This is a genomic window from Faecalicatena orotica (assembly GCF_003149245.1).
Lineage (GTDB): Bacteria > Bacillota > Clostridia > Lachnospirales > Lachnospiraceae > Faecalicatena_A > Faecalicatena_A orotica.
The window spans coordinates 1-57,671 of sequence record NZ_QGDL01000002.1 but is presented as its reverse complement, the minus strand read 5'-3'; the positions used below and the strand labels follow the sequence as shown (position 1 = coordinate 57,671).

54 protein-coding genes (1 of these 54 running past the window's edge) are annotated in these 57,671 nt (G+C 45.6%); 13 read left to right on the top strand and 41 right to left on the bottom strand.

Annotated elements, in window-relative coordinates; translation table 11 throughout:
* The 8 genes from A8806_RS04135 to A8806_RS04100 all read right to left on the bottom strand — a co-directional run.
* Nucleotides 1-237 carry the 5' portion of an MATE family efflux transporter gene (locus A8806_RS04135; protein WP_109729922.1) on the bottom strand. Its footprint begins 1,110 nt before the window's first position, so only the first 237 of its 1,347 coding nucleotides appear in the window; its start codon is at nt 235-237; the stop codon falls past the left edge of the window.
* Between the two features lie 109 nt (nt 238-346).
* Nucleotides 347-580: a hypothetical protein gene (locus A8806_RS04130; RefSeq protein WP_109729921.1), complete on the bottom strand. Its 234-nt coding sequence runs from the start codon at nt 578-580 to the stop codon at nt 347-349.
* Complete coding sequence (locus A8806_RS04125) at nt 555-974, bottom strand: hypothetical protein (RefSeq protein WP_109729920.1); 420 nt, start codon at nt 972-974, stop codon at nt 555-557. Before A8806_RS04125 ends, A8806_RS04130 begins: the two co-directional genes overlap by 26 nt.
* A 128-nt stretch (nt 975-1,102) precedes the next feature.
* Nucleotides 1,103-4,405, bottom strand: coding sequence for an ATP-dependent DNA helicase (locus A8806_RS04120; RefSeq protein ID WP_109729919.1), 3,303 nt, complete (start codon nt 4,403-4,405; stop codon nt 1,103-1,105).
* A gap of 114 nt (nt 4,406-4,519) precedes the next feature.
* On the bottom strand, nt 4,520-4,717 hold the full coding sequence (locus tag A8806_RS04115; RefSeq protein ID WP_109729918.1) for a 23S rRNA methyltransferase: 198 nt from the start codon (nt 4,715-4,717) through the stop codon (nt 4,520-4,522).
* 6 nt (nt 4,718-4,723) lie between these two features.
* Entirely contained in the window at nt 4,724-6,136 is a 1,413-nt protein-coding gene (gene rlmD, locus A8806_RS04110) for a 23S rRNA (uracil(1939)-C(5))-methyltransferase RlmD (protein WP_109729917.1), read from the bottom strand.
* An 88-nt stretch (nt 6,137-6,224) separates the two neighbouring features.
* Nucleotides 6,225-7,166 (bottom strand): 3'-5' exoribonuclease YhaM family protein, encoded by a 942-nt coding sequence (locus A8806_RS04105; RefSeq protein ID WP_109729916.1) that lies wholly within the window; start codon nt 7,164-7,166, stop codon nt 6,225-6,227.
* A 120-nt stretch (nt 7,167-7,286) separates the two neighbouring features.
* The gene (locus A8806_RS04100; protein ID WP_109729915.1) at nt 7,287-8,576 is read right to left on the bottom strand and encodes a S1C family serine protease; all 1,290 of its coding nucleotides are present in this window, start codon (nt 8,574-8,576) and stop codon (nt 7,287-7,289) included.
* A 138-nt stretch (nt 8,577-8,714) separates the two neighbouring features.
* On the opposite strand from A8806_RS04100, the gene A8806_RS04095 reads away from it, so the two are divergent.
* From A8806_RS04095 to A8806_RS04085, 3 genes are all read left to right on the top strand, one after another.
* Nucleotides 8,715-11,090: an endonuclease MutS2 gene (locus A8806_RS04095; RefSeq protein WP_109729914.1), complete on the top strand. Its 2,376-nt coding sequence runs from the start codon at nt 8,715-8,717 to the stop codon at nt 11,088-11,090.
* 99 nt (nt 11,091-11,189) lie between these two features.
* Entirely contained in the window at nt 11,190-11,891 is a 702-nt protein-coding gene (locus tag A8806_RS04090; RefSeq protein WP_109729913.1) for a response regulator transcription factor, read from the top strand.
* Between the two features lie 31 nt (nt 11,892-11,922).
* A complete protein-coding gene (locus A8806_RS04085) occupies nt 11,923-13,332 on the top strand; it encodes a sensor histidine kinase (protein ID WP_109729912.1) in 1,410 nt (469 codons plus the stop codon).
* A gap of 112 nt (nt 13,333-13,444) precedes the next feature.
* Here the strand turns inward: A8806_RS04085 and A8806_RS04080 are convergent, their stop codons facing one another.
* Together A8806_RS04080 and baiCD are read right to left on the bottom strand one after the other, a co-directional pair.
* Entirely contained in the window at nt 13,445-14,206 is a 762-nt protein-coding gene (locus tag A8806_RS04080; RefSeq protein ID WP_109729911.1) for an SDR family NAD(P)-dependent oxidoreductase, read from the bottom strand.
* Nucleotides 14,207-14,273: 67 nt separating this feature from the next.
* Nucleotides 14,274-16,202: a bile acid Fe-S flavoenzyme BaiCD gene (baiCD, locus tag A8806_RS04075; RefSeq protein ID WP_109729910.1), complete on the bottom strand. Its 1,929-nt coding sequence runs from the start codon at nt 16,200-16,202 to the stop codon at nt 14,274-14,276.
* 225 nt (nt 16,203-16,427) lie between these two features.
* Here baiCD and A8806_RS04070 point away from each other — a divergent pair, with 225 nt between their 5' ends.
* Entirely contained in the window at nt 16,428-17,612 is a 1,185-nt protein-coding gene (locus tag A8806_RS04070) for a helix-turn-helix transcriptional regulator (RefSeq protein ID WP_109729909.1), read from the top strand.
* A 127-nt stretch (nt 17,613-17,739) separates the two neighbouring features.
* On the opposite strand, the gene A8806_RS04065 is transcribed toward A8806_RS04070, so the two are convergent.
* Nucleotides 17,740-18,903 carry a substrate-binding domain-containing protein gene (locus A8806_RS04065; protein ID WP_109729908.1) on the bottom strand — a complete coding sequence of 388 codons (1,164 nt, stop codon included), beginning with the start codon at nt 18,901-18,903 and terminating at the stop codon, nt 17,740-17,742.
* Nucleotides 18,904-19,130: 227 nt separating this feature from the next.
* Here A8806_RS04065 and A8806_RS04060 point away from each other — a divergent pair, with 227 nt between their 5' ends.
* Nucleotides 19,131-19,301 carry a DUF362 domain-containing protein gene (locus tag A8806_RS04060; protein ID WP_109729907.1) on the top strand — a complete coding sequence of 57 codons (171 nt, stop codon included), beginning with the start codon at nt 19,131-19,133 and terminating at the stop codon, nt 19,299-19,301.
* 179 nt (nt 19,302-19,480) lie between these two features.
* Nucleotides 19,481-20,212 (top strand): helix-turn-helix domain-containing protein, encoded by a 732-nt coding sequence (locus tag A8806_RS04055; protein WP_109729906.1) that lies wholly within the window; start codon nt 19,481-19,483, stop codon nt 20,210-20,212.
* A gap of 83 nt (nt 20,213-20,295) precedes the next feature.
* On the opposite strand, the gene dnaB is transcribed toward A8806_RS04055, so the two are convergent.
* From dnaB to ulaG, 18 genes are all read right to left on the bottom strand, one after another.
* A complete protein-coding gene (gene dnaB / locus A8806_RS04050; RefSeq protein ID WP_109729905.1) occupies nt 20,296-21,642 on the bottom strand; it encodes a replicative DNA helicase in 1,347 nt (448 codons plus the stop codon).
* 13 nt (nt 21,643-21,655) lie between these two features.
* On the bottom strand, nt 21,656-22,105 hold the full coding sequence (rplI, locus tag A8806_RS04045) for a 50S ribosomal protein L9 (RefSeq protein WP_109729904.1): 450 nt from the start codon (nt 22,103-22,105) through the stop codon (nt 21,656-21,658).
* Nucleotides 22,106-22,107: 2 nt separating this feature from the next.
* The gene (locus A8806_RS04040) at nt 22,108-24,153 is read right to left on the bottom strand and encodes a DHH family phosphoesterase (protein WP_109729903.1); all 2,046 of its coding nucleotides are present in this window, start codon (nt 24,151-24,153) and stop codon (nt 22,108-22,110) included.
* A 78-nt stretch (nt 24,154-24,231) separates the two neighbouring features.
* Nucleotides 24,232-25,446, bottom strand: coding sequence for an AI-2E family transporter (locus tag A8806_RS04035; RefSeq protein WP_109729902.1), 1,215 nt, complete (start codon nt 25,444-25,446; stop codon nt 24,232-24,234).
* A 201-nt stretch (nt 25,447-25,647) separates the two neighbouring features.
* Entirely contained in the window at nt 25,648-26,700 is a 1,053-nt protein-coding gene (locus tag A8806_RS04030) for a hypothetical protein (RefSeq protein WP_109729901.1), read from the bottom strand.
* On the bottom strand, nt 26,697-27,569 hold the full coding sequence (locus A8806_RS04025) for an L-ribulose-5-phosphate 3-epimerase (protein WP_109729900.1): 873 nt from the start codon (nt 27,567-27,569) through the stop codon (nt 26,697-26,699). The genes A8806_RS04030 and A8806_RS04025 overlap by 4 nt, the downstream gene beginning before the upstream one ends.
* 26 nt (nt 27,570-27,595) lie before the next feature.
* Nucleotides 27,596-29,281 (bottom strand): phosphoenolpyruvate--protein phosphotransferase, encoded by a 1,686-nt coding sequence (gene ptsP / locus A8806_RS04020; protein ID WP_109729899.1) that lies wholly within the window; start codon nt 29,279-29,281, stop codon nt 27,596-27,598.
* Between the two features lie 11 nt (nt 29,282-29,292).
* Nucleotides 29,293-29,574 (bottom strand): HPr family phosphocarrier protein, encoded by a 282-nt coding sequence (locus A8806_RS04015; RefSeq protein ID WP_109729898.1) that lies wholly within the window; start codon nt 29,572-29,574, stop codon nt 29,293-29,295.
* 28 nt (nt 29,575-29,602) lie between these two features.
* Nucleotides 29,603-30,091 (bottom strand): hypothetical protein, encoded by a 489-nt coding sequence (locus A8806_RS04010; protein ID WP_109729897.1) that lies wholly within the window; start codon nt 30,089-30,091, stop codon nt 29,603-29,605.
* A 280-nt stretch (nt 30,092-30,371) separates the two neighbouring features.
* On the bottom strand, nt 30,372-31,070 hold the full coding sequence (locus A8806_RS04005; RefSeq protein WP_109729896.1) for an L-ribulose-5-phosphate 4-epimerase: 699 nt from the start codon (nt 31,068-31,070) through the stop codon (nt 30,372-30,374).
* Between the two features lie 65 nt (nt 31,071-31,135).
* Nucleotides 31,136-31,948 (bottom strand): DeoR/GlpR family DNA-binding transcription regulator, encoded by an 813-nt coding sequence (locus A8806_RS04000; protein ID WP_109729895.1) that lies wholly within the window; start codon nt 31,946-31,948, stop codon nt 31,136-31,138.
* Between the two features lie 256 nt (nt 31,949-32,204).
* The gene (locus A8806_RS03995; protein ID WP_181368575.1) at nt 32,205-33,233 is read right to left on the bottom strand and encodes a uroporphyrinogen decarboxylase family protein; all 1,029 of its coding nucleotides are present in this window, start codon (nt 33,231-33,233) and stop codon (nt 32,205-32,207) included.
* A gap of 64 nt (nt 33,234-33,297) precedes the next feature.
* A complete protein-coding gene (locus A8806_RS03990; RefSeq protein WP_109729893.1) occupies nt 33,298-33,597 on the bottom strand; it encodes a PTS sugar transporter subunit IIB in 300 nt (99 codons plus the stop codon).
* Between the two features lie 40 nt (nt 33,598-33,637).
* The gene (locus A8806_RS03985; RefSeq protein ID WP_109729892.1) at nt 33,638-34,990 is read right to left on the bottom strand and encodes a PTS transporter subunit IIC; all 1,353 of its coding nucleotides are present in this window, start codon (nt 34,988-34,990) and stop codon (nt 33,638-33,640) included.
* Nucleotides 34,991-35,210: 220 nt separating this feature from the next.
* Nucleotides 35,211-36,050 (bottom strand): HAD family hydrolase, encoded by an 840-nt coding sequence (locus A8806_RS03980; protein ID WP_109729891.1) that lies wholly within the window; start codon nt 36,048-36,050, stop codon nt 35,211-35,213.
* Nucleotides 36,043-36,783: a creatininase family protein gene (locus A8806_RS03975; protein ID WP_109729890.1), complete on the bottom strand. Its 741-nt coding sequence runs from the start codon at nt 36,781-36,783 to the stop codon at nt 36,043-36,045. Before A8806_RS03975 ends, A8806_RS03980 begins: the two co-directional genes overlap by 8 nt.
* Complete coding sequence (locus A8806_RS03970) at nt 36,780-37,241, bottom strand: PTS sugar transporter subunit IIA (protein ID WP_181368574.1); 462 nt, start codon at nt 37,239-37,241, stop codon at nt 36,780-36,782. Before A8806_RS03970 ends, A8806_RS03975 begins: the two co-directional genes overlap by 4 nt.
* 21 nt (nt 37,242-37,262) lie before the next feature.
* A complete protein-coding gene (gene ulaG, locus A8806_RS03965; RefSeq protein WP_109729889.1) occupies nt 37,263-38,321 on the bottom strand; it encodes an L-ascorbate 6-phosphate lactonase in 1,059 nt (352 codons plus the stop codon).
* 356 nt (nt 38,322-38,677) lie between these two features.
* On the opposite strand from ulaG, the gene A8806_RS03960 reads away from it, so the two are divergent.
* Nucleotides 38,678-38,881, top strand: a complete 204-nt coding sequence (locus A8806_RS03960) for a cold-shock protein (RefSeq protein WP_109729888.1) — start codon at nt 38,678-38,680, stop codon at nt 38,879-38,881.
* 144 nt (nt 38,882-39,025) lie between these two features.
* Here A8806_RS03960 and A8806_RS03955 read toward each other — a convergent pair whose 3' ends face one another.
* The 12 genes from A8806_RS03955 to A8806_RS03900 form a co-directional block, all read right to left on the bottom strand.
* Nucleotides 39,026-41,608, bottom strand: a complete 2,583-nt coding sequence (locus A8806_RS03955) for an FAD-dependent oxidoreductase (RefSeq protein ID WP_109729887.1) — start codon at nt 41,606-41,608, stop codon at nt 39,026-39,028.
* 20 nt (nt 41,609-41,628) lie between these two features.
* Nucleotides 41,629-41,970, bottom strand: coding sequence for a DUF134 domain-containing protein (locus A8806_RS03950; RefSeq protein WP_109729886.1), 342 nt, complete (start codon nt 41,968-41,970; stop codon nt 41,629-41,631).
* 158 nt (nt 41,971-42,128) lie between these two features.
* A complete protein-coding gene (gene rpsR / locus A8806_RS03945) occupies nt 42,129-42,395 on the bottom strand; it encodes a 30S ribosomal protein S18 (protein WP_109729885.1) in 267 nt (88 codons plus the stop codon).
* A 49-nt stretch (nt 42,396-42,444) separates the two neighbouring features.
* Nucleotides 42,445-42,888 (bottom strand): single-stranded DNA-binding protein, encoded by a 444-nt coding sequence (locus A8806_RS03940; RefSeq protein WP_109729884.1) that lies wholly within the window; start codon nt 42,886-42,888, stop codon nt 42,445-42,447.
* A 14-nt stretch (nt 42,889-42,902) separates the two neighbouring features.
* Entirely contained in the window at nt 42,903-43,190 is a 288-nt protein-coding gene (gene rpsF, locus A8806_RS03935) for a 30S ribosomal protein S6 (protein WP_109729883.1), read from the bottom strand.
* Nucleotides 43,191-43,320: 130 nt separating this feature from the next.
* Entirely contained in the window at nt 43,321-43,509 is a 189-nt protein-coding gene (locus A8806_RS03930; RefSeq protein ID WP_109729882.1) for a DUF951 domain-containing protein, read from the bottom strand.
* A 73-nt stretch (nt 43,510-43,582) separates the two neighbouring features.
* Complete coding sequence (gene srtB, locus A8806_RS03925) at nt 43,583-44,383, bottom strand: class B sortase (RefSeq protein ID WP_109729881.1); 801 nt, start codon at nt 44,381-44,383, stop codon at nt 43,583-43,585.
* A gap of 14 nt (nt 44,384-44,397) precedes the next feature.
* Nucleotides 44,398-46,368 carry a sensor domain-containing diguanylate cyclase gene (locus A8806_RS03920; RefSeq protein WP_109729880.1) on the bottom strand — a complete coding sequence of 657 codons (1,971 nt, stop codon included), beginning with the start codon at nt 46,366-46,368 and terminating at the stop codon, nt 44,398-44,400.
* Nucleotides 46,369-46,475: 107 nt separating this feature from the next.
* Nucleotides 46,476-47,360, bottom strand: a complete 885-nt coding sequence (locus A8806_RS03915) for a Cof-type HAD-IIB family hydrolase (protein ID WP_109729879.1) — start codon at nt 47,358-47,360, stop codon at nt 46,476-46,478.
* A gap of 70 nt (nt 47,361-47,430) precedes the next feature.
* Nucleotides 47,431-48,942 (bottom strand): ATP-binding protein, encoded by a 1,512-nt coding sequence (locus A8806_RS03910; RefSeq protein ID WP_109729878.1) that lies wholly within the window; start codon nt 48,940-48,942, stop codon nt 47,431-47,433.
* A 21-nt stretch (nt 48,943-48,963) separates the two neighbouring features.
* Entirely contained in the window at nt 48,964-50,268 is a 1,305-nt protein-coding gene (locus A8806_RS03905; RefSeq protein WP_109729877.1) for a vWA domain-containing protein, read from the bottom strand.
* 15 nt (nt 50,269-50,283) lie between these two features.
* On the bottom strand, nt 50,284-51,243 hold the full coding sequence (locus A8806_RS03900) for a leucine-rich repeat protein (RefSeq protein ID WP_109729876.1): 960 nt from the start codon (nt 51,241-51,243) through the stop codon (nt 50,284-50,286).
* 221 nt (nt 51,244-51,464) lie between these two features.
* Between A8806_RS03900 and A8806_RS03895 the strand changes: the two genes are divergently transcribed.
* The 6 genes from A8806_RS03895 (at nt 51,465) to A8806_RS03870 (ending at nt 57,466) form a co-directional block, all read left to right on the top strand.
* Complete coding sequence (locus A8806_RS03895) at nt 51,465-51,935, top strand: YbaK/EbsC family protein (RefSeq protein WP_109729875.1); 471 nt, start codon at nt 51,465-51,467, stop codon at nt 51,933-51,935.
* A 42-nt stretch (nt 51,936-51,977) separates the two neighbouring features.
* Nucleotides 51,978-52,652: a response regulator transcription factor gene (locus tag A8806_RS03890; RefSeq protein WP_109729874.1), complete on the top strand. Its 675-nt coding sequence runs from the start codon at nt 51,978-51,980 to the stop codon at nt 52,650-52,652.
* A complete protein-coding gene (locus A8806_RS03885; protein WP_109729873.1) occupies nt 52,649-53,680 on the top strand; it encodes a sensor histidine kinase in 1,032 nt (343 codons plus the stop codon). The genes A8806_RS03890 and A8806_RS03885 overlap by 4 nt, the downstream gene beginning before the upstream one ends.
* A gap of 130 nt (nt 53,681-53,810) precedes the next feature.
* Nucleotides 53,811-54,575, top strand: coding sequence for an ABC transporter ATP-binding protein (locus A8806_RS03880; protein ID WP_109729872.1), 765 nt, complete (start codon nt 53,811-53,813; stop codon nt 54,573-54,575).
* Nucleotides 54,565-56,601: an ABC transporter permease gene (locus A8806_RS03875; RefSeq protein WP_109729871.1), complete on the top strand. Its 2,037-nt coding sequence runs from the start codon at nt 54,565-54,567 to the stop codon at nt 56,599-56,601. The genes A8806_RS03880 and A8806_RS03875 overlap by 11 nt, the downstream gene beginning before the upstream one ends.
* Nucleotides 56,602-56,758: 157 nt before the next feature.
* Entirely contained in the window at nt 56,759-57,466 is a 708-nt protein-coding gene (locus tag A8806_RS03870) for a transglycosylase domain-containing protein (RefSeq protein ID WP_109729870.1), read from the top strand.
* The last annotated feature ends 205 nt before the right edge of the window (nt 57,467-57,671 follow it).

Below are 57,671 nucleotides of genomic sequence, written 5' to 3'. Positions count from 1 at the left end.
GGATATTATAATCCCTCCCCCTGCCGATGCACCGACAAAGAAGCCAACCAGCAGATTCACAACGGCACCGCTTGCCCCGACTGCAGCCAGTGCCTTGCTCCCAACATAATTTCCCACAATAATAGAATCCACCGTATTATATAATTGCTGGAACAAATTCCCCATAATAAGCGGAATTGCAAAAAACAGCATTTTCTTCCAAATCGTACCTTCTGTCATAATCGTTGTCTTTTTCATAAGTTTACCACTCCCAATGAAAGTTTATTTCATATGAGATCCCTCCAACGCCTTTTTGATTTTTTCAACGTCCACATATTTTCTCCGTTTTGCACTGGCAAGCAGCTTCTCAAACTGCTTCTGGTCGCCGGTTTTCCGTGCCTCCAGCAAAAGGCAGATATGAACAGTCCGTCAAATCTTCCTTACATCGTTTAAGTCCCAGTTCTGCAACACGACATGCCTCCGCCTGCAGGCCGTGTTCCTGATAATATGTAATCAAGGCAGAATATTCTTTACTCCTCTTTTCCAGATGTTCTTCCAGATAGGATATATATTTATCATCTTTCTCTAGTTCGTAATACAAGTATGCGGCCCTCTCCCAAAAGGATTCTAAGATTGATTTTTTGACATACCGGATGTTCAAACATTCTAAGAAATATTTGAATCCGGCTTCTCTTATCCTGTCCATTTGTCAATTGATAAACCGCTCTAATCCAATCCACTCCTACATCAGAGAGTTTTCTGGAAAACATACCCTCTTTATCCGCATCAGACAAGGAAAATGCTTCCTCCTCCGGCTCGTCTTCAGAATCCTCAGCTTTTTCAACCATAAAATTCAGCTCACAAACCCTGTCTAAAACCCTCGCTGCATCCTCATACTCCTCCAGACACAGTAAATCATGACATCCCGCAAAAATTCTGTCCAGAAATGGGATCACCCCAAAAACATCATTGTGCCAGGTTTTCCAGTCATCCATATATCTTCCGTCATCGTCAAACTCATAATAATGTGTCTCATACTCAAAATAAATCTCTCCATTCTCAACTCTTTTACATCATTTTAAAGAATGCAATAGAGTCACTACAGAAAAGTTTGCAACTCAATTTACTCATTATCCACTCCTAATTTTTCTTTTATTATTTGAAGCGTATTTTGCTCTATATTTTCAATTGTAAAACTTTTAACAATTGCTTCCATTGTCTCTGCACTCCAAAAAATCTTCAATTTCTCTTTTGCACGTGTAATTGCTGTATAAAAGATTGAATGAGTTATTTTTTCTGCATTACTTGAAGGAATAACTACTTTAACCGATTTATATTCCAATCCCTGTGCTTTATGTATAGAAATGGCATATGCAATTTGAAATGGAATAACTGTTTTTATTCTGTCCTCTTCTGGAAGTTCATCATCCCACGCAATAACGTCCAAAAGTATTCTAGTCTCATTTTCATTATTTAAGATATATTCAAATTCCTCGTACTCACATTGTTCTCTAGTCAAAAATGTTTTTATATCAATTGTAAAGACTATTTTTGACTCTTCTTTCATGATATCAACTATAGTTCCTCTTAAGTTGTTATATAACAATGGAGAACGTTTTACATCTAAAAATACTATAGGATCACCTATCTTAAAAGTCCATTCGGCCCAAGAAACGGCCTCGCTTTGAAGATTATCATTTTGAAAGTACTGATTCATATTGTTAAGTCCAAATTTGCCATCATAATTTAAGCAAAGTACAACTTCTTCAGCTTCCCTTTTAAATATATTCTCACCTAAATCCTCTGAAAACGGACCCTCCATAGATAATTTTTCAGTAATAATAGGCTTCTTTTCTCTAATCTCATTCCATAGTTTTTTTAACTCCTCTTTATCGGTCCGCCATGTATTGATAAGTTCAACGCTTGCTCCCTTGACTTTAATAATGTCTTTTGCATAATAAAACCAATTTCCAAAATCAATTGATTCAATCTGATAGATATCTCCTGATAATACAAGCATAGTGCCTTTATCAATTTTTTCAAGCAATGACTTCATTGTCCGATTATCTATGGTACTGCATTCATCTACAAAAACAATATCATAGTCTACCAATGAATTGCTTCTTGTAATACTATCAATAATTGAAAATGCACAATTTTCACTAATATTTTTTACACGTCTTTGCAAATTTTGTAGTGCTGTATGTGTTTTTGTTAGATACAATTTTCTAGATTGATTCATCATATCGGATATATAATTTATCAATGTAGTTTTCCCAGTTCCAGCCGCACCATATATCAAAATTACCTTTGAATAGACAAACAAATTTTTCAAGGCAACTTTTTTTAATGGATCTTCAAATTTAAATCCACACTCCCTGAGATACCGGTCATTACTCTTTTGCTGTTCTCTATTAGTATCATGTGACATACCTAACAATTTTCTTAATATAAATAATGTTGTAATCTCGTAGGATTCTATAGATACTAAACCTTCCTTCTCAGTAATCAAAAGTCCTTCTCGTCGTTCCCACGAATCTAAACTTGCATTATACTTCTCTATCGCTTCCTTACTTGCGATTAATTTTTTATCAAAATATAATTCTCCAGTTTCACTTATCAATTGTTCTATCTTCAAGTAAGGTTGTACTAACGCTGCTTTTTCTGAATTATCCACTATTTCTAAAAGACTGTTTATATCTCTACTAGTTTTTCTTCCAACAAGATTCGAAATAAACGGATTCTTTTCAAAAGGATAACATTTACTTCTTATATACAATTCTCCAGAAAGACTCTTACTATTATATTGATTCGGAAATAAATCCTCTAATATTTCTTCCCGCATGCTCAGCAAACAATAACTTACTGTATTTTTCCCTATTTTACACGATGTTTTTGAATAATTATTTCTTAATTGTAGCAAAACATTTCCAAAATCATGAGTATTAGTCGATCCGTATACATAATTATATATTTCATAAAATTGACTTTCGTTTAGATTAATGATTTCTAACAAATTCATTCCTGTTTCGGTAAGAAATCTCATCAAATTAATATATTCGCCGTAATTGCGATTGATTTTTGTATGAATCTTCAACATCTTTGCCAACTTATTTAAACAGGTCGGATCAATAGCTACTTTCCACTCATTCAAAATCTTAATTTTATTCTTTATTCCCCAAAGTTCTATTCCTGTTTCCGAATATGCTATCTGAATCGAATAATTTGTTGAAATATTCTTTTTACTATAAACAGTTATTCTATTATATTTTGTTGAATATAATCCCGCAAGTTGAAGTGTAATTTCAAAATATCTCTCCCCATCAACGAAAAACGGAACTTTCTTTTGAACATAATATCTTGATACTCTAACATTTCTTGGTGTCAAATCTGTATTTTCAATACACTCTGCAACTGTTTCATAATATTCAGTATCTAGAGTATCCAAATCTAATGGAAATTTTTCTAAATTTTCTAATACATCTATTAAGAAATCTCTTTTCAAAAATCTTCTAATTTCCCAAAGATAACTATAGTATTTAAGCATTAATCTCTCGGACTGCCCCTCCTTTGGAATCCGATGAGCAATATATTTTAACCCTTTTAAGAAATTACTTAAATATTTGGTTTCAATTTTAAATTGAGAGACCTCCCATGCTAGTTGTTCATTTATATCGGTATATCCCAACTTAACTGCATTTAATATCATAGCAGCATAACACAAATCATATAATCCAGTAACAATTCTCCTTGAAACATAATCTCTCAGTTCATGGTTTCCGCTTACCAACTCTATATCCGTCGATATTTCTTGGCAGCGGTAATTTATCATTTCTAATGCTTCTTCTTTTTTCAAACTCTCTTTACATAATTTTTGTAAAAACAAATGAGTTTCAATAATCTGATCTAATTTTTCACAAAACTCATTAATACTTTCATCAGTATTTCTTATCTCATCCTCTTGACAGAATTTAATAGTGTAACTGTCTTTGTTAAAATCTATATCATTAATGATTGATGTAGACAAATATCTCCAATAAATTCTTTCTGCCCCTCTCACATCTGGATTTATAACTACAAATAAAATGCCTGGATCTGCTGTAACATTATTTGCAATATATGCTGGATACGATAAACTTTTTAAACTATATGAAATAACACCTTCTTTTTCAATAAAATTATGAGTTCCTTTTATTTGAACTGAAAAACTTTGTTTGGGACACCTAATGATATTTGGATTTGAAACAAACTCAAATGTTCCATCATGATTAGGCCACTTATCTACACTTGAAAAATCAGTATTAATTCGACCATCTGATCTCAAAAAATACTCTAATGTAGATACAGCCGCCTGATCCTCCGCTGACCTTTGTGTATGTGTCGCAATATGAGATTGTATTAATTCTCTTTTTTTCCAATCCAACATTATCACCTCGTCATTATCTCTTTATCATCATCAATTATTTTGCTAGTATATCTTCCTTGATAAACTGTTCTAATTCATTTTATATTCCCCATAATCCCCATAAATAAAAATGCATTAAATCATCTGAAAATGTCTCAATGTATCCTCTGCTTTAGGAAAATTGTAATTTTCTCTCTTCTTCACCCCATGCCTGTCCTTTACCTGTGCAATATACAGATTAGACACCTCAAGTCCTGTCCTATTTAACGCATACTCCTTTAACGGATCATAAGCTACTTTACTCTTTTCCACAGTCAAATCAAGTTCGTCCATCTAAAGTTATGCCTCGATATGTTTGTTTGAATGCAGTTTTGAAAGCAAACAGGCCGTTTCTGTATGCACGCTCATCGGAAACTGATCTACTCCTCGAACTTTCCTTATCTCATACCCGGCCGCGCAGAGATATTTCAAATCTCTTGCCAGCGTAGCCGAATCACAACTCACATAAACAATCTTTTCCGGTTCCATCTCCACCATTGTCTTCAACAGTGACTCCTCGCACCCTTTCCTCGGTGGATCTACTACAATCACATCCGCACAGGCTTTCTCACCCGGATGTTCCTGTCCATATCTGTTATAATACTCTGGCAGCACATCTTCTGCCTTACCCACATAAAATTCTGCGTTCTCTATCCCATTGATCCGTGCATTATTTCTTGCATCATCAATCGCCTGCGGTACAATCTCCACACCATAAACCCGTTTTGCCCCCTGGGCCAGAAACAGTGAAATAGTGCCTATTCCGCAATATAAATCCCAGACCGTTTCATACCCCTTAAGTCCTGCATATTCCAAAGCCAGTCCATAAAGCTTTTCCGTCTGTACCGGATTCACCTGATAGAATGACAGCGGAGATATCTGATACTTTATATTGCCGATATAATCCGTAATATATCCCTGTCCCCACAGGACCTCATAGCTATCCCCCATGATGACATTTGTATTCTTCATATTAGAACTAATGCTGATACTTGTCATACCATCAATCTTTACCAATTCCTCTATCAATTCCTCACCGTGAGGAAGCTTCTTCGCATTAATCACAAGACAGACCATAACTTCTTTCGTCGTAAATCCAAAACGAATCAACGCATGACGCATAATCCCTTTCCCACTCTTTTCATCATAAGACGAAATCCGGTACTCCCTCATAAAAGCCAGAATGATCTCAAGAATCTCCCGATTCACAGGAACCCCTAAGGCACATTCCGTATTTGCTATAATATCATGCGTCCTCCCGGCATAAAAACCAGTAACCGGATTCCCCTCTTTATCTGTTCCAAACGGAAACTGCGCTTTATTCCTATAATAAAAAGGCTCATCCATCCCAATAATCGGCTCCATCACTTCCTCCAGAAGCTCTGTAGAAAATCCCCCGATACGTTCCAGATTGCCTTCAATCTTCCTGTTCTTAAACTCTAGCTGTTTCTCATAAGACATTTCCTGAACCTGACATCCCCCACATTTCCGGGCAAATTGGCACTTCGCTTTTACACGGTCAGGTGAGGGCGTAATAATATTCATTAATCTTGCATACCCATAACTCTTCTTAGCCTTCATCACCTTCGCTTCAACCACATCACCGATCACCGCATCCTTAATAAATAAGGTATAGCCATTCACCTTGCCTATACCTTCCCCACTCACTCCAATATCATCAATTGTCACTGTAACAATATCATTCTTTTGCATAAATATACCCCTTTTGCACGTTTTGGTACACCACTAACCTTAATTGGGGACGTAGTATTCTTTAAAAAGATTACGTCCCCAATTAAGGTTAGATTGATGTTTTCCTCAGGTTTGATTCGAATAGTCTGTTATACCCCAGCCATTCTGTACCTGTTTTGTCTTTGAATATTTCTGTTAATGTCTGCATTTTTGCGTCTGCGTTATCGGCCAGGTTGAGTGCCATTGCTTCTGCCAGTGCTGGTTTTTTTGGTGAGCCGTATTCGAGTTCTCCGTGATGGGCGATGATGCAGTGTTTTAGTTCGCTTGCCAGTTTTTCCGGGAAGCCGGGAATGGCGCGGATTGCTTCGCTTACCATTTCTATGCCTATGATGATGTGGCCCAGCAGTTGTCCGTCATCGGTATAGTCGTTATCCGGAAATGCGGAAAGTTCTTTTGTTTTGCCTATGTCGTGGCAGATTGCGGATGCGATCAGCAGGTCTTTGTTTAAGATTGTGTATGTTCCTGCAAAGTATTCACACAGCTTTACAACACTGAGTGTATGCTCGAGCAATCCGCCTGCAAATCCGTGGTGCACTGTTTTGGCTGCGGAATGGCCTTTGAAGGCTTTGATGAATTCTGCATCGTCGACATAGTAGTATTCTACAGCCTGACGGAGGTAGTCATTGGATATCTGGCGTATATAGGACAGAAGTTCGCTGTACATTCCCTCCACGCTTTTTTCTGATGTAGGCATGTAGTCGGCCGGGTCGTACTCGCCTTCGCCTGCTTTTCTGATTTGTTTTACGTTCAGCTGCAGGTTGTTGTTGTAGCTGATCACTTCACCGAATACTTCGATAAAGTCCTTCTCATCATAATCGGCGATCCCCTGTGAATTTGGGTCCCATACTTTTCCGTCAAGTGTTCCTGTCTTATCCTGAAGCAAAAGATTGTCGTAAGCCTTACCGTTCCTCGTCTCGGCAGAACGTTTTCCTCTGCACAGGTATATCCCCCTTATTGTTTCTCCTTCATGTAATTCGTTAATAAACTTCATGTTGTCCTCCATTCTGTATGTGCTGCCTTTCAGGCAAAATTACATAATTCAGGCTGCCAAGTATCCTGGCAGCCGTATCGCATTTCCAGTTATCTGTTTATTACTGTTCACTCCCCAGCCCTACTCCAGACTGCCTACAGTCACCGTAAAGTCAATGTCAACATAACCTCCGGCACCACGGCGTTTTCCTTTCAGTTTTACAGGCTGTCCTACCTTGCATTCCAACACTGCCTTTTCATAGGACAAGAGATTCGAAAGTTTTTCTCCGGCAAGTTCCTGCAAAACATCGCCGTTCTGTATACCTGCTGCCATTGCAGGTGAATCCGTACTCACCTGTGTAACATAAATTCCGGTTGGCATCTCCTGCTCTTTTGCAATTGCATCATTGATTGTAGTTCCGTAAATCCCTATATATGGTACGCTGTCGCCGTTCACCAGAAGTTCGATCGTAGCCTTCAGGTCCGATATCGCAATTGCCTTTGCGGTATTATTCTCCGTCTCGTTCCAGATCCCCGGCTTAATCATGCCGATCACTTCACCCGACAGATTGAATAAAATACCAGTACCGTTCGACGCTGCCGCAATATCCGTGGCAAGAACACGGCGCTGCCCGTCTGCCAGTGTCTCCTGATATTCATTGGAACTTACGATTCCATATCCGATTCCGTCTGCATATCCGAAGGTATTACCCAGAGCCATCACCAGATCGCCCTTTGTAGTGAGGTTCGAGTTTCCAAGTGCTGCCACCTCTATATTTTCCCATGTTGTACTTGTAAGCTTGACACGCGGAACTGCAAATACCGCAAGTCCGCTGTTCTTGTCCTGCTTTTTCAGGGACACTCCATACTCGCTGTTATCCGAGAATGTAACTGTCCACTTTTCAGCCTCTGCACAAATTTTGTTTTCACAGAGCATCAGGAGTTCCTGACCGTTGTCCGCCACGATGATTCCGGCCGCACTGTTCTGGGTACCGCTTCCGTCGGAAGAAAGGGCCGCATCAGCCTGTACCGGCTGTATAGATACTACACCCTTATTTGCATCCTTGGCAGTCTCATAGACGCTTTTCATAATCTCCTTATAGCTTTCCGCATCTAATACAGGGGTCTGAACCACTTCTGCCTGTGGATCCTGCGCGGGTTCCGTCTCCGGTTCCTCATCATCCGGGATGGTCACGGTCTTCGGGCTGCCCTGAAGTTTCGTCTGTGCCCAGGGTTTGAGCGCAAAAAAACCAAGGCAGGCGAACGCTCCGAAAATCAGTCCATAGATACCTACTCTTGCGAGTTGTGTCAGGATCTTTCTCCTGGTGACTGGTTTTGGCTTAATCGTCTCCTGCAGGAAAGAAAACTGCTCTTCTTTCTGCTCTTCCAATCCATGTTCCGGCTTCTGCTTCGGATCTTCATCGTACGGCATAGGTTCTAATCTCCTTTAGTCTATAGTATAACCGATTCATGGGGATTGTTCAATAAGTATCCTTTTCAATTTATCCTTTTCATTATGCATTAAATAATGTAGAATGTACCTATGAACTTAAGCAAAAAGGTGAAAAGTATGAATCAGAAAACATTATATAAATTAGAATTTGATAAAATTATCTCGTTACTGGAGGAACAGGCCTCTTCTATGAGGGGAAAGCAGCTCTGCCGCAAGACAAAGCCCATGACAGACCTGGAGCGGATTAATACCTGCCAGGAGCAGACGGCCGCTGCATTTACAAGAATCGTAAAGAAAGGGCGCATTTCCTTAAGCGATGCCTTCCCTGTCGGGGAATCCCTGAAAAGGCTGGAGATCGGGGGCGCCATCGGGAGCGGGGAACTGCTTCGCATCTGTAAGCTTTTGCAGACCGCAGCACGTGCAAAGTCATATGGCCGCCACGATACACAGGAGGAACTGGCTGACTGTCTGGATGCCCTTTTCGATCAGCTGGAACCATTGACTCCGCTGACGATGGAGATTGAACGGTGCATCCCTGCCGAAGATGAAATCAGTGATGAGGCGAGCAGCACCCTGAAAAGTATCCGCCGCAGTATGAACGCGCTCAATGATAAAGTACATGCAACGCTAACAAATCTGGTAAATGGTTCCCTACGCACTTATCTGCAGGACCCGATCATTACCATGAGGGGGGACCGCTATTGTGTGCCCGTGAAGGCAGAATACCGCAGCCAGGTGAACGGACTGATCCATGACCAGTCTTCCACAGGGTCTACGCTGTTTATCGAGCCAATGGCAGTTGTCAAACTGAACAACGATTTAAAGGAACTCTATGCCAAGGAACAGGAAGAGATTCAGGTGATTCTTGCCCGCCTTAGTGCCGACACCGCTGAATATATAGAAGAAATCCGTACCAATTATAAACTGCTGACCGATCTGGATTATATTTTTGCAAGGGGTTCTCTTGCACTGTCCATGAACGCCAGCCGTCCGGTCCTGAATACAGAAGGCCGTATCCGCATCCGCGAGGGGCGCCATCCCCTGCTGGACCCGAAGAAAGTCGTACCAATCACCGTTTCACTCGGTGAAGATTTTACACTGCTCATCATTACCGGACCAAATACCGGCGGTAAGACGGTTTCTCTGAAAACAGTGGGGCTCTTCACACTGATGGGGCAGGCAGGGCTTCATATCCCGGCCGGGGACCGTTCAGAACTTGCCATTTTTCATCAGGTTTACGCAGATATCGGGGACGAGCAGAGTATTGAGCAGAGCTTAAGTACCTTCTCATCCCATATGACTAATATTGTATCTTTCCTGAAAGATGTGGATGAAAAGTCACTCGTTCTATTCGATGAGCTCGGCGCGGGAACCGACCCGACTGAAGGTGCGGCGCTTGCTATTGCAATCCTTTCCCATCTTCATCAGCGGAATATCCGTGCAATGGCTACCACCCATTACAGTGAACTGAAGGTTTACGCATTGTCTACACCGGGCGTTGAGAATGCCTGCTGTGAATTCGATGTAGAAAGCCTGAAGCCGACGTACCGCCTGTTAATCGGAATTCCCGGGAAAAGTAATGCATTTGCCATTTCCGGAAAATTAGGACTGCCGGATTATATCATTGAGGATGCAAAACAGAGACTGTCGGAGCAGGATGTCTCCTTCGAAGACCTGCTGACCGATCTGGAATCAAGCAAACGCACCATCGAAAAAGAACAGGAAGCGATCGCCGCCTACAAAAGGGAAGTCGAGTCGCTGAAAATACAGGCAAAACAGAAACAGGAAAAGATCGAGGAACAGCGCGACAGAATCCTGAAAGAGGCGAACGAAAAGGCCGGCTCAATTTTGCGTGAGGCCAAAGAGCTCGCGGATGAAACGATGAAGAATTTCCGTAAATTCGGGAAAGAAAGTATTTCCGCCGCCGATATGGAAAAAGAGCGTGAACGCCTGCGCCAGAAGATAAAAGAAACGTCTTCCGCCAATGCTCTCCCTGTCCAGAAACAGAAAAAGGCATACAAGCCGGGGGATTTCAAGCTTGGAGAATCCGTAAAGGTACTGAGTATGAACCTCACCGGGACCGTCAGTTCCCTGCCGGATTCCCGCGGTAACCTCACCGTACAGATGGGAATTCTAAGGTCACAGGTAAATATATCCGATCTTGAGATCATCGATGAGCCAGCCTCTTATTCCACAGGCAGCAAGAAAGGTACTTCAAGAAGCAAAATGAAGATGAGCAAATCCCTGTCCGTCAGGCCGGAGATCAACCTTCTCGGCAAAACTGTAGATGAAGCAGTCTCCGAACTGGATAAGTATCTGGACGATGCACTGCTCTCCCACCTGAACACCGTGCGTATCGTACACGGAAAAGGCACCGGGGCGCTTCGCAAAGGCATCCACGAATACCTCAGGAGGCAGAAGCATGTCAAATCCTACCGGCTCGCAGAGTTCGGAGAAGGGGATGCAGGGGTTACTATAGTTGAGTTTAAATAATACACAATATCACAGAAATTAGGGTTATCACCCCGAATTGTTTTAATTGTCAGAATACGGAGTTCAAAGGGGTCAGACCCCTATTAAAGGAGGCATCTCATGGTTGCTAAACAGAAAATTTTGATTGTCGATGACGACGAGAATATCGCGGAACTGATATCGCTGTACCTTGTGAAGGAATGTTTTGATACAAAGATGGTTTATAACGGGGAGGATGCGCTGTCTGCCTTTGAGACTTACCACCCGAACCTGATTCTTCTTGACCTGATGCTGCCGGGTATTGACGGTTACCAGGTCTGCCGTGAGATCCGGGCTAAGTCCTCCACGCCGATTATTATGCTCTCCGCAAAGGGAGAAGTGTTCGATAAGGTTCTGGGACTGGAACTGGGTGCGGATGATTATATTATGAAGCCTTTTGATTCCAAGGAGATGGTGGCCAGAGTCCGTGCCGTCCTCCGCAGATATCATCCTGTGAAAACCGAGGAGCCTGCCGAGGATAAGGCGAAATGCGTTGAGTATGAGGGGCTGACGATCAACCTTACGAATTATGCCGTTGTATGTGACGGCCACCCGGTGGAAATGCCTCCAAAGGAGCTTGAACTGCTTTATTTCCTCGCGGCATCCCCGAACCAGGTGTTTACGCGTGAACAGCTCCTCGACCAGATCTGGGGCTATGAGTATATCGGAGACACCAGGACCGTGGATGTGCATATTAAAAGACTGCGCGAGAAGATCAAGGACCATCCGTCCTGGGGGCTGAGCACCGTGTGGGGAATTGGTTATAAATTCGAAGTAAAGTAAGTTTGTAATAGACATAAAAAGGAAGTGCGGCATGAAGAGTACTTTGTACTTAAAGTTTATCATCATCTATATTATATTTGGATTCCTGAGTTTTTTTACGGTAGGAATTCTGACGAGCCAGCTGATGCTTGACCGTCTGGAAAAGAATGACTCTCAGAATTTATACAAGCAGGCAAATGTAATGGCTGCCGACTATCTTCCGTCCTATTTTCAGGAAGATAACTCCACGCGCGCCGTGCATTCCCAGTTAAATGCAGCAAAACAGTACCTGAATTCCTCACTCTGGTTCGTAAAAGAGGATGGTACCCTGATTACTTCTGCCAATCTTGAAAACACAGCCGCACCGGATATGATCGAGAATTTCGACCCTGCCGAGATCGGGAGCGACCAGTATATTATCGGGGATTACCACGGGTATTTCACGGAGGACGTAATCACAGTCATGGCCCCTGTGACACAGGGGTTTTATATCCGTGGTTACCTCCTCATCCATAAGCCCGTCTCCTATATCCAGCAGACAAGCAGCAGGATGATGTTCCCGGTCTATATAACTGTTGCCGTGATTTTTATATTGTCCTTTATCCTGCTGCTCGCCTTCCACTTTTTTATTTACCGGCCGCTTCGCCAGATCACCGAGGCAGCTACCCAGTATGCGTCCGGGAACCTGACCTATGAAATTCCAGTCAACACACATGACGAGATGGGATATCTTTCGGCCTCACTGAATTACATGTCCGTCCAGCTTAGGGACATGGAAGAATACCAGAAGAAAATCGTAGCAAATGTCTCCCATGATTTCCGTTCCCCGCTGACCTCCATCAGGGGTTATGTGCAGGCCATGACGGACGGGACGATTCCACCGGAGCTGCATGGAAAATATCTCGATATTATTTTATTTGAGACAGAGCGTCTGACAGACCTGACAAAAGACCTTCTGACATTGAACGAATTCGATACAAAGGAACTGCTTCTTGATAAAACAGAATTCGATATTCAGGAAATGATTAAGAATACGGCAGCTTCTTTTGAAGGTGCCTGTACCCCGAAACGTATCTCCATCGGGCTTTTGCTGCTTCCCGGCGAAGTCCTTGTTTATGCGGACAGACGCAAGATACAGCAGGTCCTCTATAATCTGATCGACAATGCGATTAAGTTCAGTGAAAATGAATCCTCCGTCACGATCGAGGTAACTGCGCGCGGTGAGAAGATTTTTGTCTCCGTAAAAGATTCCGGCATCGGCATTCCGAGGAAAGAACTGAACAAGATCTGGGAGCGTTTTTACAAATCAGACCTTTCACGCGGCAAAGATAAAAAAGGAACCGGCCTTGGACTTGCAATCGTAAAAGAGGCAATACAGGCCCACGATGAACATATTAATGTAATCAGTACCGAAGGGGTAGGGACAGAATTTATCTTCTCACTCAGTAAAAAAGAAAATTAACCTTTTATGTAAAAAGACGCCGGGCGGGAAGGACAATCATGGGCGATTGTCCTTCCTGTCCGGCGTCCCGTCTTATTATCCTAAGATAATTCCTATCTTAATGGGATCCCATTTATTGTGTATTTCCTCCGTCCACGCTGATGATTGCACCTGTCATGTAAGATGATGCCTCGGAAGCAAGGAAAGAGATCACCCCGGTTATCTCAGATGTCTGCCCCATGCGTGCCGGACCTAAGAGAGCTGTTGAAGCCTTCGGCTGTACAAACTGGTGCTCCTGCATATACTTTCCAACTGCAATTGTCAGCGGTGTAATAATCCCGCCCGGACAGACACTGTTGACCCGGACACCGTATTTTGCCATCTCGATCGCCGCATCTTTTGTCAGTCCGATGACTGCATGCTTAGTAGCCGAATACACACCGAACCCGGTCTCCGGACGGATACCTGATGAAGAACCCGTATTGACGAGATGGCCGTATCCCTGTTTTTTCATGACACGGAGCGCGTGCTTCATGCCAAAGAAGCATGCCTTGAAGTTATTGTTTGTTACATAGTCAAAATCCTCTTCCGTAATATCTTCGAAAAGCTTTGGCATATGGATGACACCCTGATTGTTAAAATAGAAGTCTATCTTCCCATACTTCTCTGCCGCAAACCGGATAAATTTCTCCGCCTGTTCCTCGACCGCCATATTAATTTCGAGAAAGTCCGCCTCTACATTCTGTTCTCTGCACAGAGCCAGTGTCTTTTCCCCTTCTTCCTTATTCCAGTCACAAAGGACCATCTGAAACCCATCTTTTGCGAGTTGTACAGAACAGTCACGTCCGATTCCTGTTGCCGCTCCTGATACCAATGCTACTCTTTTCTCACTCATGTCCATACCTCCATATATGAAATCATTTCCCGATACATTTACACACACCTGAGGTGTGCACACTAACCTATATTTCCCGCGCAATTCTCGCGGCATCTGCCGTCGCATCGATTGCACGCCTCGGTTTTTCTGCGTCCCCTATCGTATAAACCGGAATCCCTTTCTCCTTACAAAGTGCTTCTTCCGCTGAAAAATCTGCGCTGTGTACCCCTACGGCTGCCACGACATAGTCACACGGAATCGTCTGTTTTTCTCCTCCATTGTCCACGACAACACCGTCTCCTGTAATCTCCAGACACTTACAGTTTGGCATCTGCGTCACACCTTCCATATAGAGGTTTTCCATGACGCAGACCTTTCTGGTCGTCCCCAGATCGGTTCCAAGCCCTTCCAGCATTTCTACTACAGTCACCTTACACCCTTTGTCTGACAGATATTCTGCAGTCTCCAGACCTACCAGGCCGCCGCCGATTACTACCACATTTCCTTCCACTGATGCTTTTCCGCCCAGAATTTCGTGTGAATTTTTCACATGCGGCAGATTAATACCCGGGATAGGCGGGATAATCGGCAGTGCACCGATGGCATTGATTACCACGTCCGGTTTCAGTTCTTCTATCAGGGCAGGAGTAACCGGTGCATTCAGTCTCACATCCACGCCGCGCCGTGTAATCTGCTCTCCCTTGCTCATAGCTGCGAGCTTCATTTCCAGCTTCCTCGGGGCCTCGCCTGCCAGAAGAAACTGTCCCCCGAGCCTGTCAGATGCTTCGCACAGAACCGGGTGGTGCCCCCTTGCATAGAGGACGTCTGCCGCTTCCATTCCAGCCATGCCCCCGCCTGCGATGAGTACTGTCTTCGGTTTTTTCGTTTTGGAGATGCGGTATTCATTTTCTTTGCCAAGGGCCGGATTTCTCAGGCAGGTAATGTGCGGAATCACATGGCTTTCGCAGGCATCGTAGCATCCCTGGTTGCAGCCCACGCATCTTACGATATCATCCAGCCTGCCTTCTTTGGACTTATTACAGAATTCCGGGTCAGCCAGCTGTGCGCGCCCGATTCCGACCAGATCCAGCTTATCTTCCTGAAGAAGCCGGTCGGCCAGTTCCGGATCATTAATACGCCCCACACCCATCGTGACCATTCCGGTCTCCCTGCGGATCCGCGCCGCGTTTTCGATGTTGAACGCTCTCGGGAGATCGATCGGCGGCACCTCAAACTTAATACCTGCACTGATAATATTTCCTCTCGAAATATCCAGCACATCCACGCCTGCTTCTTTTGCCAGTTTACAGAACGCGATCACATCCTCAATCGTCATGCCATTTTCAAGATAATCGTCCTGTGCGTCAATACGCATAAACAACGGCATATCGTCCGGTATGTTTTTCCTGATTGATTCGATGACCGCCAATGGAAAACGGGCCCGGTTTTCAAAAGTGCCTCCATACTCATCCGTACGTTTATTGATTGCAGGAGACAGGAAGGAATGCAGGATATAGTTATGTGCCATATGTACCTCCACACAGTCATATCCCGCCTCCACGGCTCTGTGTGCAGCCTTCCCGTAGCATGTCGTAAGTTCGTCGATCAACGCCTTGTCAGCGCCCTTTACAACATATCCGGGAGCCAGCTCCAGATCACTTGCAACGATAACCTGAATCCCCTGGTGCGCCGCAACTGCGATACTGCCCTGCCACAGCTGTACACCGGCTTTCCCTCCTGCTTCGTGGATTGCATCCGTGAGCCGTTTCATGCCCGGTATGAAACGGTCCTCTCCCAGTGACGGGTAAATCCCCGGCACGGATGGCTGGTGGACCCCGGTAACCTCTACCATATTGAGTCCGCTGCCTCCTTTTGCACGGTCTACATGATACTGGATCAGCTGTTCTGTTACTTCATTGTCCTTCGGGAATTTTGTCCCCATTGCAGGCATGATAATGCGATTCTTAAGTTCCAGTCCACGCAGTTTCATTGGTGAAAACAGATAAGAAAACATTCATTCAACCCCTTTCTTTTGGTTCATATGTTAGTTCCATTATTTCATATCTGTTAAAAACTTAAAGCGCATTTTCATCATAACCTTTCTCAATGCAGGGGCCATTTTTTAGATAAATATTATCATTTTGAACTGATATGCTTTTCTTAATTCACCTGAAACCGTATAATATAGATAATGAAACTGAAGCTAAAATAGTTCTGTACTCCCCAACAGGAGGTGTTTATGGAAAAAAAAGAGATGCATTCCTACTCAAATTCATTTTATCACCGCAGCCAGCTCACCCTTGAAAATGTGGCGGTTGAAACTGATACTCTCAAAAACAGCGAACAGCCTCATGCACACGACAATATAGAATACTGCCTGATACTTGGCGGAACGGGGTACCTCGATGTAAACGGGGAGCGCTATACCATCAGTACAAATGATTACATCCGATTTTTCCCCTTCCATGTCCACCGGCTGGTTCCACAGGAGCCTCTTCGTTTTCTCAGGATTTCTTTCCCACTGGAGCTCCTTGTTTATCTGGATATGAGCAAGAGTTTTGCAAATGACAGCCTGTATATCCTCGAATGCGGCTCGCCCGTTGTTGCTCTTTCGGACAAGGACTCGCCCTCCATGCAGCAGCTTTTTCTGGAGATTAAGCAGGAACTTAAGAAGAAAAATGACTTTTATGAGTTTTTCGTTCTCTCAAATGTCATGAAGATGGTAAACATCTACGAACGCATGGCATTAACCCAGAACAAAAGCCGTGACGCACAGCATAACCTTCTCTGGCAGGTTCTGCAGTACATGCATGTTCACTTTAACAGCAGCGCAGGTGAGGTCGCAAAGGCTTTTTCTATTTCTGTCCCTTACCTCAATTACCTGTTCCGCTGCATAACCGGCAGCAATTTTGCGGAAAACCGCCATCAGGTCCGTATCCGCAATGCCTGCTCCATGATGCAGTTCGAGGAACTTTCTATCGCCTTTATTGCAAATTATGTGGGGTACCATTCCCTCTCGACATTTTACAGGGTGTTTCATAAACTAAAAGGGATGACGCCCGAGGAGTACCGTAAAAAAAGTCCCTCAAATGCAGTTTACCGCTCAGATACCGCATGGCAGATTCTGCTATATCTTTTCGAGCATTACAATGAGAATCTTGATATTGTCAGTGTTTCCGACTATTTCTTCATGAGCAGGGCCACCCTGACGGAAATACTGAAACGGAATTACAGAACCGGCTTTTCAAGGCTTCTGACCTCCATCCGCCTTGTCTACGCAAGGGCGCTCCTCGCTGGGACAGAAATGCCGGTATATGATATTGCCATGACAGTCGGCTTTCGTTCCATACGGACGTTTCGCAGAAATTTTGAACAGGATACCGGCATGACCCCTTCTTCATACAGGGGAAGTGAATGTACTTAATTCCGAAAACATAAAGACAGGTATCTGCACTTCCCTTGCCCGGGACATACAGATACCTGTCTTTCTTTATTATAAGGCTATAAAACGTTCTTAAAGTCTCACTACTTCACAATCTTCATAGCAGTTGTTACTCATACAGCATATTCTGTATGGACTCTTCCTCCAGGTTCTCCTGTGTCACCCAGATATATCCTGTATCAACAACCGCCTCATTGCCGCTTTGGAGGATTGTACGTGATGCCGCAATCACGGATGCATAGCCGATTCCAAACGGATTCTGTACAACCAGCCCGCGGATATCTCCGTTCTTAAGTGATTCAATCTGGTCTTTTCCGCCGTCAAACCCCATCAGGATAATATCATCTGACTTTTCCGCCTGCTTTAAAGAAGAGAGTGCAAGCTTCGTTGCCGTCACATTCGTCCCGAAACAGCCCTTCACATCAGGGTGCTTCTCAAGGTAGTACTGGATTACATCTTCGTCTGTCAGGCTGTCAGGTGTAATCTCTTTCTCCTCTGCCTTTTTATTCTTATTCTTTTCTTCTGCGATTGCTTTTTTCAAATCATCCATCTTGTCCAGATAAATCGTCTCTTCAATCGTTACATCTGGATGGTTATTCTCAATCTCTTTCTTAAATCCATCCTCACGCTCTTTGCTGGAAGCTGACTTGGAATCATGTACGACCAGCAGTACCCCGCCTTTATTCTCTATCTCGCCGCTTAACTTATAAGCGCCCGTCCCGGCCGCCTCCTCATTATTCGTCTTGATTGTGCACTGGATTCCCTGATAGGAATTACCTGAGTCCAGTGCAATGATCGGGATACCGTTCTCTGACGCCAGGTCAAACTGGACGGTGCAGGCATCTGCATCTATACTCGCAATCCCGATTGCATCGGGATACCGCGCAAGCTCCTCATCGAGAATATTCACCTGCTCGTCAATGTCCTCCCCCACTCCGGGAGCATTGTAAGTCACCTTGACCTTGTCATCCCCCTTATATCCAAGCGCCTTGTTCAGATCCTCAGCCGCCTGTTCAACACCGCTCTTAAGTGCCTTCCAATAGGAAGAACTGTCATCCTTTCCTATGATAGATATATAAGCCCCGGGCTCTAACTTTAATCCCTGTACATTATTGTATGCTGACGGTGAAATCGCGTTGAGATTGTCCTGATATGGCGGTTCTTCCGTTGTATCTCCCGTAAACTTCGGAGTCTCCTCCTTTTTACTGCATGCACAGACAGCCAGCATAATGCAAAGTACAGCCGATACGATGATTGTCCACTTCTTTTTCATATAATTGCCTCCAGATCTTGTCTTACTGTCTCCAGATTACCACTTATATACTATACACTAATCCTGTGAAAAAAAAAAGGAATTTTTTCTTAATTTTTATAAAAAGTTATAAAATTGTACCTGATTTAAAGCATAAAATAGCTTGTATATTTAACTGTTTTATATTAGAATAAGCATAACGGCAGTTATAAAATACTGCTGCACATTTCAAAAAGGAGGATACATACATGGCACGAGTAATAAGTGATGAATGTGTAAGCTGCGGATCTTGCGAAAGCGAATGTCCAGTAGGAGCTATCGCTGAAGGTGATGGCAAATACGTAATCGACGCTGATGCTTGCGTAGATTGTGGAGCATGTGAGTCTGCTTGTCCTACAGGGGCTATTTCAGCAGAATAATTTTAGTAATAAATCGCAAAGTGATCACAAGCTGAGAATGCCGTCCTCTGGTGGGGGCGGTATTTTTATGGCATAATTTGACGAACGATTTATGTCTTTTCCCTATACATGCTATGGTATAATAACACCGAACACAAGAATCTTGTAACATCATTGTCTTAAGGAGGTATTGGTATAATATGGGTGAAGTCAGGTTTATGATTTCTGAAGCCGCCAAGCAGGTGAAGGTAGAATCCCACGTACTGCGTTACTGGGAAGAAGAACTGGAACTGGTAATAGGGCGCACGGAAATGGGGCATCGATATTATACAAAGGACGATATACAACTTTTTCGCTGTATTAAAAAACTCAAAGATGAAGGGATGCTTCTAAAGGACCTGAAACCCTTAATCCCAGAACTAAAAGCAACACGTCTTAAGATTCAGGAGACCGCTCCGTCAAAGTCTCAGGAACCTGAGAAACAGGCTTCCCTGCAAAAGCAGGACACAATAAAGAACATAAAGCCGGCTGGAGAAGCTGCATCTCTTCAGAGTACATCCGCCAAAACAGCACCTGCAGCAAAAGCTGCCATAAGGGAAATGGCGGTCCCCGCAGCAAAGGACAAGCCTGCTGCCCCTGAAATCATTCAGGCCGAGGTAATCCCGGTAACGCAGTTGGAACAGGTCAGAACCCTCATAGGCGATGTCCTGACAGAAGTCGTCACGACCAACAACGAGTCACTCAAAAAGGATATCAGCAAGAGTGTCACAAAGGATGTGATCCGGGAAATGGACTTCCTCTTCCAGGCCAAGGAACGCCAGGAAGAAGAACACTACCGCAAGCTGGACTGCCTGATCCGCCAGCAGCAGGCCAACCGCCGCGATGCTGCCCGCGAGACTCCGATTGGAAAGCTTAAAAAGCTTCTCAACTAGTTCCGCGTGCAGGGCCGGGGCAGGACAAAAAAGAGGAAAACCGGAACACAATCGTTACTGTCCCTGTTTTCCTCTTTTTTATTTTACTCCGGCTGCCGCAGCTCGTTTCCAAAACGGGTATACTGCGGAATCCAAGCCAGTCTGACGGTTCCGACCGGGCCGTTTCTCTGCTTTGCTATGATAATCTCGGCAATTCCCTTATCTTCCGTATCCGGTATATAATAATCCTCACGGTAAATAAACATACATACATCGGCATCCTGCTCAATGGCCCCGGATTCTCTTAGGTCAGAAAGCATAGGTCTCTTATCTGTCCTCTGCTCAACCGCACGGCTCAGCTGTGAAAGCGCAATAACCGGCACATTCAGTTCCCTTGCCAGCCCTTTCAGCGAACGCGAAATCTCCGAAATCTCCTGCTGCCGGCTTTCGTTGCTTTTCCCCCCGCTCCCGCTCATCAGCTGGAGGTAGTCGATGATAATCAGGTCCAGCCCGAGTTCCATCTTAAACTTCCTGCATTTGGAACGCATCTCCGTAATAGAAATACCGGAGGTATCATCAATGACGAGTCTCGATTTCCCGATCCGTCCGGCGCCTTCTATCAGTTTTTCCCAGTCTGTATCCTTTAAGTTACCTGTACGCAGAAGCTGGGCATCTACATGCGATTCCAGAGAGAACAGACGGTTAACGAGCTGTTCCTTTGACATCTCGAGACTGAAGATTGCCACAGCGCAATTCTGCCTGAATGCGGCATGCTGTGCAATGTTTAGAACAAAGGCCGTCTTACCCATTGAAGGCCTTGCCGCTATCAGGACCAGGTCTGAGCGCTGCAGTCCTGACAGCTTATAATCCAAATCTATAAAGCCTGTCGGGATACCTGTCACACTCCCCGTTGTCTTAGAGGCTTTCTCTATCACATCCAGTGCATTCAGTACGACCTGCTTGATTGGGACATACTCCTGTACACTTCCACGCTCGGCCAGTTCGAATACACCCTTTTCCGCCTTATCCAGTATCGCTTCAAGGGGCTGGTTTTCCTGATAACATGCGGTGGTGACTTCTTCGTTAACTTTAATGAGCTGGCGCAGTGTAGCCTTTTCCCGTACGATCTCGGCATAATACTTTACATTCGCCGAGGTTGTCACGCTGGCTACAAGGTCTCTCGCAAACTCCATGCTGCTGATCTCCGGGGGAACGTTCTTTTCCTTCAGATGTTCCTGCAGTGTAATCAGGTCCACGGGTTTTCCCGCCTGAAAGAGTTCCACCATAGAATCAAACAGTATCCCATAAGCAGTCTGATAAAAATCATCCCCTGTGAGGACCTCAGATGCAGCCATGATCGCGTCTTTGTTCATCAGCATGGCTCCCACGACAGCCTGCTCCGCTTCCGCGCTGTGAGGGAGTATTCTCTTAATCGCTGCTTCCATTTCCATAAAGCGAATCCCCTTATGCTTCTTCTGTTACAACAACTTTAAGCTCGGCCGTTACTTCCGGGTGTAACTTAACCGGAACATGGTGAGTGCCGAGCGTCTTGATCGTTTCCTTTAACTGGATCTTCTTCTTGTCAGCTTCCACTCCCATCTGGTCTTTTACTGCTGCAGCTATTTCCTTGCTGGATATTGACCCGAATGTCTTCCCGCCTTCTCCGACTTTGATGGAAAGTTCCACTTTTCCGGCCTCCAGCTCTGCTTTTAACTGCTTTGCGGCATCTAAGTTCTCCTGCGCGATCTTGTCTTCTTTCTTTTTCTGGAGCTTAAGCTCGTTTAAGTTCTTATTGTTTGCTTCAACACCGAGCTTTTTCGGCAGAATGAAGTTTCTTGCATATCCGTCGTTTACATTTACAATTTCTCCCTTTTTTCCGAGAGATTTCACGTCCTGTAATAAGATTACTTTCATAATTAAATATCTCCTTCTTCAATCATCTGGTCTATTGTTTCTTTCAGCACCTTAATTGCCTGATGCATATTTGTATGGTCAAACTGTGCTCCGGCAGAATTGATATGTCCGCCCCCGCCAAGCTTCTCCGCAATAATCTGCACATTCACCTCATCAATGGAACGCGCACTCAGGTAAATCCTGCCTTCGTAGATAGTAAGTACAAAGGATGCCTTGATACCGCTGATGTCCAGCAGCTCATTCGCGGCCTGTGCAGCAAGCACCGTCGGACTCTCAATATCTCCCGGGCTCTGTGCAATGGCATACTCGTCCCTGTAAACTTCCGCCATGCGGACGGCTTCTGCTTTTGCACGGTATGACTCCATATCATCGCGGAACATTTTGCGTACGCGGGTAATGTCAGCGCCGCATCTCCTTAAAAATGCCGCCGCTTCAAACGTACGCACACCTGTGCGGTTCATAAAGTTGCGTGTATCGATCATGATTCCCGCATACAGGCAGTCTGCCTCAACAGACGGAAACTTAATGTCGTCTACAATATACTGCAGTACTTCCGCAACCATCTCACTCGTTGAGGATGAGTACGGTTCTACGTAAGAAAGAACCGCGTTCTCGATTACATTGCTGCTCTGGCGGTGATGATCGAGCACGGCAATCGTCTTGGAACACTTCAAAAGTTCCGGACACTCGGTCATCTGCGGCTTGTTCGTATCCACAACAACTACCATCGTATTATCCGTCACATAATCCAGCGCCTGTTCCGAGGTCAGGAAAATGTCCTTCCCGTATGCCGGACTGCCGGCAATTTCATCGTACAGGGGGCGCACCGAAGTCGTGATCTCATTGATAACGACATGGGCCTTCTTCTCCAGTTCCACAGCCGCACGGTAGATTCCCATACATGCCCCGAGAGAGTCGGCGTCGCCGATCTTATGCCCCATGACAATGACCTGATCCTTGGCCACGATAAATTCACGCAGCGCCTCCGCCTTAACACGTGCCTTAACACGGGTATTCTTTGCTGTCTGTTCCTTCTTGCCTCCGAAATATGTAATTCCTTTGCAGTCCTTGATGACAGCCTGGTCCCCGCCCCGCGCCAGCGCCAGGTCAATGGCAACACGCGCATAGTTGTAGCTCTGTGCGTAGGTCGAAGTATTCAGCCCGAGTCCGATACTTAAGGTCGCGGAGCGGGCGTTTCCGATGTTTACCTGCTTTACATCCTCCAGAAGTGAGAACTTGTCTGCCTCGATCTTCCTGTAGCTTTCTTTCTTGATAACAATAAAGTACTTGTCTTTCTCAAGCTTTTTCACGATTCCGTCTATATCGCCGATATACTTGTTGATCTTACGGTCAATCAGCGCAACAAGAAGAGACTGCCGCACTTCCTCGACACTCTCCATGACTTCATCATAGTTGTCAATATAGATCAGTCCGGCAATCAGGCGCTGGTCTTCATTTTCTCTGATGTATGAGTTCAGTTCCGTAACATCCTTCATATATACCGCGATGAAGTATTCCTTCTCACGCGGGATCTGAAGCAGCTGCTCAGCCTCGCTGAATCCCTCAACTGAAACTCTTCTAAGCTCTACCTGATAGTCTCTTTCCTTGTAAACAACCTCCAGCTCTACATGATCCGACTCCTCACGCGGGAATACCCCGGTGTTCAGCTCCGGAATCAGTTTGTTCAGATACTTTTCCCGTTTCTGTCCTTCAATCATGTCGTTAAAGCTGTCATTCTTCCACAGGATCCTTCCATCTTCCAACAGGATGGCGTATGGAATCGTCAGTTCCTTAAGTAGTGTGTTCTGTATCCCCTTATACTGTGTAGAAAACTGAATTAAATCTGCCAGAATCAAAGAACGGTTGTAAAAGTACAGAAGCCCTACTATCACCAGATAAACGACGACAAAGACGGACATCATAACGCCTGCCTTCCTGTCGATCATGTACATCCAGATATTCATTGCAATCAGAAGCACCGTCATAATCAACGGCCACTGCATGTACATTCTGAGCTGCCCCTTTAGTCGCATATTCTTTTTTCCCATGCTTTTTTCCTCATAGTCCTTCTATCATGTTACCGTTAATGTTTCTAGTATAGCACTTTTTTGTATATTATTCTACTTCTAGTTTTCATTCCCAGTATTCCCGGAACTCATTCCTGATACATCCACCGATTCCCCGGTTGTATTGTCTATCTGAATCCCTTTCTTTTTCAGCTGCCAGTATACATTATTCCGGAATAAAGTATAGACGACTGACACAATCGGGATAAATACAAGCATACCAACAATTCCCATCAGGCTGCCGCCGATACTGACCGCAGCCAGCACCCAGATAGACGGGAGTCCGACCGAACTGCCGACCACTCTCGGATAAATCAGGTTGCCTTCGATCTGCTGGAGCACGAGGAACAAAACAACGAAAACCAGCGCCTTCATCGGTGCGACCATCAGGATTAAGAACGCCCCGACCACACATCCGATGAACGCTCCGAATATCGGGATCAAAGCGGTAAATGCAATCAATATTCCGACCAGCATCGCATATGGCAGGCGGAATACCGTCATTGTCACGACAAACATCGCGCCGAGTATCACTGCCTCCACACACTGTCCTGTCAGGAAACTTGAAAATGTCTTATAGGTCAGGGAACAGACATCCAGTGCCTTTTCCACATACTCTTCTTTCAGATAAGCGTACATGATCTTCCTGATCTGAATGTTCAGCTTTTCCTTCTGAAGCAGAATGTAGCAGGCAAACACAAAGGCAATGAAGAAAGTCGCCAGCCCGCTCACAATACTCTTGGCAACTGTAAATGTAGAACCGAGGACGCTGCCGGCGCCGTTTTTAAAAAATGACACCATGCCGTTGAGCACCTTGTCCCAGTCAATCTTAATGTCATTCACCATCGCTACGATTTCTTTATTGTTATTAAACATTTCTTCCACCCAGGACTGGACCTTCGGCACGAAATCCTGAATATTTTTCCCGAGTGACATGAAAGTGCCGCCCAGTTTCGGGACCACGACAAATATCACGAGAGAGACGACACCCAGCACGATAATAATTGTCAGCACAAGACTCAGCGGCCTTGCCAGCTTCTTAACCGGATGCCGGTCATTTGTATTCTTATTATAAAAGAGCTTCTCTTCCAGAAAATGCATCGGCACATTCAGGATAAACGCAATTGCAGCCCCCAGCAGAAACGGAAACATAATCCCGAGGAGGAACCCGAGCGCCTCCAGTACGACCGTATATTTCCACAGGGCGATGAGCACCACAAGTGTAAAAAGGATTAAGCCTCTGATCTTTCGTAAATTTTCCTTATTAAATTCCATAAAATACCCGCTTTCTATATATGCACTAATCAAATTGTAACCGGTTATTCCACATTTTAACATATCAATCCTTTAAGTTCCACTTTTTCATACAGGAAAGCCGAAACTTTCACAAGGCTGCAAAAAACCGGAGATAAGCGGTCTCACAGGATTATCGCTTTTCTCCGGTCTTTATTCCCCCGTGCACGGGGCTGCATATTTTCATTGCTCTGAAATCGTATACATCGCCACCTCATCCGTCTCACGGTTTGCAGAGATGAGTATATCTCTGCCGTCTTTGACATAATGAAACACATTCGCGGAACCACAGTCTTTATCCAGAATTTCCGAATGGTATTTTTTTTCTTCCTTGTTATAAATAAACAGGATCAGATTCCGTCCGCCTTTTCTATGGCCTACAACCAGGGCCGGTATTCCGCACAGGCTGCCGCCGTAGATGGCATGTGTGAATTCGGCCGGCTTTTCGTATTCGTATACCTGCCGGTATTGTCCGTCCTGCTTTTTATAAATACTGATCTTCTCACCGTGGAACGGGGATAATACGGCAAGCTCTTTTTCCCCGTCTTCATCCATGTCCACCAGAACCGCATCGCTGGCCGGGGTGTCCAGAAGCTGGTTCACCGTCCACGCACCCTCCTGATTTTCGGGCGGGATGAACTGAAAGACCCCGCAGTCCGCAGATATGATACATGTATCTGTACCATTTTCTTTCACACGGTAATATCCGTGGTTTTTTAACATATTGTCTTTAATCACGGTCAGAGAAAGCTGGTTGCCGGCATGGCAGCCGCTCAGGTCTTTTGGAAGCACGGCCGCATAGACCTTTCCGGGCATGGACCAGTCATCTTTGTATTCGTGACCCGATTTCAATGCGCAAGCAATCAGGTATCTCACACCATTACGTTCCACGATATCAAAGCGGTGGACATGGGGGAGCTTTACGAGTGTCCTCACTTCCCATTTTCCGTCTGTCTGCGGCGTGACGATTACAATTTCAGCATCCTTTGAATCGTTGGGCGAATAGAATCTGTGTGTTGCCAGAAACTGTCCGTTTGTCCCCGGCACCTGTACCATACTCATGACTCCGCCCGGCTCATTCCATATGGTGTCTTTCTCTCTGCCGTCCAGATCAAAAAGCAGACACCTGTCCGTCTTTTCGGCCGCAACCAGAAAATAATCTTCATGGTTATATTTAAGTGGAGCTATCGAATAGCATTTTGTGAGATTTGAGATTACTTTTTTATCTACTTTCATGAAACATACCTCTCTTCTTCGTCCTCCTGCTCCTGCACCTTCAGTATTTCCGTAAACATGGTGTTCGCAGAATGCAGATCTTCTTTCCAGTCCGGGTTCCCCGTATACCAGAACTCGGTCACATACTTGCGGATTCCCAGCTTCCAGGCTGTCCTGATGGCACTCTCGAAATCAACATGGCCGTGGCCGAACGGGATTTCCCGAAACTTTCCCGGAACTGTTTCTTTCAGGTGCATCGCCACAAGGTGTCCCTTTCCGATATACAAATCTTCCAGCACATCCGTCTTATATGTATCCGCCGCATTCGTGATGTTACCGATGTCCGGGTACACATTCAGATAACTGGAATCGACCAGGGTCACATATTTCATTGCCTTTTCGACGGTATTCATGAATTCATTTTCCATCGTCTCAAATCCGAGCACAACGCCTGCCATCTCTGCCATATTCACAGCCTTCTTTAAGTTGGCCAGAAAACGCTTTTTTGTTTCCAGGCTGGACTCTTCATAGTAGACGTCGTATCCGGCAAGCTGGATGATACGGATTCCTAGATCATCCGCCAGCTGGATCGCCTTTGCCATAATCTCCATGCCTTTTTTACTCACTTCCGGATCGTCGCTGCCCAGCGGGTATTTCCGGTGTCCGCTTAAACACATGGTCCGCACGGGCATCCCGGTCTCTACCATCAGCCGCACAAGTTCCAGCCGCTTTTCACTGCTCATCTCCAGACGGCTTAACTTTTCCTCTGTCTCGTCGATGCTGATTTCTACGAAATCATACCCCGCCTCTTTGGCGGCCAGTAGTTTTTCTTTCCATGACAAATGTCCGGGCATCGCTTTTTCATAAAGCCCCAGTGTATATCCCTTCATAACAGACCTCCCAAACTCCTGCTGCCCTATTCTTCCAGCAGCCGCATGATGTCTTCGACTGCCGGCTGTTTCATCACCTCTTTGGCAAGCCTTTCAGCTTCATCCGCGGATGCATTTCTGATCTGGTATTTTACATTTGCAGCTTCTCCCGGTGATACGCTGAATTCATCCAGCCCCATTCCGAGCAGCAGCTTAACCGCTTTCGGATCGCTCGCAAATTCCCCGCACATCCCGACTTTTTTACCAAACTTGTGACCTGCGCGGATCGTCTGGTAAATTGCCCGCAGAACAGCCGGATGATAGGAATTGTACATCGCTGCAATCTTCTGGTTGCCCCTGTCGACCGCCAGGAAATATTGTGTCAGATCGTTCGTGCCAATGCTGAAAAAATCTACCCGCTCCGCCAGTTCTTCCGCCATCATGACGGCTGCCGGCGTCTCGATCATGACGCCCACTTCCAAATCCGCTCCATAAGGAACCCCTTCCTTTGCAAGCTCTTCCCTGCTCTCTTCCAGAATCTGAAGTGCTTTTAGCACTTCTTCTACAGAAATAATCATCGGGAACATGATCCGTATATGCCCGGATGCACCCGCTCTTAAGAGCGCCCTTAACTGCGTCTTTAAGATAGAAGTCTGGTCCAGCCCGATGCGGATCGCACGGTAGCCGAGGAACGGATTCTCTTCCTTCGGGAATTCGAAATAATCCAGCCCTTTATCGCCTCCGATATCGAGTGTGCGTATCGTCAGTTCCTTATCCCCGAGCAGTTCTGCCGCCTGCGAATAGACCTCAAACTGCTCCTCCTCTGTCGGAAAATGATCACTCTCCATATACAGGAATTCGCTCCGGAAAAGCCCGATCCCATCGATCTGGAACTGCACGGCCCGTTTCACATCCTCAAGGCTTCCGACATTGCCGCATACCTCCAGTTTTCTTCCATCCTTCGTGACCGTTGGCAGTGCGCTGGATTCCTCCAGTTCCTTCTCAAATTTTCGGAACTCCTCTGCCTTCTTTGTATATTCCTGAATCTCCTCCTGACCGGGATTCACAAGGATAACTCCTTGTGAAGCGTCCATAATGACAAAATCGCCATTCTTTACTTCGTCCATGATTCCGCTGACCCCGACAAGGGCCGGTATTCCCATCCCCCTTGCCATAATCGACACATGGCTTGTCACGCCGCCCAGCTCCGTGATGAAGCCCAGTATATAATCCAGATTCAGCTTCGCCGTATCTGACGGGGCCAGGTCTCTTGCAAGCAGGATTACCTTTTCCGTGATTTCATCAAAATTCCCCTCATTCAGCCCCTTCAGTTTACGCATCAGCCGGTTGCGGATATCCTGGATATCTGCCGAGCGTTCCCTCATATATTCATCATCCATCATTTCAAATATCATGCGGAATTCTTCTGCCGTCTCATGAAGCGCCATCTGTGCATTGTAATTCTGATTCCGAATGCGTCCCAGTACGCCTTCCTTCAGCGCGATATCCTTTGCAAGCTCCAGATGTCCCGCGAAGATATCCGATCCCTCCGCCAGAGGCACCAGATCGGCAATTACATCTTCAACCGCCTGTTCATACGCCTGAATCTCTTTCTCCACTTCCGGCTCCTGTACAGAGTTCCCGGCCGGACTTAAATCCTGCTCCTCAACGAGAAAAACCCTGCCCATGACAATGCCTTTCGATGATGTCTTTTTTACCTCGATCCTCTTCATCTCAAAACTCCTTATTTCCCCTCGCCGTCCAGCTCTCCCAGACCGCCTGCGATTGCATTAATCAAAGTCTTTAAGTCTTCTGCTTCTGTTTCCCCTGAACATTCTACTGTAATCTCATCCTGACACTTGATTCCGGCAGCCATCAGGACAAGTACGCTTTTGGGATTTACACGTTTGTCTCCTTTTACAAGAGTCACCTCGGATGCACATTTTGAAGCAATGCCTGACAGGATTCCTGCCGGTCTTAAATGAAGCCCTGACGGGTTCTTTACTGTTATTTTTTCGCTTACCATGATTTTTCTCCTTTGTCTTTTCTATTCTTTACACACATTTTTTCATATTCAGGGTGTCCTCCAGAGCGCTCTGAATATATATATTGGAAACATGCTGCTCCAGTACGCGCAGGACTTCTTTGAGCTTGTACTTGCCGAAGAACAGCTTATGTTTGCCTTTCTTTGTCTGGCATACCACTTTGATCTTTGCCGTCTGGTATGCATCAATATGTACTTCCTGAATGTCTTCCCATCTCACGGTATAAAAGATCTTCTCCATACCTTTTTCTGAAAAACCTCTCTTGATGGCCGCAGACCCGAATATGGCAACTAATAACAGGATGTTCCTGATATTTGCCGGCAGGGTGTCCGCGTCTGACAACGGGAAGATGACCAGCGCAAAGAGAACAATCAGGGTAAACGAGAAAAAATCATCCTTACCTTTCATAACAATGGTCCGGTTCCTCTTGAGGATAAAATAAATCTCAACGACCAGACAGGCAATAAACAGGAAACATAACAAATAATTCCACATCATAATCTTCCGCCCCTTTCTTTATGTTCAGTATATCATTAACTTTTTCATAAATCAATCACTTTGTTCTTAATTATATGATTACTTAGCCTTATTATACGATCATTTTGTTGTTAAATGGATTTATATTCATTATACGAATTATTATTTTATTTTTATGATACAAAGAGGTTCAAAAAACACCTGAAACGAAAAAAATCCCGGCACCCGAAATTTTTTACATTTCGGATACCGGGATCTGTTGTTTTATATACAGCTGTTTTTTATATCTGGCTGTCCTTTCTTATCCTTGGCTGCCCTGTCCGTAATATGCATCCGGACCGTGCTTGCGCATATAGTGTTTATCCTGAAGCACCTGCGGCGCCGCACTGACTTTGGGGTTCAGCATCTCTGTACGGTATGCCATCTTGGCCACTTCTTCCAGAACAACGGCGTTATGCACCGCATTCGCGGCGTCCTTCCCCCACGTGAACGGGCCGTGGTTCGCACAGAGTACGCCCGGCACACTTGCCGGATCTCTATCCCTGAACGTTTCTATGATCACCAGCCCGGTGTTCTTCTCATATGCGCCTTCAATCTCCTCCCCGGTCAGGCTCCTTGTACAGGGAATGCCGTCATAAAAATAATCCGCATGAGTCGTCCCATAGCACGGTATGCTTCTGCACGCCTGTGCCCATGATGTCGCCCAGGGGGAATGCGTATGTACGATTCCGCCCACTTCAGGACAGGCCTTGTACAATTCAAGATGGGTCGGTGTATCAGAAGACGGCTGATACCGCCCCTCAACCTTGTTCCCTTCAAGATCCATAACAACCATGTCCTCCGGCTTCAGGCATTCGTATTCCACGCCGCTCGGCTTAATCACAAACAGCCCGGCCTTACGGTCAATGCCGCTGACATTTCCCCATGTATAAGTTACCAGCCCCCGTTTTGGAAGCTCCATATTTGCTTCATATACTTTCTGTTTTAATTCTTCTAACATTATATCCTCCTGTCAGAGGTGTTCCCAAAAGCCTGGAATTCGCCTGGCCATTCATCACAGACGCGCTAACTAAGTTCAGCAGATCCGCTGTCCCGTAAGAGATGTCCGTCTTTCGTGACACAGAACACATTGACCTCATGCTCACGAAATCCATCCGTAATCTCTGCCGGTGCCTTTTCATCGGTTATCACATTCAGAAGAGATTCCGTCGGACAGCTCACGAAACTGGAATTTCTCCCGAGCTTTGTATGGTCCGCCAGAATGTATGAGGTCCCGGTAACCCGCTGCAGCATGAGCTGGTTGATATTTACCTCGCTCAGTATTTCCGTGGTCATCCCGCTCTCCGGGCTCAGGCCCGAACACCCTATAAAACTTTTCTTTGCTGTTACCTTGCTGATATTATTCGTGGCAAACTCCCCGACCATTGCCTCTTTAATCTCCCGAAGCTCCCCGCCGCTTAAAATGATGGAGACATTGGAGGAATGTTCCATGAAAATTGCCTTTCCGTTGTTCGTGATTACGGTAACTCTTTTATCCTTTATATACTTTATCATCTGCAGTGCAGTAGAACTTGTGTTAATAAAGATCGTATCCCCGTCCTCGACAAGAGATGCCGCATATTCGGCGATTCTCTGGCGGTACAGCTTCACTTCATCCTGCTCCGTATAGATCTCCGGGACTCGGTCTTTCACAGTGGCGCCTCCGTAGAATCTTTCCAGCTTCTTCTGGTCCTCAAGATACTGGAGGTCCCTCCGAATTGTCAATGGGGAAACCTGAAGTTCTTCCGCCAGTTCCTGCACCTTTACGAATCCGTTTGACTGTAAGGCCAGCAACACTTTGTTTCTCCGGTTTTCAACTAATGCCCTGCTTCTTTTCATATTCTGTTCCTCTTTTACAGCTTAATCAGTCTGTCCTGTTTCAAGCTCTACTTTCTTAACTATATAGGTTTTATGATAACCTTCCATTCAATTATATGAATGATTCAAATAATCGTCAAGCTTAACCTGCCTGATTACGCTGATTTCCCCTGAATCAAAAAGAGCAGTGCCATTTATGCATCTGCTCTTTTCAGGTTACTATTCACGGGGCCGTGAATAATAACCTTTTCAGGGATGGTATTACTCGTAAACATCATTACTTCTTAAAGTTTCCATACTTCTCAAAGCATTCCAGAGCATAGAGCATAGACTCCTTCGTTGTACCAATCGCATCAAGATAACCATATTCAACCCCGATCAGTCCGCCCTTAGGTGTTGCCCACTTTTCTATCAGCTCCTTTGCCTCCTGTTCGATCAGTTCCTTATCTCCGGTCGGCAGTGTGGCCTGAATGTCGATCGCCGCCTCGAAGCAGATGCGCCCCTGCGCGATGGCAGATACTTCATCAATGCCAACCAGCCGCGGCTGGTGGATGTTGATGATATCTACTCCCAGTTCGATCAGGTCTTCAAGAATGTCATTAATCTTTCCATCCGTATGGAACCGGATATCCATGCCGCATTCATGGGCCTTGTCAAATATCCGTTTATACTGGGGCTTGAATATCTCCCGGAAGATATCCGGTGATATCATCAGGCTGTTCTGGGTTCCCCAGTCATCCGTCGTATCATAACAGTGGACCCTTCCCTCCCCGAGCCTGTAGGCTTCCTCAATGATCCCGATCTGATAGTCTGCAAGCTTTTCCGCCATCGCTTCAATCTCTTCGGGTTCGATCAGGCAGTCCATTAATGTGTTTTCGAATCCCCTTAAAAAATGCATACGCTCAAAGATACACTGCGGGCTGTTTAATTGAACGTACAAGCCCTTTTTTTCTGCTTCATCGAGAGCCTCTTTCAGCCCTTCGAAACGGCCTTCAGCCTTCGGGTCCGGGAAAACGTAGTTCTCCATATCCTCCCATTCTTCAATCGGGATATTGCTCACCTGCCCCATGTCTGATCCGCTGGAATCATCGCTTTCCCAAAGGCATCCCCATTCGTCATACTCCCCGCTTTTCGGGCGTACTTTTTTGGAGACCGTATAGTGTGCATCCTCCGGCCATGTACTCCTGGGTGGCAGGACGAAAATACGGCATACATCCCCTTTTCCCGCAATCCGGTCAAAGCGGAGGCCAATTCTGTCCGGGCCCGTAAATTTCACGTTTCCTTTTATAATTTCATAACCTGTCATTTTCATCCTCCTCACCCGGGTATATGGCTCAAATCCATATCCCCGGCTGTTTCCATTTAATCTGTTACTTCATTTCGTTCGGGAAATGTTCTTTCACTGCTGCCAGAAGTGTCTCTGTAACAGCCTTTGTGTCGATCAGGTTCTTCGTCTCTGCAATCACCGCATTACTTGGTGGAAGCATTCCCGCCCACTCAGGGCTTGTCAGTACGAGGTCTGTATTCGTCACATAAGACAATGCCTCACCGAATGAACATGACTCTACAGCTGCCTCAATATTGTGCTCATCACAGATTTTCTTTACACTGATCTTCAAAATCGTACTGGTTCCCATACCATTTCCACATACACATAAAATATTAAGCATCTTTTTTTCCTCCTGTTATATTTTTGTTTATTCTAACTGGTTAACCTGCAATCGGGATTCCAAGCAAGCTTCCGATACCTTTGAAGATTGCTATGATTGCTACCCATATTGTCGCATAATCTGCGCTTCCCTGCCACCATGTTAATTCCATAAGTTTTACCGCGAGGGCGGAACCTAATATCTGGATAAGACCGTTTGCCGTACAGATTACAGCTGCCGCTTTCCATCCGCCGAACTTATTGGCAAAGATCGCGATTGTCGCATTATCAAAGAACAGCGGGATGAATCCCGGTACGAGGAAGATCGGGGACTTGAACACAAGAAGTCCGACCAGTCCGATTACCTGTCCCAAAGCACCAAAGAGAAGTCCGAGTACAACTGACTTTGGAGCGAATGCGAAGATTGCGGCACAGTCAACACCTGCAACTGCACCTGGAAGCAGTTTTTCTGAAATACCTTTGAATGACATCATGAGCTCACCGACAAACATCCTGACACCACTGAGCAGTACAACGATATTTGCTGTCAGTGTTATGGATATCCACACGAGGAATACGATGTTGTTGGTGAGTCCCGCCTGATTCAGGCCTTCTGCACCACGGAGCCAGTCGATCTGGTCGCGTCCGACTACCAGCATAATGACTGCTGTGGAAACAAACATAACAAGTGCTGTTGCAATGATATTATCCTGAAGGAAGTTGAGAGATTCCGGCATTTTCTTTTTCTCAATATCATCTTTTTCTGCATTACCGATCTTCGGAGCTACCTTATAAGCAACGTAGTCCACAAACATCTGCTGGTGTGCAACCGTAAAATCCGCACCTGTGATCTTCTTTGTAGGTTCAATCAGGAGTGTAGAGCAGATTCCCCAGTACAGCGCTGTTACCACTGCCGCAATCAGGACTGTCGGCATCATCCCAAGGCCAAGGAAACGCCATACAATATAAGTACTGATACCTGCCTGGACGATCATCGCGTTGCCTGTCAGATAAACCGCACGGATTCTGGTGAACTTTCTTAAGCCTACCAAAACCAGATTGAGGATAAAAGCAACAAGCAGTGTATAAATCCCCCACGCTGCCCCTGTTCCAGCGCCCAGTACCGCGTCCATCTTTTCGTAACTGGCGGTCATTGTCGGGTAGGTATTCAATCCGGCTCCCTGAATTCCCGTCGCATTCTGTAGTGCAGTCAGAAGCTTGCCGAAGTTGGCGATCAGGGCGCCTGATCCCATCCCCATTACAATGATACCGATAGAAGCTTTCACGGCCCCCGCAAGAGCTTTGGACAATTTCTGCTTCATTGCAACGTAACCTATAAATACGATTATTGCCATAAGCAGGAATGGCTGTCCGAAAATTTGTTTCAAGAGTAAATCAAGAATTGAATTTAACATAATTCCTCTCCTTCCTTTGTAACCATTTTTACGATTCTTTTGTGCATTATGTATTCTTGATAATTGTATTATAGTGTCGTTTATGATGATTGTCAATCTTATTATATGATTGTTTGTGCTATTTTATGAATTATTTCCTTTTATATGATGTAATTTTATCAATATCAGTGATTAAAATGCATTAATTCTTATTTTATGAACTTATTTGATCATATACTCACTATTTAGACAAAATGTCCAGTATATTTTCCAGATAGACTGCAACGCCATCGTCATTATTACTGACTGTCACATGGCTGGCCGCTCTTTTCAGTTCTTCTACACCATTTTCCATACAGATCCTGTGTTCTGCACACTCGAACATGCTCAGATCGTTTTCAAAATCACCGAATACGCACACTGCATCTGGGCTGGCCCCCATGTCCTCCATGATTTTCAACAGGGCAGCCTTTTTCGAAACTTTCCTGTCAAACGCTCCTAAAAGCCCGTACCCTGTCGGTTCATAATGCACTCCCGGCATATGGTCTATATATCTTTTGTAAGCGTTAATCTTCTCCTCATCGTCCTCATAGGCGACGATTTTTGCAGCGGTCGTGTATCCCGCCACAGGGGTGCTTCTTAAAAACTCTTTTGCATTCAGCTTCACAGGGCAGCCTACATCCTGTGACAGCTTTTCATAATCACTGATTCTTTTTTTCAGTTTCCCGCTTCCCTCCGAAAAATACATTTCCTGATCGGAATACATCATAAACGTCATTTTATGTGCGTTCAGGTACGACAAAAGCAGGGCCGTATCGTCTTCGGCCAGATAATTACAGTGCAGAATTTTATTATCATTTCTGCGTACCATTGCCCCGTTGTTGGACAGCAGATACCTGCAGCCCCCGATCTTCCTGTCATAAACAGACATCATCTGCTCATCCCGGCCAGATGCCAGACAGACCGCAATCCCCATCTGCTGTATTTTCTGCATCACGGACGCCGTACGTTCCGTAATCCGTTTTTTATCATTTAAAAGCGTTCCGTCTAGGTCACAGACGACCAATCTGATGTCATTCATTGTTTTCTTCTCCTTTTATGCAGCGTACCTGCTCCTCCAGTTCCCGGCAGATTAACCTAAACAGAGCCTCTCCCTTTTCTCTTGTTGCACAGGCAGCGTCGCCAAAGGCACCACTTTTCAAAAACTTTTTCCAGGGCACAGGCTTTTTCCCGTAAAAAAACGGAACCGGCGGGAACTCAGCCGTTGCTGCTTCCATGTCCACCAGTTCCTCTGCGGCATATAACATCAAAGATGTCTCCAGTTCGCCTGCATGCCAGACACTCCCGTTCCACACCGGAGATGTCAGTATATGCTGCGCTTTCTTTTCAATTCCCGCATTCTTAATATGGAACACGTTCCCGCCGAGCCCCCTGTCCGTCAGTTCTCTCATAACCTCCTCCATTACCTTATGGTTCCCGTTATGAAAGGAATACAGGATGACCCGTCTGGGGCAGACACGCAGAACACTTTCGACTGCCTGAAGGCAGTACTCCCTTAAACAGTCCGGGGAAATGGATATAGTTCCTTCAAACTCCTTTGCAGACCATACCTGCCCATACGTGATACAGGGGTAATAATATAAATTTTCCTTTTCACACACCGCTTCTGCAAAGGCATGTGTCAGGATGATGTCCGTCCCAAGAGGCAGGTGGAAACCATGTTCTTCCACCGACCCTGCGGTGACCATGATCCCCTCACTTTTCTGTATGCATTCCTTCGCAGAATCCCAGCTGTGGTAAAATAGATTTCTCATAGGTCTGAATATTTTGCGTCGAGTTCAAGCAGTCCTTCCACATCCCTGACTTCCATCAGCGCATCCATGATATCCGCCGTGAGGAGCATGTTCGCCAGCTTTTCCATATTCTGCATGTGCATCTCATGGTTCTTTGATGCCAGCACGAAAAACAACTTCGCATCCTTATCCGGATTTCCTTCTTCGAAGTGCACCGGCTCTTCCAGCTTCATGAAGGAAACCGCAGTATCATTCACGCCGACCGCTCCCTCCTGGGAATGCGGCATGGCAATGTTGGGTGCAAAAACAATATACGGGCCATACTTCTTAACGCATCCGATCACCGCATCTATGTATGCCTGCTCGATTGACCCATCATCAAGCAGCGGCTGGCAGGAGGCGGCAACAGCCTCCTCCCATGTATCAAATCCTTTATGAAAGCAGACTCTGTTCTTTTCTACTAATTCTTTTAACAGCATAGTATGATTCTCCTTTTCTGACTACAAAATTGACCGGAATGGCACATTCGGTTCATCTGTAAAGCAATCTTCAAACCCTCTTCTATAATGGAACTGTTTTTTATCTTTGTCCAGAGGCCAGATATATTTTCCGCCCACGTCCCAGATAAACGGGGTAAACTGATACTGGAGCACGTCTTTCTTGTAATTGTAAAGCATCATAATCTCAGCAGGATCTGCCTTGAAATTTGTCCACACATCATAGTGAAACGGAATGACAACTTTACACCTGAGAGCCTCCGCCATTCTAAGAATGTCTACAGAAGTCATCTTATCCTGGTTCCCTGCCGGATTTTCCCCGTAGGAGCCGAGTGCAACATCTATATTATAATCCTTTCCGTGCTTTGCGTAATATGTGGAATAATGGGAATCACCGCTGTGGTACACATTACCTGCGGGTGTCTTAATCAAATAGTTTACAGCCTTTTCATCCATATCGTTCGGGCATGTATTTCTGATATCCTCATCTGCGGTTACGAGACACGTTCTGTCAAAGGAATCCAGCACCACAATTTCACAGTCTTTTACCTGAATTACATCCCCCGGCCTCACAACTCTGCAGCGGTCTTTTGGTACTCCGTAGCCCAGCCATTTTTCCACACTCTTCATAGGCCCGATAAACGGCACGTCCTGACCGCAGTTCTGCATAACAGCCGCTGCAAAAAACGGGTCGATATGGTCATTGTGATAATGTGTAGACAGTACGGCATCCACCTGTGTTACAGCAAACGGGTCATATACGATCGGAGCCGCACGCAGATTCGGCTGTGTCATGCGTCCGCCGGTCATGTTGCGCATCTGGTGGAACGGGGCCATCTCTTTTGTCTTTTTGCTCCTCTTCCCGTTTCCGAACCAGAGATCGACTGCAATGTTCGTATTGTTCTCGGATTTGATCCAGAGTCCCGTACATCCAATCCACCACATCGCAAAGGTGCCCGGTGCCACCACTTCCTCGTCAATCTCCTCGTTCAGCCAGGTTCCCCATTCCGGAAATGCACCGAGTACCCACTTTTCTCTTGTCAGCTCATTCACCATACTCATTTTTCTTCCTCCTGTTTTTAATCATTCATATGTTTCATTAAAACTATCATTTATATGCTTTATGCGCTTATTTTATCATCTATTATGAATGTTTTCAATGTATTTATATGATTATTTATCGTTTATATGAACATTTATGAATGCTTTTATCAGTCTTTCTTCCTATATCCAAATTTTTCTGAAATCTATTGACTATTTCGCAATGTTATGCTAAGATGTAATAGTATTTTCATCGGATTTAGATTTCACATATTTTTGTAAGTCATTATGTTCCATTGATAATGCTTTACAAAAATATGTGATTTTTTATTATCAGAGGATTTACAAATAATATTATTTTTTTAGGAGGTATTTCCATGAATAACGGTACAGTAAAATGGTTTAACGCACAGAAAGGTTTTGGATTCATCACAAACGACGCTAACGGTGAAGACGTATTCGTACACTTCTCAGGAATCGCTGCTGATGGTTACAAGAGCCTTGAAGAAGGACAGAAAGTAACATTTGATATCACAGAAGGAAACCGCGGACCACAGGCTGTTAATGTAGCAGTTGCTTAATTGAGACTGTGTAAGCCCGCAGGGCGTGAGCAGTAACGCTTAATTAGCTTTGGTATGTGTCTTTTAAATAAGATATAAATGTAACAGAAAAGAGGGAGCAGCGCCGTCAGGCAACACTCCCTCTTTTCTGTTTTCATTCCCAGCTTAACAGGTTGCCCCGCCCTTCAAATGTTTCTGGGCTGCAAGGTTCTCTGTTTTTCTGGACAGCAGGTCATCTTTAAGCAGCTGCTCCTGCACGTTTTCAAAACCAAGGCGTGCGATCGTATCTCCGAAACGTTCTCCTGTGTTTCCCTGTTCCCTGAACAGCAGAATTGCTTTTTCGATCGTATCCAGAGCTTCTTCTTTATCAGTGAATACTTTATCCAGATATCTTCCCTGAGATGCTTTCTTTCCCCAGCGGCCGCCTATGTAGATGCGGTATCCGTCTGTATAGTCTTCCACTACGCTGAACGGGCATTTGCCGATACATCTGCCGCAGTGGTTGCATGCATCATCATCGATCACGATTTTTCCGTCTTCCATCTTTGCAATGCCGATCGGACAGCTTTCCGTCACCTGACAGACTTTGCATCCTTTACATTTTTCCAGATCAACCTGAGGAATACGCTGCCCGATAATTCCGATATCATTCAGGTCAGGTTTTACGCAGTTATTCGGACATCCGCCCACTGCTATTTTAAACTTGTGCGGAAGCTTGACTGATGAATAACCGTGATAGAAACGTTCGTGTATTTCTTCTGACAGCGCGAATGTATCAGTCAGACCATACTGGCAGGTCGTTCCTTTGCAGGATACAACCGGACGTACTTTGGAACCCGTTCCGCCTGTCTCGAGGCCAGCCTGCATCAGGTATTCCCTCAGCGGTTCGATGTTGTCAAACGGTACTCCCTGAATTTCCATTGTCAGGCGGGAGGTCATTGTTACTTCGCCGCTTCCGTACAGCTCCGCGGCCTCTGCTATGGTACGTGTCTCATCCGCAGTTATTTTCCCGTTTCTCGTGATTACACGGCCATTGAATTTGTCTGCGGTCGTCTTATCCCGCAGGAAACCAAGACCTTTAACTCTTGTAACTTCATCGGCCGAAATCTCAGTTTGTGTATTCTTCACCTTTACGTCGCTGAAGAACACGCCGCCTTCCAGCGCCACTGTATTTGTGTAGCCGAAGTGGCGCAGTCTGTTCTGCAGGAAGTAAGCACGTTTTCCTTTTGTACAGACAAGGAGGAGCTTTTCGTCCTTTCCGATTCCCTCTAGTTCACCCTTCACGGCCCCAAGGTTGATGTACTGCGCACCGCGGATGGCAGGTGTCAGTCCCACATCCAGCACTGTATAGCCTTCTGCTTTTCCTTCTGCATATTCTGCCGGTGTCATGCTGACCATATCGCCGTTTATTTTATTCAGCAGGATATAAACCGCCTGTACAAACGGGTGGATCGCTGTTGAAAACGGAGGCGCGTAAGCAAAATCCGCGTTCTCATAATCTTCCAGTACAGCCCCCATGTTCAGGCCCACTACAGCAACATCTACCATTTTGTCGACAGCCCCCGGGCCAAATACCTGAACTCCTAGAAGCTTATGTGTCGTTTTGTCTGCAATCAGTTTTGTGATAAAATATGCCGCATCCGGATAGTAATGGGCCTTGTCGTCTGTTACAGAGAGTGCCGTTATGACATCATAGCCGGCCGCTTTTGCCTGTTCTTCTGTTAGTCCTGTTCTTCCGCAGTTTAAGTTCGGCAGTTTTACAACACCGGTGCCAAGGACACCTTTATATTCTTTTTCGTCCCCTGTCATTATCTGCGCCAGTGTACGTCCTTCCATGTTGGCGGAAGATCCCATCGGCGACCACTGCCTGCTGCCCGTGATCCGGTTCGTAACCATCGCACAGTCCCCCGCCGCATATACATCCGGCAGATTTGTCTGCATGTGTCCATCAGTTAAAATAGTTCCCTTGAACATCTCAATTCCTGTATCCTGAAGGAATGCGGTATTTGGACGGATGCCCGCCGCCATAATAACCATCTCGCACGGGAATGTGCCCGCGCTCGTCTTAAGGCCTGTCACTTTCCCCTCTCCGAGGACAGCTTCTGCTTTTGTACCGGTTATCACCCGGATTCCTTCTTTGAGAAGGTGCTTTTTACCGTAAGCCGCCATCTCCGGGTCCAATATATTAGGGAGTATCTGGGATGCAAAATCAATCACAGTTACCTGTATTCCTCTCAGCTTCAAGTTCTCGGCAACCTCGAGGCCTATAAAACCGGCACCGACAACAACTGCTTTTCTCACATGGTTGGTTTCTGCATAGTCTCTTACACCGATTGCGTCATTCGGGGTACGCATTTTGAATACTCCCGGAAGACTAATTCCGTCAATCGGAATAATGGCCGGGGAAGCACCCGTCGCGATGATCAGTTTGTCGTATGTATAGGTTTCCTCCGCATCTGTTGACAGATTCTTTGCCTTTACCACTTTCTTATCTGAATCCAGTCCTACTGCCTCTATGCCTGTCAGTACTTTTACCCCAGTCAGTGCAGAATATTTCTGCGGCGTGTTTACGATCAGTTCTTCTTTTTCTTCAATCACTCCGCCCACATAATACGGCAGCCCGCACCCGGCATAAGATATATCCTTGTCTTTCGTAATAATCGTAATCTCAGCGCTTTGGTCCTGACGCTTTAACTTTGCTGCTGTTTTAGTACCGGCAGCAACTCCTCCAATAACTAACACGTTCATTGGCTTATCTCCTTTTCTTTTTACTTCTGTCTGTGACAGCAGTGCACTTCATTCACGCACTCCGGTTTCATCGCCTCGCAGACGATCACATCGCCGCCTTCGATCCTGATTTCCTTCCCGTTTACCATCGCATCCGCAATCTTCTGCCTGACTTCCTCATAAATTCTGGTGACCGTGGGACGGGAAATGTTCATTTTCTTCGCGCACTGCTCCTGGGTCAGTTTTACATAATCCAAAAGCCGGACTGCCTCGTATTCATCATACCCGATGATAACAGTCTCTCCGCTTTCATGGCCGACTGGCGTAAAACCTTTCACTTTTGGTCTGGAACAGATGCACCTGCATTTTTGCGGTCTTGGCATATTGTCACCCCTTTTCTTTTTCTAGTATACCACTTAATGAACATATGTCAATAATATTGTCAATAATTTCACGATTCGCTTTGTGTACAAGGAACACGCCTTTCTATTACGCAAAAAGACCGCCGCTGCAACGATGCAGTGACGGTCTGTACTTTTGATTAATCCTGTACGTATGGCATTAAAGCAATGTGTCTTGCTCTCTTGATTGCTACTGTAAGAGCTCTCTGATGCTTTGCACAGTTTCCTGTGATTCTTCTAGGAAGAATTTTTCCTCTTTCAGAGATGTATTTCTTTAATTTTGCTACGTCTTTATAATCGATTTCGTTATTCTCTTTACCACAGAATACACAAACTTTTTTTCTTCTGCGAGCCGGTCCTCTTCTCTTGAAACCGCCTTCTGGTCTGCTACCTTTATCGTAAGCCATTTCTCTTTACCTCCTATATTAATAATAGAAAGATTCCACAGTCCGTGTCTTAGTTAAACGGTAACTCTTCATCAATCCCATCCGGGATGTTCATGAATCCGTCACCTGCATCAACACTTGGTGCCGGGCTTGGCGCTGCCTGATGGAAGGAGCCTCTGTTCGCATCGCTTTCCGCTCTGCTCTCAGCAAATTCCTGATCCTCGACAATTACTTCTGTTGTGTATACTTTCACGCCTTCTTTGTTCGTGTAGCTTCCTGTCTGGATACGTCCTGATATGGAAACACGCATTCCCTGGCGGAAATACTTCTCCGCAAACTCTCCTGAGCGGCCGAATACAACACACGGAATAAAATCCGCTGTCGGTTCATTGTCTCTCTTGAACTTACGGTCAACAGCCAATGTATATCTTGCAACTGCAGTTGCACTGTCACCCTGTGAATATCTAACTTCCGGGTCTCTTGTGAGACGCCCTACTAAAACTACTTTGTTCATATATACCTCTTTCTCTATGCTTCCTGTCTAACGCATAAATATCTGAGTACATTGTCCATGATGCGGATACGTTGTTCAACTTCTCCTGGAACAGTACTGTCAGATTCGAAGTGGATGAAGTAGTAAAATCCTTCTTTCATCTTCTGAATTTCGTAAGCAAATCTTCTCTTACCCCATTCATCAACGTCAGTAACATTGCCGCCGAAACGAGCGATTAATGCTTTCACTTTTTCAACAACTTCTGCCCTAGCGTCGTCTTCGATTTTTGCACTGACAACAACAGCTAACTCATACTTGTTCATGTCTTTAGCACCTCCTTATGGTCTCTGGCTCCCGTACCTTAGCGGGAACAAGGAATTAATGATATCCGTGAATCTATAAATTCAACGGGTACGTCACGAATTCCTATTTTACCATAAGAAGTTGTCCAATTCAAGACTTTTTGCGAATTTCTTTTGTATTTTTTTCCACTAACCTGCGCGGAACCATGATCTGGTGGCTGCATCCCACACACTTCAGACGGAAATCCGCCCCAACCCTTAAAATCTCCCATTCATGGCTGCCGCACGGATGGGGTTTCTTCATGCGGATGACATCTCCGACATCAAATCTGTCTGGCATAAACGCCCTCCTTTTTTAATAAAATGAGAATATTCTGAAAACGGACCGCAAAGGGGTCAGACCCCTTTGAAAACTACTCGTTCTCCACAAGCACCCCCTGTACAAGGAACCTCTCATCATCATTAATATTCGTACAAGTCGACAGGCTGACGATGCGTGACTTTGCGTCCAACGTTACATCTACCTGGTAATTAGATGAGTTCCTGCACATTTGCAGGTAATCTGTGTATTCTTTCTCATTCTCATATGTCAGGATATAGTTTGCCGCTATATCCTTTACGGTTCCTGCCGAGAATACTTTGTAGGTAAGCTTTCCGTTCGGCGTATAGATATAAAAATATGGATGCGCTTTGCAAAAGTCTTCACTGGCATATTCGTTCAACTGTGAAAACATCTCCCCGCCTACTTTAAGGTTATGTCCGTAGATGAAGGTATTCAGATCTGTAAAATCTTTGTTATTGCGCATGTCCATAAAAATGGCGCCCAGCTTGTTATCGTTGGCCGAAAATGTTTTGGTCAGGTATTCCTGGTTGTCCGAGCTTTTAACCACTGGATAACTGATTATGGACGGTTCGTCGAAGCGGAGCCACGCTACGGTGTCGGGATTTTCTTTCAGGAGTGCATCAAAATCCACCTGAAAGTTATCTCCATTTCCTTCATCACCGTCTTTACCCGTATCATCCTTTATGATAGCCAGCTTTTTGACATCATCGTATTCTTTTCCGCCGGAATAGTATGGGACCAGCATCGTGACAAGCTGATACGCAGAAAATATAAATACGCAGATTGCCGCAATTAGTATTGTGGTAGTGACAATGTCTCCCACCCTGCTCCTTTTCCTTGAAGATTTCTTCTGTCTTTTCTTTCTGCTCATTCCTGTCTTCTCCTCTAATGGCTCATGCACTGTTTGTCTTCAGCAGCTTCGGCAGGCATCCCCTGCACTAATCTGCACAGTGCTTCCTGTGCCCGTTCTTTCCGCAGGAATACGCTGATCACCTGAGAAATCACAGACAGCGTATCGATCTGCTGTTTTGTCCACAAGCGGTTCGTTTCACACTCATCAAATCCCACGAACCCCTTTTTCTCCCCCTTGTCCATAATAAGGCACTGGAGCATGGACTTGATCCCTTGTTTTTCTAACAGTTCACGGAGCGGTTCGTCCAGCTCCCTGATGTCGCGGCAGTAAAGCAAACCGTTTGCGTTGAAATTGCTATAGTAGTCTCCCAGCACACTCCCCGGCACCCCCTGCAGTTCCTCCTTTTGAGGGCCGATTCCTTCCCTGCACCACTCGAATGTATTATAAGTTGCCGCCCCATCCTCTGTATCTTCAAAAATATAGGCACGGCTGACACCAAATTGTGTTCCTACTATATTCAGGATATCTTCAATTCCCCTTCTTACGTCTTCCGACTCATACAGGGAGGAAAAAATGTAACTTACAATCCCCGCCTCTCCCTGCCACATCTCCTCGGAATTGTCTGCTTTTCGCTGTGTCGAATAGCCATTCCCTATGCTGCTTTCCATCTTGAGGCCTTCTTCATAAAACCTCCATGTATTCTTGCCTTCCGCTTTCGCCTTATAAAGAGCAATATCCGCCTTTTTATACATCGTTTCAAACGCGTATCCATGTTTCGGCGCAAAGGCAATTCCTATGCTGCTGGAAAATGTATACTTATCCTCTTCGAGCAGGTGATTGAATATACCGATTACTTCCTGTGCTTTCCTCTCGACTGCATCCACTTCACGGATATCTTTCATAATGACAGCAAACTCGTCACCGCCGATCCGGCCGATGATATCACCGCTTCTGAATATCCGCTTCAATCCCGCGGCAATCTCTGCCAGAATGACATCCCCGCTCAAATGCCCGTAAACATCATTAATATACTTGAAATCGTCAATATCTATCATGAAAAACGCGGCCATTTCTCCCCGTTTCATCTTGGAGAGGTACTGGTCCCCGAGCATCTGGACAGTCCCCTTGTTATATACGCCGGTAAGGGCATCCTTTTCGGCCCTCTCCTTCAGCTTTTCGGCCTCCTGCCTCTCGTTGTCGATGTCTATAATCACACCGATTACCTTTTTCTTGTCACCTGACGCACCAAGCTGCAGGGATGCCCTGATCCTGCACCATATAAATACACCATCAATCCTCTGGATACGGATTTCTGTTTCTTCATATGTGGCATTTCCTACCAGCTTATAGTACAGCTGCATCAGTGTTTCCCTGTCCTCTGGATATATATGCCCGTTTTCCAGAAGCTCCTGCTCTACATTGGTGGAAAACGCCTGATATCCGAACTTTTCTTTCCAGTTATCAGACCACATTACGCTGTCCTTTTCCACATCCCACTCAAAAATAATGTCCCGTGTCTGCTCCATGATGATCTGGTGTCTCTCAAGACTCAGACGCAGTGCTTCCGTCACAGCCCGCTGTTCTGTCACATCCGACAGAATACAGTAATAAACATCGTATCCGTTCCGGCGGACGAGCTGCCCCTGATCGTATATCATTTTCAGTGTCCCGTCCCCGCACTTCACGCGGTACTCAATCTTCTTTGTGCTCCCCCTGCTCATCTGCTCCCCTACAGACTTTGCAGTTGCCTCCCAGTCCTCTTCATATATAATGCTGCGGAACTTATTATCATACTTTTCCTTCAGTTCCTCTGCTGTATACCCCAGAAGCTTTAAAAAGCCATCGCTGTATTCTAACAGTTCCAGTCCGTTATCCATATCCGCGCTGCAGCACATAACACCGCCCGGAACATTCTGTATCAGGGCATTCAGATTCTTATTCTCTTCTATTAATTCCTCTAATGAACGTTCTTTATGTTCTTTTTTATCCTTTTCTGTCTCCATACCCGAACTCCTTTAAGATAAATGAACGTGCTGTCTTTCCTTTGCTTATTGTATCACAACCCGGCTCATAAATCTCCTATTTCTGGACGAATCTGAAATTTTTCCCCTCATTTATCATTTCCATATTTCTTAAGCATTTCGTTTATTACAAATGCCACACCATGTTCCTGATTTGATTTCGTAACATGTCTGGCAGCTGATTTTACTTCAGGCATGGAATTTTCCATTGCAACCGTTGCCCCGAATTCCATAGACAGCATGGAATAGTCATTCATACTGTCGCCGAATACCATGACTTCATCCATTGTGTATCCCAGAGATTCAATATATTTCTTAAGCACAGGGCCTTTCTGTGCCTTTACATCCGTAATCTCAAGATTCGTCTCAAAAGAAGCCGCCACAGCGATCCGGGAGTTTTTCTCCAATTCCAGACGGATCCGCTCCAGCATCGAAAGGTCCCCTGAGTACAGAAAAATCTTATATACCGGCACACCTGCCGCACGGAGTTCATCAAATTTTGAAATGATGATTGTGCTTTTCCGTACACGCTGGTAAAGGGGATCCAATTTTGCCTGTTCCTCACTGATATCTTTATCCAAATGGAAGACCTTCAGCTGGCGGACAAAACTCTCTTCAATCTCCTCTTCATCCCCGATCCGGTAATCAAAATCGTCCGTACAAAAAACAACTGATACCGGATACTTTTCCAGTGCATGGTAAACTTCTTCGCACAGGTCCATATCGATCGGGGCCGTAAGAACAACCTCCCGTTCCTGATTGCGGACTTCCGCTCCGCTGCCCACGATATAATCACAGGTCAGCTCCACATCCTTCAATTCCTCCATCGCCCCACGGAAATTCCTCCCGGTTGCGACCATAAACCGTATCCCCGCTTCACAAGCCTTATGTATCGCCTTCAGCGTTTCCGGCGCCAGTTTGTGATTATCATCCAAAAGCGTGCCGTCCATGTCGGACGCGATCACTTTAATCATCCTTACTCCTCCTAATTTTAAGAATATTCTGAATATGGACCGCAAAAGGGTCTGACCCCTTTGCAGCCCCTTACTTTATCCCGTGATTGAGCATGTCCTCCACCTGATCCATCTGGCGCACGATGTCCTGCTGTCTCTCATCAAACAAAAGTCCCTTGTTATAGCGGTAATACTGGTCGCTGCCGTTCTCTTTGATGAACCAGACGCTATAGTAATTCGCGTTCAGCTCGGTAATAAACGCCACCATTTCCTGGCTTTCCCCGAAGGCATCTTCCAGGAAATTGAACACGTTTTGTAGTGTCTGAGATGTATAAGCAATTTCTTCTTCTCGTGCATCTACTTCTTTTTCAAACATCGCTTTTACTTCGTCGAATGCCCCGTCCCCGATAAACAGTTCACCCTTGATATTAACCGAAAACCGCTCCAGGGCCGCAATAACTCTTTTCATGGTCAGTTCTTCTCTGTGTGTCATGAGCTCGGAAGTTTTCAGTTCTTCCATGTCCTTCTCTGCCAGATGCCAGATGTCTTCCAGCATGGATGTTACCTTGTTTTCTCTGTAGTAGATCAGGTATTCATAGAGTTTCGTTACATAAGCGTCCATCATATGGCAGCTTTCAAACAGTTCACTGAGTTTTCCGTTCAGCAGGCTCACGATGCTCAGATGCTCGTCGAACGGCGCCGCTTTCACTTTCTGCAGTGTGGCTGTGTTCCATTCACCCGCCAGAATATCTTCAATCCCGTAGTCTTCTTTATATTTATAGTAAAGTTCCAGATAGTTCGCAAAGTCTTTTGCTATCATGCGGTGCTGAATGTACTGGTATACCACATCCCTGTCGATTGTTTTATGCAGGTGCTCGTATACCTGGATTAGCTGTGACAGGTCCTCCCATCCGCGCGCCGTGGCAAAATATTTGCCGTCCACGGTTGTCTCTATGCGGTAAAAATTCTCTTTTCTCAGCTCGAGGTAAGAGATCACCGCTGGGTGCAGCCCTTGTTTGTACGCATATTCTTTCCAGACGTCAAAGTTTTCTTCCACGTCGATCTTCTTAATCCGGTCCAGCGTCACCACGTCAAAATCCCGCACGGATTTGTTATATTCCGGAGGATTCCCCGCAGCCACGATAATCCAGCCTTCCGGCACCTTCTGGTTTCCGAATGTCTTCCCCTGGAGAAACTGCAGCATCGTCGGCGCAAGCGTCTCCGACACACAGTTAATCTCATCAATAAACAGGATTCCTTCCTCAATCTTTGTCTGTTCTATCTTCTCGTAAACAGATGCGATGATCTCACTCATCGTATATTCTGTCACCGAAAATTCTTTTCCGCCGTAAACTTTTTCCTTAATAAAAGGGAGTCCCACCGCGCTCTGTCTCGTATGGTGTGTAATCGTATAGGCCACAAGACCGATCCTGCATTCCTTCGCAATCTGCTCCATGATCTGTGTCTTCCCGATTCCCGGAGGCCCCATCAGCAGAATCGGCCTCTGCCTGATAGCCGGAATCCTGTATTCCCCGAATTCATCTTTTGCCAGATAGGCCTCAATTGAATCCTTTATTTCCTGCTTTGCTCTCTTAATATCCATCGTTCACTCTCCTCTTAATCATTATTCCGTCAGTATCAGCTTGACCGCCCACGCCGGAACGTCCACGTCATAATAATCTTCCTGCATAAATACGAATGCCGTCTTATAGGGAGGCATTCTGTTCGGATATATACCATACCCATCGGTAAAATAAATCAGACCCCGCAGGTCTTCAAACTCCCCCTTATTCAGAAGTTCATCCACATATGCAAATGCGGGCCTGAAATCTGTACCACCTTCACCATATAAGGTAAGGTGTGACATATAATCTTCCAGTTCTTCGAGACTGGTAATGCGCTGGTCAGAGTGCACGGCCTCATCACACTGGATAATATGAATATTCACCTTTTTGAAGAAACTATTTTCTTCACTTAAAACCGAATATGTTTCTTCAAGGAATTTGCGGACCAATTCCCCTGAGCAGGACATCGATGTATCGATCACCACCACAAACTCAGAGACCTTCCGCACTTCCTTCGTCTCCTGCGGCTCGATCAGGGGCATATTCCCATATACGCGCAGCCCATAGCTGTAAAAAGAATAGTCGAACGTGTCCGGGTCAACAGCAATTTCTTCCCGCAATACCGAAAATTTCCGCAAAAACTCCTTATAATCATACCGCTCCTTATTCTCAATCTTTATCTGGTCCAGCAAATCTCCCGCCTTCTCGGAGGCCTCCTTCGAAAAGGTCTCAAGATCTGTTTCCATCCGCTCATTGATTTCCTGCCATTTCCGGTTCAGGTCCGGGTCCGGTTTCTGGTCAGGCTGCTGGTTCTCCCAGTATTTATGGTCATCCACATAAAACTCCGCTTCCAGACGCTCCAGTTCTTTACCGGAAAGCTCCCACGCTTCCAGAATTGCGTAAATCCTCTCGGCATTCAGAACCTTTCCTTCCAACTCCATCTTCCGGTAGGTCTCCCGCCTAAGCAGGCTTTTCGGAAACCTGACTGATCGGTGGAAGTTACTGTCTGTCATGTGCTCTGCTGCAATATCACAGCTTAAGTTCCAATACCTGTCATCCATCCCACGCTTTACCATGTGGCGGAAGATACAGTGGAACACCATATGCAGGTAGCCCCGGTTCACCAGAATCCGGTTCTCCCGGTACACTCCCCCCAGATACTGCGGGTGGAAATAAATCACACTCCCATTCGTCCCAAAAGGATTGACTGACGTATCCATCTGATATGCAAAACTGCTCAGGGCCACATCCAGAAAACGCATTCCAAGATAAAGCTCATCCCGGGCGGCGCTTAGTATCTGATTTCCCAGACCTTCCAGATATACTGCCGCTTCTTTTCTTTCCTGATCATCCATTCCTGTCATGGCTGTCCCTCCTTTTTACAGTTCAAATCTCTTCGTCTTCTTCGGTACATTTTTTTGTTTCTCATTCATAAGATAACTCAAAATCTCCGTTTTCCCCTGCCTTGCGGCAAGTTCGAGGGCATATTCAAGCATTTCACCGTTCCATATCCCGTTTTCTGTAATTACTCTTATCCCCGGGAAATTTTCCTTTTCCAAAAGATACTTTATAATTTCTTTATATCGGTCCTGTATCAGATTCTGATAAGCAGCCTTGTAATTCTCCGCCAGTTGATAGGGGTATTCCAGCCTGCCAAAAGCAATGTCGGCCAGCACCCCCGCTTTGTCGCGCGCTGCCGCCACAGAAAAAAGACTATCATATTTGCGGTAATCTATTTCCTTATTATAGAAACATTGCCTGTAATTATTCCCTGACCCGTGATGTTGTGTAAATAAAATACGGGCCGGCGTATTCTCCACAGCCTCCTCATAATGCTCCGGAAATACAAGGACTGCCTTTTCATTCGTTTCTCCATAACAAAACGTGACATCGATGCGCTGCCATAATTCCCCAAGAATCTCCTTCACACAGGACTGGCTGCCGCTCTCCATGTGCACAGTCAGAGACTTCAGCGCACTGCAGCCGGTAAACGCGCCGCTCCCGATCTGCATCAGCGTATGATAAAACTCCAGCTTTCTCAGCCGTTTACAACCGTAAAAAATATAATTCCCAATTTCCCGGACTGTCCCCGGAAAGACAATTTCCTCCACACAGTTTCCTGCAAGAAGATGCTCTTCCTCCCCAAACAGGCCCAGCTCATTATTTCTATAAACGAATACCTGCCCCTCCTCGCCCGTTTTCCGGTCAGAAAAAGCATACGCGGCCACAGATGTGACGGGCAGGCCATCGATCTGCTCCGGCAGCACAACTTTCGTGTCATTTCCGAAACAACGGATGATCTCGATACAATTGTCCTTTATCTGATAATACAATTTCATAAGCCGGCTGTCCTCTTTTCTAAACTATTACTGTGCAGCGTGATATGCGGCATGGTGTGCACAGTAACTCTAAACTCACTCTCCTATTATAAGAGCAGTGGCGTATTTTTTCAAGAATCCGTTCTTACTTGACATTTCTATTATTTCGTACTACGCTTTATTTTAAGTAAATTTTCACCGCTGTATGAAGTAATTGTGGATAAGTAAGGAGGCTTTCTACCATGTCTGTTGAAAAAGTTAGAGAATATTTCGAGCCTTTCGGCCTTGCCGATAGGATTCTGGAGCCGGAAGCGTCCAGCGCCACTGTGGAAGAGGCGGCCCGGGCAGTCGGATGTGAACCGGCGCGGATTGCCAAGACAATGTCGTTCATCACCGCGGACGGCCCTGTCCTGATCGTTCTTGCAGGCGATGCGCGCACGGATAATAAAAAGTATAAAGCAGCATTCGGAGAAAAAGCAAAAATGATCCGCCCGGATGAGGTAGAGGACCTGATCGGACACGCCCCCGGCGGGGTATGCCCATTTGCCGTGAAGGCCGGTGTTACAGTATATCTGGATGAATCACTGAAGCGTTTCGAAACCGTTTACCCGGCCGCCGGAAGCAGCAACAGCGCCATCGAGCTGACACTGCCGGAGCTGGAGGAATATTCACATGCCGCAAAATGGATTGACGTTGGAAAAGACTGGGAATAAGGTGCAGCAAGCCATGTTTCCCGGCAAAGGAGGGTTTTTGTTTTGTACCGAATTCTTGTCATAGAAGATGACCCGGATATCCGGGCAGAATTAAAACTGCTTCTGGAAAATGCTCTATATGAGGTGGATGTGATTGAGGATTTCACGCAGATCGTATCTCAGGCAGAAGCATGTGCCCCGGATCTGATTCTACTAGATATCCAGCTTCCGGGAATCAATGGTTTGTCCCTTTGTCAGGATATCCGCAGGAAAATGGATACTCCTGTTATTTTTGTCACCAGTTTTAATAATGCAATGGATGAACTAAATGGCATGATGATGGGCGGGGACGACTATATCACAAAGCCCTACCACGCCCCGGTCCTGCTCGCACGGATAGCCGCTGTCCTAAAAAGGACCGGCAAAAAAGGCCCCCAGGAGGATCCTTACCACTTTATATGGAAGGACTGCGAACTGAATATGCTGGATGCGACATTGTCCTGCCGCGGCAGGTCTGCCGAACTCACAAAAAATGAACTCCGGATATGCTATAACCTGTTTTCCAGAGCCGGGCAGATCGTTTCCCGGGAAGAATTAATCGATGACTTATGGGATAACCAGATTTTTATTGACGACAACACACTGAGCGTCAACATCACCCGAATCCGCGGTAAACTAAAGGATATCGGGGCCGGAAACATGATTGAGACGAGGAGAGGGCAGGGGTACCGGATATGACGTTATGGAATTTTCTAAAAGATAAAATCATGCTCCTTTTGCTGCACCTGCTGTGCATGCTGGGGAGTTTTTTCTATTTTTCTGCATGCGGCGTGAATACAGGTCAGCTATTTCTCTTTTATATGGCATGGCTGTTTTTGCTTACCGTTTACCTCCTTGTCATCTGGCGGCAGAGAAGCCATTATTTTCACCAGATTTTTCAGATTCTGGATACATTGGACAAGCCATACCTGATCTCCGAGGTCATTCCGGATTCCTGGCGTCTGGAGGACAGGCTGTACCGCAGCGTTTTAAAGGACTCCAATAAGTCTGTCATTGACGCGGTACACCATATGGAAACCGAAAGCACCGAGTATAAGGAGTTTATCGAAAACTGGATCCACGAGGTAAAGCTCCCCCTGACTTCCATGAACCTGATGTGTGATAACCGGAAAGCATCTGCATGGACCCCGAAAGACACTGCCCTTTTGAAGTCACATTTAAGCGAACTGGAAAATGATGTGGACAAGGCTCTTTACTTCGCGCGTTCTGACACGGTTTATCAGGATTACATGATACGGGAAATCTCCCTTGAAAATGTCCTAATGAACGTAATCCAAAGAAGCAGGCCCTATCTGATACAGAACCATGTCCGGATCGATATGCAGGCAGAAGCCAAAACTGTTTACTGCGACGACAAATGGCTGGAATTCATGATCAATCAGATTATCCTTAATGCGGTAAAATATAAGAAGCAGGACAATTGTCTCATCACCATCCGCACCCGGAAAGAGGCCTGCAGCACCACGCTGATGATCGAGGACAACGGAACCGGCATCCGGCAGGAAGAACTGGGCCGCATATTTGATAAAGGGTTTACTGGCAGCAACGGCCGGAAAAACCGCAGGTCCACAGGGATTGGATTATATCTGTGCAGGAAACTGAGCCGAAAGCTCGGGATTACACTGGAAGCAGACTCCGTGGAGGGTGAATTTACAAGGATTTCCCTGATTTTCCCGGACGGGAGCCAATATTTCGGCAGGGAATGAGAAACCTTTCAATTTCGTAAGGTTTCTGCAAACTACATTGATACCAGACCGGAACATTTTCTATTACCATAATAATAAGTAAATGAATAACCAACTTTAAATCTGGCAATAGGAAAGAGAGGAATGTTTTATGAAAGAGCTTCTTCGCATCGAGGATGTTGAAAAATATTATGGAAGCAACAAAAATATTACCAAAGCAATCAATCGAATTACGTTTACTGTCAATCAGGAGGAATTTACCGGGATTATGGGCGCCAGCGGAAGCGGAAAAACGACACTTCTCAATCTGCTTGCAACCGTTGACACCGTAACTTCGGGACATATCTGGTACGGAAATGAAGACATCACGCGCATGGATGAAGACCAGATGGCAGATTTCCGCAAAAATAATCTGGGATTTGTTTTTCAGGACTATAACCTTCTGGATACGCTGACACTAAAGGAAAATATATCTCTGGCAATGTCACTGACAAAGAAGGGCCGGAAGGAAATTGCTGAACGTACAAAGGATATCATGGAGCGTCTAGAAATCTGGTCATGCAGAGATAAGTTTCCCTATGAGGTGTCCGGCGGGCAAAAGCAGCGCTGTGCGTGTGCAAGGGCCCTGATCAACCACCCGCAGATTGTCTTTGCAGATGAGCCTACCGGCGCACTGGATTCCAAATCCGCCCGGATGCTGCTCGAGACGTTTACCTATATGAATCAGGAAATGAAGGCTACTATCCTGATGGTAACCCACGATGCTTTTTCGGCAAGTTACTGTAACCGCATCCTCTTCCTGAAAGACGGGCAGATCTTTCACGAACTCATAAAAGGGAGCCGGACCAGAAAAGTATTCCTGAATGAAATTCTGGATGTACTTTCCCTGACGGGAGGTGATGGGTATGCTGAGTAAGCTCGCCCTGCGCAATGCAAAACGGTCTTTTAAAGATTATTTTATCTACCTGATCACGATGATCTTCATTACTTCCCTGATGTTTGCATTCAACTCCATGATCTTCTCTGAAGACATACAGAAGATCAGTTCAGAAGCAGGCATCATGGGGATGATGATCGGGCTTGCCACATTTTTTATTGTCCTGATCATCATCTGGCTGATTCACTATATGATCCGGTTTATGGCTGAAAAACGAAGCCGTGAATTTGCCACATATCTGCTGCTCGGCTTTCATAAAAAACAGGTCGCCAGTTTGTTTTTCAAAGAAACGGTAATCCTTGGAACAGTCTCTTTCCTCATCGGGCTGATCCCAGGCGTCTTCCTGCAGCAGGTGATTACAACCCTGATCTACGCGATTGTGGATACAGAATACAGCCTGCATCTCGAATTCAAGGCCGGAACACTGCTGATGACGGCAGCAATCTTTGCCGGTTCCTATTTTCTGGCCCTGATCCGCAATAAGAAACGTTTCCGAAAGATGAACATCCGCGATATGATGTACCTGGACCAGCAGAACGAAGAATTAAATAACGGGAATAAATCCGGCAGGCAGTGGATGTTCTTTGCCGCAGTTCTCTATATGCTGTTCTTTAGCTGGATGATGGTCAGCGGGCGGTTTACCGATGGAAATATTTATTTTATGATTATTGGACTAATTGTTTCGGTATATTTCCTTTACATGGGTTTATCGGCATTCCTGATCGGATACATCCGCTCCGGCAAAAATGGTGTCTTAAAGGGTGCCAATATCTTTGTACTCAGGCAGCTCGCTTCAAAAGTGAGGACCATGCAGTTTACACTTGGCACACTGACCGTACTTTTCATGGTCGCCTTGCTTGGTTCCTCACATGCACTGATGCTGAATCAGTTTCAGACGACACAGGCCGATGTCAACTGGCCTTTTGACATCGCAGTTTACAATCCCGATCCCGGGTATGATTTTTCTGCTGAAAACGAACTGATAAAAAAAGACAGCAAAATAAGCTCCGAACTGGTTTACCAGATTTTTGAAGATCATAAGAGTGATTTCAGGAAATTCATGGAGAAATATTACAGCGATGTCCTGGAAAATTCTGTGGCAAATGACAGCGCTTACTTCAAATATGACACCTACATGAAGCTTTCGGACTACAATACACTTCGGGAAATGGCGGGATACAAAAAAGTTTCGTTAGAAAAGAACCAGTACCTGATCCAGATCAAGTCACGGCTTAAGGATGCCGGCAGACGCTTTTCCCATACCTCGTTAACCATCTCCGGAAATGAATATAAATGTGCAGGTGTCTACACGGAAGGGTTCGAACAGAACGGGCATAACGGAGCCGACTACCTGCTGGTGGTCCCCGATCAGGCCGCTGACGGTATGAAGCCTTATTATTCCCTCCTCGCAGCACAGGTAAAAGGAAGCGTACAGCCGGACCTGACAGACAAGCTGCTGGATCTCCATGATTCCGGGAAAAGTATTCTTGACGAAGATTACTATGAAACGGACATTGACCGGGGGTACGGGACAGACATCATGTACGTGTCCAACCAGCATGTATATGTACGTGAGATAGAAACAAAAAGTATGAAGTCGCTTCTTTCCACAATTATCTTCCCGCTCTTTTATGTGGGGCTTGTTTTCCTGTGCGTGGCGCTGACTGTCCTCGCGGTACAGCAATTGAGCGATTCCGCCAAATATAAGCACAGGTATTCTCTCCTTAGCAAACTTGGTCTGCGGGAAAAAGAAATAAGCTGTGTGATTTTAAAACAGCTGTTCCTGTATTACCTCTTCCCCTTTATCACGGCCATTGTAATCAGCGGTGGAATCGTACTTTACGACAGCAGAGAATTCTTCAAACTGGCAACTTCGCAGGCGCCGTCCTGGTCATACTTCGGCATCTCAATACTGCTCTTTGGCGGCATTTACCTGATCTATTTTATCGCAACCTACGTGGAATTCAGGCGGAACATTGGCGTATGGGAAAAGAATTTGCGATAAAGGCTCTTTCGAAAAAATTAAGGAATTTGTAAGATTAATATCATGTTAAAACAAGATTGATATGTTATATTTTGTATATAAGAACTGTCCATGATTCTGGACAGTTCCATGTACAAAGGACGCTTATCAAATCGGGAATACGAAAGAGAGTGATATTATGAAACTAATCCGAAGATTTCTGGCATTTATATTCCTCTGCATTCTCTGTGCAGGCTGTTTCATCGGCTACCGCGGTTACGAGCGGTACCGCCAGGTTCTAGAAACGGAAAGCCTTCAGGAAAAAGTTGCGGAAATTAAAAATAATCCATCTTATACGACTCTGGACCACCTGCCTCAGATTTATCTGGATGCGGTCGTCGCTGTGGAAGACAAAAGATTTTACAAACACCCGGGTATTGACCCCATCTCCATTGCACGTGCCATAAAAAATGATATTCAGGCCTGGGAACTAATCGAGGGAGGCAGCACCATCACACAGCAGCTTGCAAAGAATCTTTATTTCAATCAGGAGCGGAGTATCACGCGCAAAGCTGCAGAAGGTTTCATGGCTTTAAAGATCGAGCGGGAATACAGTAAAAAAGAGATCCTGGAGCTCTACGTCAACAGCATTTACTTCGGCGGGGGATATTACTGCATTGCGGACGCAAGCCGCGGATACTACGGAAAAGAGCCTGCCGAGATGACTGACTACGAAAGTACAATGCTGGCCGGAATCCCCAACGCCCCTTCGGTTTATGCACCTGACGTGAATCCTGATCTCGCACATTCACGCCAGCAGAAAGTACTGCAGAGTATGATTAATCAAAAATATATTACACAGGAAGAGTCTTCAAGGATTGCCAATGCAGGAGAGACTGCCTTTTAACCGGACCGGGGGAATACCCCCGGTTCTTCTTTATTACTGCGGGCACCTCTCTGGTGTGCAGTGAGGGTTACTGTTCACACCGTGCCGTGCACCCTGCTGCACGGCATCGGGCCAATAAAGTGATGGTCTCAGGGCATCTGCTTCTCGCCGAAGGCGACTTGAAATAAGCAGATGCCGTTACTGTGCACGCCCGCAGGGTGTGAAC

Excerpts from the sequence above, each read along its gene's own strand:
- A8806_RS04125 (WP_109729920.1), bottom strand. The coding sequence starts at position 974 with ATGGATGACTGGAAAACCTGGCACAATGATGTTTTTGGGGTGATCCCA.
- A8806_RS04120 (WP_109729919.1), bottom strand. The coding sequence starts at position 4,405 with ATGTTGGATTGGAAAAAAAGAGAATTAATACAATCTCATATTGCGACA.
- A8806_RS04115 (WP_109729918.1), bottom strand. The coding sequence starts at position 4,717 with ATGGACGAACTTGATTTGACTGTGGAAAAGAGTAAAGTAGCTTATGAT.
- rlmD (WP_109729917.1), bottom strand. The coding sequence starts at position 6,136 with ATGCAAAAGAATGATATTGTTACAGTGACAATTGATGATATTGGAGTG.
- A8806_RS04105 (WP_109729916.1), bottom strand. The coding sequence starts at position 7,166 with ATGAAGTTTATTAACGAATTACATGAAGGAGAAACAATAAGGGGGATA.
- A8806_RS04100 (WP_109729915.1), bottom strand. The coding sequence starts at position 8,576 with ATGCCGTACGATGAAGATCCGAAGCAGAAGCCGGAACATGGATTGGAA.
- A8806_RS04095 (WP_109729914.1), top strand. The coding sequence starts at position 8,715 with ATGAATCAGAAAACATTATATAAATTAGAATTTGATAAAATTATCTCG.
- A8806_RS04090 (WP_109729913.1), top strand. The coding sequence starts at position 11,190 with ATGGTTGCTAAACAGAAAATTTTGATTGTCGATGACGACGAGAATATC.
- A8806_RS04085 (WP_109729912.1), top strand. The coding sequence starts at position 11,923 with ATGAAGAGTACTTTGTACTTAAAGTTTATCATCATCTATATTATATTT.
- A8806_RS04080 (WP_109729911.1), bottom strand. The coding sequence starts at position 14,206 with ATGAGTGAGAAAAGAGTAGCATTGGTATCAGGAGCGGCAACAGGAATC.
- baiCD (WP_109729910.1), bottom strand. The coding sequence starts at position 16,202 with ATGTTTTCTTATCTGTTTTCACCAATGAAACTGCGTGGACTGGAACTT.
- A8806_RS04070 (WP_109729909.1), top strand. The coding sequence starts at position 16,428 with ATGGAAAAAAAAGAGATGCATTCCTACTCAAATTCATTTTATCACCGC.
- A8806_RS04065 (WP_109729908.1), bottom strand. The coding sequence starts at position 18,903 with ATGAAAAAGAAGTGGACAATCATCGTATCGGCTGTACTTTGCATTATG.
- A8806_RS04060 (WP_109729907.1), top strand. The coding sequence starts at position 19,131 with ATGGCACGAGTAATAAGTGATGAATGTGTAAGCTGCGGATCTTGCGAA.
- A8806_RS04055 (WP_109729906.1), top strand. The coding sequence starts at position 19,481 with ATGGGTGAAGTCAGGTTTATGATTTCTGAAGCCGCCAAGCAGGTGAAG.
- dnaB (WP_109729905.1), bottom strand. The coding sequence starts at position 21,642 with ATGGAAATGGAAGCAGCGATTAAGAGAATACTCCCTCACAGCGCGGAA.
- rplI (WP_109729904.1), bottom strand. The coding sequence starts at position 22,105 with ATGAAAGTAATCTTATTACAGGACGTGAAATCTCTCGGAAAAAAGGGA.
- A8806_RS04040 (WP_109729903.1), bottom strand. The coding sequence starts at position 24,153 with ATGGGAAAAAAGAATATGCGACTAAAGGGGCAGCTCAGAATGTACATG.
- A8806_RS04035 (WP_109729902.1), bottom strand. The coding sequence starts at position 25,446 with ATGGAATTTAATAAGGAAAATTTACGAAAGATCAGAGGCTTAATCCTT.
- A8806_RS04030 (WP_109729901.1), bottom strand. The coding sequence starts at position 26,700 with ATGAAAGTAGATAAAAAAGTAATCTCAAATCTCACAAAATGCTATTCG.
- A8806_RS04025 (WP_109729900.1), bottom strand. The coding sequence starts at position 27,569 with ATGAAGGGATATACACTGGGGCTTTATGAAAAAGCGATGCCCGGACAT.
- ptsP (WP_109729899.1), bottom strand. The coding sequence starts at position 29,281 with ATGAAGAGGATCGAGGTAAAAAAGACATCATCGAAAGGCATTGTCATG.
- A8806_RS04015 (WP_109729898.1), bottom strand. The coding sequence starts at position 29,574 with ATGGTAAGCGAAAAAATAACAGTAAAGAACCCGTCAGGGCTTCATTTA.
- A8806_RS04010 (WP_109729897.1), bottom strand. The coding sequence starts at position 30,091 with ATGATGTGGAATTATTTGTTATGTTTCCTGTTTATTGCCTGTCTGGTC.
- A8806_RS04005 (WP_109729896.1), bottom strand. The coding sequence starts at position 31,070 with ATGTTAGAAGAATTAAAACAGAAAGTATATGAAGCAAATATGGAGCTT.
- A8806_RS04000 (WP_109729895.1), bottom strand. The coding sequence starts at position 31,948 with ATGAAAAGAAGCAGGGCATTAGTTGAAAACCGGAGAAACAAAGTGTTG.
- A8806_RS03995 (WP_181368575.1), bottom strand. The coding sequence starts at position 33,233 with ATGACAGGTTATGAAATTATAAAAGGAAACGTGAAATTTACGGGCCCG.
- A8806_RS03990 (WP_109729893.1), bottom strand. The coding sequence starts at position 33,597 with ATGCTTAATATTTTATGTGTATGTGGAAATGGTATGGGAACCAGTACG.
- A8806_RS03985 (WP_109729892.1), bottom strand. The coding sequence starts at position 34,990 with ATGTTAAATTCAATTCTTGATTTACTCTTGAAACAAATTTTCGGACAG.
- A8806_RS03980 (WP_109729891.1), bottom strand. The coding sequence starts at position 36,050 with ATGAATGACATCAGATTGGTCGTCTGTGACCTAGACGGAACGCTTTTA.
- A8806_RS03975 (WP_109729890.1), bottom strand. The coding sequence starts at position 36,783 with ATGAGAAATCTATTTTACCACAGCTGGGATTCTGCGAAGGAATGCATA.
- A8806_RS03970 (WP_181368574.1), bottom strand. The coding sequence starts at position 37,241 with ATGCTGTTAAAAGAATTAGTAGAAAAGAACAGAGTCTGCTTTCATAAA.
- ulaG (WP_109729889.1), bottom strand. The coding sequence starts at position 38,321 with ATGAGTATGGTGAATGAGCTGACAAGAGAAAAGTGGGTACTCGGTGCA.
- A8806_RS03960 (WP_109729888.1), top strand. The coding sequence starts at position 38,678 with ATGAATAACGGTACAGTAAAATGGTTTAACGCACAGAAAGGTTTTGGA.
- A8806_RS03955 (WP_109729887.1), bottom strand. The coding sequence starts at position 41,608 with ATGAACGTGTTAGTTATTGGAGGAGTTGCTGCCGGTACTAAAACAGCA.
- A8806_RS03950 (WP_109729886.1), bottom strand. The coding sequence starts at position 41,970 with ATGCCAAGACCGCAAAAATGCAGGTGCATCTGTTCCAGACCAAAAGTG.
- rpsR (WP_109729885.1), bottom strand. The coding sequence starts at position 42,395 with ATGGCTTACGATAAAGGTAGCAGACCAGAAGGCGGTTTCAAGAGAAGA.
- A8806_RS03940 (WP_109729884.1), bottom strand. The coding sequence starts at position 42,888 with ATGAACAAAGTAGTTTTAGTAGGGCGTCTCACAAGAGACCCGGAAGTT.
- rpsF (WP_109729883.1), bottom strand. The coding sequence starts at position 43,190 with ATGAACAAGTATGAGTTAGCTGTTGTTGTCAGTGCAAAAATCGAAGAC.
- A8806_RS03930 (WP_109729882.1), bottom strand. The coding sequence starts at position 43,509 with ATGCCAGACAGATTTGATGTCGGAGATGTCATCCGCATGAAGAAACCC.
- srtB (WP_109729881.1), bottom strand. The coding sequence starts at position 44,383 with ATGAGCAGAAAGAAAAGACAGAAGAAATCTTCAAGGAAAAGGAGCAGG.
- A8806_RS03920 (WP_109729880.1), bottom strand. The coding sequence starts at position 46,368 with ATGGAGACAGAAAAGGATAAAAAAGAACATAAAGAACGTTCATTAGAG.
- A8806_RS03915 (WP_109729879.1), bottom strand. The coding sequence starts at position 47,360 with ATGATTAAAGTGATCGCGTCCGACATGGACGGCACGCTTTTGGATGAT.
- A8806_RS03910 (WP_109729878.1), bottom strand. The coding sequence starts at position 48,942 with ATGGATATTAAGAGAGCAAAGCAGGAAATAAAGGATTCAATTGAGGCC.
- A8806_RS03905 (WP_109729877.1), bottom strand. The coding sequence starts at position 50,268 with ATGACAGGAATGGATGATCAGGAAAGAAAAGAAGCGGCAGTATATCTG.
- A8806_RS03900 (WP_109729876.1), bottom strand. The coding sequence starts at position 51,243 with ATGAAATTGTATTATCAGATAAAGGACAATTGTATCGAGATCATCCGT.
- A8806_RS03895 (WP_109729875.1), top strand. The coding sequence starts at position 51,465 with ATGTCTGTTGAAAAAGTTAGAGAATATTTCGAGCCTTTCGGCCTTGCC.
- A8806_RS03885 (WP_109729873.1), top strand. The coding sequence starts at position 52,649 with ATGACGTTATGGAATTTTCTAAAAGATAAAATCATGCTCCTTTTGCTG.
- A8806_RS03880 (WP_109729872.1), top strand. The coding sequence starts at position 53,811 with ATGAAAGAGCTTCTTCGCATCGAGGATGTTGAAAAATATTATGGAAGC.
- A8806_RS03875 (WP_109729871.1), top strand. The coding sequence starts at position 54,565 with ATGCTGAGTAAGCTCGCCCTGCGCAATGCAAAACGGTCTTTTAAAGAT.
- A8806_RS03870 (WP_109729870.1), top strand. The coding sequence starts at position 56,759 with ATGAAACTAATCCGAAGATTTCTGGCATTTATATTCCTCTGCATTCTC.